The sequence below is a fragment of the Luteibacter sp. 329MFSha genome, assembly GCF_900111665.1.
Taxonomy (GTDB): domain Bacteria; phylum Pseudomonadota; class Gammaproteobacteria; order Xanthomonadales; family Rhodanobacteraceae; genus Luteibacter.
Genome location: NZ_FOJE01000001.1, coordinates 853,479 through 909,318, shown reverse-complemented (window position 1 = coordinate 909,318; position 55,840 = coordinate 853,479). Strand labels below are relative to the sequence as shown.

Below are 55,840 nucleotides of genomic sequence, written 5' to 3'. Positions count from 1 at the left end.
ATCGGTCGTGGTCGCGCGGGACAAGCGCGATTACGTGTGGATCATGGCGCGCACCCCCACCATGGGCGACGCCGAGTACGCCCAGCTCGTCGCGAAGGTGGCGGCCATGGGTTACGACGTGGGCAAGCTGCGCAAGGTACCGCAGCAGTGGCCGGAACCGAAGGCGCGATGATCGTCGCCAAACCGCTATCATGCGCATGCATCCACTAGTTCCCGTCACCCCGATCCAGGCTGCCCGGCGCATGACCCAGACGGCTTCCCCGCATACCGACGATCCGGTCTACTGGTCGGCCCAGGTCACCGCGGTCGCGTCGCGCCGCGACGTGGACGCGTTCATGCGCATCTTCGCGCATTACGGCCCGCGGCTTCAGCGCTACCTGGTGGGTCTCGCGGTGCCGGCGCCACAGGCCGAGGAGCTGGTGCAGGAAACGATGCTGCGGATCTGGCGGCGGGCCGCCATGTTCGACCCCTCGCGCGCCAACCTGTCGACGTGGATGTTCCGGATCGCACGGAACCTTTATATCGACAGCGTGCGCGGCGAACCGCACTGGCTGCCGATACAGGACGGCCTCGATCGACTGGACGAACTGCCTGGCGAGGACGGCACGACCAGCACGGAGGCCTATGCCGACGGTGTCGGACTGGACCGCGCCATCGACGGGCTGCCGCCCCAGCAGGCCCGCATGATCCGCATGTCCTACTTCGAGGCCAAGAGCCACAGCGAAATCGCACGCGAGCTCCACCAGCCGCTGGGCTCCGTGAAATCGAACCTGCGCCGCGCCTTCGCCCGGCTGCAGGCGGCCATGAGAAACCGACCATGAACCCGCACCACCATCCCGACATCGTCACGCTGATGGGCTATTCGTCCGGCGGCCTGTCGGTCGCCTTCGCGGCCGTGGTCTCGGCGCACCTGAGCGTCTGCCATCTGTGCCGCGATCGCCTGCGCGCCACCGACACGATCGGCGGCGGTCTGCTCGGGCAACAGGAGGGGCTCGCACTGTCCGAGGGCGCCGCGGAGCGCCTGCTGGCGAAGCTCGAACACACCGAACCCGATACGCCGACGCCTCCGCCGGAGTCGCGGCGCCACGATCCGGACGAACTGCCGGAACCGCTCTGGCCCTACTTCGGCTCTTCCTACAAGGCGCTCCGCTGGAAGTGGATCGGCCCGGGCATCCATCACATCCGCAGCCATGGCACCGACGACGGGCACCTGATGCTGCTGCGCGTCGCCCCCGGGCGCAGCCTGCCCATGCACACCCACGGCGGCAACGAACTGACGATGATCCTGCGTGGGGCGTACGACGATACGCTCGGCCACTTCGCGCCGGGCGACGTGGCCGACCTCGACGAGGACACCGAACACCAGCCGGTGACCGCGCCGGGCGTGCCGTGCATCTGCGTCGCCGCGACGGATGCGCCATTGCGCTTCTCGGGCTGGATGGCACGCGCGCTGCAGCCTTTCGTGCGGCTCTAGGTTCCGCATGCCCTCGGGCCTCCGGCACCTCGTCGTCATCCTGGGCGACCAGCTCAACCGGGATTCGCAGGCGTTCGACGATTTCGACGCCACGACCGACCGCGTCTGGATGGCGGAACGGCGCGGCGAGTCGGAGCACGTGTGGTCGCACAAGGCGCGCACGGCGTTGTTTCTCTCCGCCATGCGGCACTTCGCGGCGTCGCTTCGCGACGACGGCATCCCGCTGTCCTATACCCGCATCACGGACGCCGGCCCTGACGACCTCGTCGCGCATCTTGCCGAAGCGCTGAGGACGCTCCGTCCGCGCCGCGTCGTCCTCGTCAAACCGGGCGAGGAACGCCTTCGCGAACGCATCCGCGCGGCCGCGGGCGACTGCGGCGTCGACTACGTCGAGCGCCCTGACCGGCACTTCCTGGTGTCGACGGACGACTTCGCGACCTGGGCGAAGGGCAAGACGCAGCTGCGCATGGAACACTTCTATCGCTGGATGCGCCAGCGCCTCGGCGTGCTGATGGACGCGGGCAAGCCGGTCGGCGGCCGCTGGAACTTCGACGCCGAAAACCGCAAGAGCTTCGGCAAGCAGGGCCCGGGGTGGTTGCCGCCTCCGCGGGCCTTCGCGCCCGATGCGACGACGCGGGAGGCGCTGGACGACGTCGCGGAGTGCTTCCCGGACCACCCCGGAAGCCTGGACGCGTTCGACTGGCCGGTCACACGGGACGACGCGCGGCTCGCGCTCGCCGACTTCCTCGATCGTCGCCTGGCCGCGTTCGGCCAATGGCAGGATGCCATGTGGACCGGCGAGCCCTGGCTCTATCACGCACGTCTTTCATCGTCGATGAATCTTCGCCTCATCTCGCCCCGGGAAGTGGTCGACGCCGCGCTGGAGCGCTTCGCGCGAGGCGAGGCGAGCCTCGCCTCGGTGGAAGGATTCGTGCGCCAGGTCATCGGCTGGCGCGAATTCGTGCGCGGCGTCTACTGGCTCGCCCCGAAGAAGCTGCTCGCATCCAATGCGCTGAAGGCCAACGCGCCCCTGCCCGACTTCTACTGGACCGGCGATACCGACATGGCCTGCCTGAAGGAAGCGATCGGGCAGACGCTGCGCACGGGCTACGCGCACCACATCCAGCGCCTGATGGTCACCGGCAACTTCGCGATGCTTCTCGGCGTCGAGCCGCGCCTCGTGCACGAGTGGTACCTCGCCATCTACGTGGACGCGGTGGAATGGGTGGAGGTACCCAACACGCTCGGCATGAGTCAATTCGCCGACGGCGGCCGGATGGTCTCCAAGCCGTATGCCGCCTCGGGTCGCTACATCCAGCGCATGAGCGATTACTGCGATGGCTGTCGCTACGATCCTTCGAAAGCCACCGGCGACGACGCGTGTCCGTTCACGACGCTCTACTGGGATTTCCTCCACCGCCATCGCGAACGCTTCCGGCACCACCCGCGCGCGGCGCTGCAATGGCGTTCGCTGGATCGGCTCTCCGATCCGCAGATCGCCGCCATTCGTGAGAAGGCCGCGACGCTGCGCGCGGCATGGGCGACCGGCGGCCAGGGCGAACCGGCGCCCTGACCGCGACGCGCGTCACCCCGCCCGAACGATGCGCACCGGGATGGACTTGTACGACGGCGTGCCGCTTTGCCGGTCGTGGTGATCCAGCGGGCAGAGATTGTTCGCTTCCGGGTAGTACGCCGCGACCGAACCACGCGCGATGTCGTGCGCGACGGCGGTCAGGCGTAGACAGCGGTGTTCTTCGCCGCGCAGGGCGGTGGACACCTCCACCACGTCGCCATGCGCCACGCCCAGGGCCTCGAGATCGTCCTCGTTGACGAACAGCACGTCGCGCCGGCCGAACACGCCGCGATAGCGATCGTCGAGGCCGTAGATCGTGGTGTTGTACTGATCGTGGCTGCGCAGGGTCGTGAGCATCAGCGCGTCCGGCGCGGGAAGCGCGGAATCCTCGGGCATGGCCGCCGTGATGAATTCGGCCTTCCCCGAGGGCGTATGCCATACCCGCTCGGTCGGGCCCAACGGCAACCGGAACCCGCCGGGCTTGCGGATGCGCGCGTTGTAGTCGCGGAAGGCCGGATACACGGCCTCGATCTTGTCCCGGATCGCGTCGTAGTCGGCGATCAACCCCGCCCAGTCGACCTTGCTCTCCGGCAACGTCGCCATCGCCATGCCCGCGACGATCGCCGGCTCCGAGCGCAGGTGCTCCGAGGCGGGCTTCAGCTTGCCGCGCGACGCATGCACCATCGACATCGAATCCTCGACGGTGATCGACTGGACGCCGCCCGCCTGCACGTCGAACTCGGTTCTCCCGAGCACGGGCAGGATCAGCGCGTCCTTGCCGATCAGCAGGTGCGACCGGTTGAGCTTCGTGGCGAGGTGCACGGCGAGATCGAGATTGCGCATGCCCTTGAAGCTCACGTCGCTATCGGAGAGCGCCACCGAGAAATTGCCCCCGAGGCAGATCAGCACCTTGGCCCGGCCCTCCGCCATCGCCTTCATCGTGGCGACCGCGTCGTGCCCGTGCACGTTCGGCGGCCGGAATCCGAACACCTTCTCGACGTTGTCGAACATCACCGGGTCGATCTTCTCGGTGATGCCCACCGTGCGGTTGCCCTGCACGTTCGAATGGCCGCGCAAGGGGCAGATGCCGGCGCCGGGCTTGCCGTAGTTGCCACGCAACATCAGCAACGCGGCCGCCTGCTGCACGTTGTGCGTGCCCCGGTCGTGCTGGGTCAGGCCCATGCCGTAGGTGATGATCGTCGCGCTGGAGCGGACGTAGGCATCGGCGATCTGCGTCATGGCATCGCGCGTCAGCCCACTCGCGAAGACGATCTCGTCCCATGAGGCCTGGCGCAGCTCTTCGGCGAACGGCTCGAAGCGATGCGTATGCTCGGCGATGAACGCGCGGTCGAGCACGTCCTCCCCGGCGTCCGCGCGCTCGAGCACCGCCTTCATGATCCCGCGCAGGGCCGCGCTGTCGCCACCCACCTTGGGCTGGTGGTACGTCGACGCGATCGGCGTGGCGCTGAAGCTCATCATCTCGATGGGATTCTGCGGATCGGCGAAGCGTTCGAGCGCGCGTTCCTTCAGGGGATTGAGCACGATGATCGTCGCGCCACGGCGCGCGCATTCGTGCAGGGTGCCCATCATGCGCGGGTGGTTGGTGCCCGGATTGTGGCCGATCGCGATGATGAGCTCGCAGTGGTCGAAATCGTCGAGCGACACGGTGCCCTTGCCGACGCCGATCGCTTGGGGGAGGCCGACGCTCGTGGCTTCGTGGCACATGTTCGAGCAATCGGGAAAATTGTTCGTGCCGTACTCGCGGGCGAAGATGTTGAACAGGAAGGCCGCCTCGTTCGACGCACGCCCCGAGGTATAGAACTCGGCCATGTCCGGCGAGGCCAGTCCGCGCAACGTCGCGCCGATGCGCGCGAAGGCGTCGTCCCACGCGATGGGCACGTACGTATCGCTGGCCGCGTCGTATGCCATGGGGTGGGTGAGGCGTCCGTGGTTCTCCAGCTCGTAGTCGCTCTGCGTGAGCAGTTCCGTCACGGTGTGCGCGGCGAAGAACTCCGGCGTCACGCGCTTCTTCGTCGCTTCCCAGGTCACCGCCTTCGCGCCGTTCTCGCAGAACTGGAACGTGGAGGTATGGTCCTTGTCCGGCCAGGCGCAGCCCGGACAGTCGAAGCCATCCGGCTTGTTCAGGCGCAGAAGCAGCCCCGGCGCCTCGGCCACGCGCATCTGCTCCACCACCGCCTTCGCGGTAGCGCGTAACGCGCCCCAGCCCCCGGCCGGCGCGTCGTAGCGGTTGATTCCTGGAATACGCGTGTTCCCCATGACGACGATCCTCTATGGGATCGACGTCGAGGCGACACTCGCCATCGGATGACCGCCGATCCATCCGTCCGTTATCGCAGCCCTGCCCGATTCCTTTCTTGAACGTCCTTCCCTCCGGACGATGGCAGGGCCCGAAACGCGCGTCGCCGTTCGAGGGTGAGCCACGCGCGGACTCACCCCCGGCGAGCGACGGCCGGCGTGTCTCAATGGTAGCTGAGGATGCCGGAGAGCTTCTGTCCGAGTGGCGTGCGCCAGTCGACGGCCAGCTCGGAGATCAGCTGGTCGTGGGTCGTGATCACCGCGCCGGCCTGTTGCATGCGGCGGAGCGCGATGTCGTCGCCGCATCGCGTGTTGGAGGCGGAAGCGTCCGCCGCCACCTGCACCTCGTAACCCTCGTCGAGCATCTGCAACACAGGAAAGAGCACGCAGATCTCCGTGGTGATGCCCGCCACGACGAGCTTCTTCCTGCCCAGCGCCTTGACGGCATGATTGAACGCCTCGTGGTGCATCGCGTTGACGATGCCGGGACGCTTGATCCGTTTCTCGAACGCCTCGGGCAGAATCTCCTTCAGTTCGAGAATCAACGGCCCTTGCGCATGGTCTTCCATGCTCGATGTCAGGACGACGGGCAGACCGGCACCCGCGGCGATCTTCGCGAGCTTGGCCGTGTTCGCCTTGACGAGGTTGATGTCATGCGAGTGGGTCCACGACATCGTGCCGACCTGATGATCGATCAGCACCATCGCCGCGTTGTCGGGCGTGTAGGCGTTCTTGTGCATTGCGGGCTCCTTGATGGCTTGGGGATGGGGTCGAACGCGTCGAAGGGGCTTGGGGAGCCGCCCACCGGCGCATCGGGTCCGCGGACGATACGACGCCAAGAGTTAACCGCAAGTGCATGATATTAATGATAAATATAGAGCCCGGCTCCAGACTTCAGGTGCTGGCGTTGCGACACACGGAGGAGGTTCGCTCAGACCACGTCCGGGTGCCAGGCCGAAAACCGCGCCGCGAGGTCCTTCTCGCGCACGCATTCGACGACGTGGTCGATGAAGAGTCGCGTCTTCGCCGGGAGCAGCTTCTGCGCGGGGTAGTAGATCGAGACGTGACCACCGTCCACCCGCCAATCGGGAAGCACGCGGGAAAGCGCGCCGCGCTCGATCCATGAGCGCGCCGACTGGACCGGCACGAGCGCGATGCCCATGCCAAGCGCCGCCGCGTGGCAGGCGGCGTCCGGATCGTCGAAGACGATGCGGCGATCGAGCGATACCGGGGCCTCCGCCCCGTAACGGTTCGAAAGCACCCAGTCGCGGATGCGGCCCGTCTGCGGCGAGCGGATGAGGATGCCCTCGCGGCCGGTCAGATCGTCGGGGACCGCGATGGTCTTTCCCTCTCGAATGAAACCAGCCGAGGCGACGAGGATGCGATGCGCCGGCACGATCGCCCTGGCGACCACGCCCGGCCGAAGATCGAAGCCGCCGCCGATCGCGACGTCGAAGCCCTCCGCGATCAGGTCGACCGGGCGATTGTCGAAGCGCCAGTCGGCCGTCACCGCCGGATGGGCGCGAAGGAACCCGTCGAGCATCGGGACGATGTATTCGCGCCCGAAGGCGTTCGGCAGCGCCACGCGGAGCACGCCGGCCGGTCCCGTCGTCATGCCCCGCGCGTTCGCCATGGCGCCGCGCAGCTGGTCGAGACTGCCCTGCACTTCCCCGAGGAACGCCTCGCCGGCTTCGGTCAGCGCCAGGCGGCGGGTGGTGCGCTGGAACAGGCGGACGCCCAGTTCGGCTTCCAGCCGCGCCACGTTCTTGCCCACGGCGGCGGGCGTCAGTCCGAGCGCGCGGGCCGCCGCGGCGAAGCTGCCGGATTCGGCGCTGCGGACGAAACTGGCGATGCCGTTGAGGGTGTCCATGGCACCGATAGTAAACCGATCGGATCGAATGAAACGACCGAAACGCGACTACCGGTTGGCGCGACCGAGGACTAACTTTGCTTCGCCATCCACTCACTCACCGGAGCAAAGCCATGAACGACCTCAATTCGATCCAGGGCAAGAGCGCCCTCGTCCTCGGCGGTTCGCGCGGCATCGGCGCCGCCATCGCCCGTCGCCTCGCCGCCGGCGGTGCCTCGGTCGCACTGACCTACGTGCAGGGCGCCGACGCGGCCAATACCGTTGTCGACGACATCACCCGTGCCGGCGGGCGCGCCATCGCCATCCAGGCGGACAGCGCGAACGACGACGCCATCGAACGCGCCGTGGCGACGACGAAGGAAACGTTCGGTTCGTTCGACATCCTGGTCAACAACGCGGGCGTCCTCGCGATCGCCCCGATCGACGAATTCACGACGGAGGACATCGATCGCACGATCGCCGTGAACGTGCGCGCCGCCGTCATCGCCAGCCGTGCCGCGGCACGTGTGATGGCCAATGGCGGTCGCATCATCCACATCGGCAGCACGAACGCCGAGCGCATGCCGTTCGCCGGTGGCGCGGTGTACGCCATGAGCAAGTCGGCGTTGCAGGGCCTGGCGCAGGGCACCGCGCGCGACCTCGGCCCGCGGGGCATCACGGTCAACGTGGTGCAGCCCGGTCCGATCGACACCGACATGAATCCCGCCAAGGGCCCGATGGCCGCGGGTCTGATCCCGATGCTCGCCACCGGCCGCTATGGCCATGCCGATGAGGTCGCCAGCTTCGTCGCCTACCTCGCGGGCCCGGAAGCGGGCAACATCACCGGCGCCAGCCTGATGATCGATGGCGGCTTCGCCGCCTGATCGCGGGACGCAGCCGGGCTCTCAGCTCAGCCTGATGTCCGAAAGGTCGATCGACACCACGAGCAGGTCGGCGACGCGCTGGCCGTCCGGCTGACGCGGATAGATGCGGCGCTTCGTCGGGATGCGGATGCCCGACACCGTGGTGTAGTCGGAAACGTAGTGCGCACCGGGCGTATGGCCCGCGATCTCGACGTCGTAATCGAGTCGGCGCACCAGCAGGTCCGGGCCGACGTAGATCGCCTGGACCTCGCTGAACACCTCCAGCGACGCCGGGTAGCGGACGATGAGCTTCCGCCACGTCTCGCCGTTTTCGTCCCACGCGCCGGCGTCTTCCCATTCGACACCCTCCCACGCCAGCAGGAACGGCGTGTTGAGGTACGTCCACATGGCGCAGCCTGCGAAGAACGCCAGTTGCAGGTCGCTCCACGGGGTTTCGAGCGTATGTCCCGCAAACGACCGGCGCGGGTCGTCGAGCGAGTCGAGCACGCGCTCGTCGGCGTCGAGCAAGGCGATACGCCGCGTCGTGAAGTCGCTACGCGCCGCGACCTCGCCGAACGGCGCATGGGCCGCCCACTGCGCGTCGGTGGCCACGGTCACCGTCGTGCGATCGAGCACGCCCGCCTTGCCCTTCAGACCCCAGAGCGCACCGCCCTGATCGAGCGTCGCACTCGCGTGACGAAACCGGCGCCACATATCGAGTCCGCCATGGGCGGCGAGGATGTCCTGGACGAGCGTCTTCATCGCGTATCTCGGTGAGGGGAACCGCGGCCACGTTAGTCGGTGGAACACGGCGGCGCTTGCACCGCCATGCGCCGACCAGCCGCATGTCCGGAAACGAGGCTTTTTCGTCCTTGGCCGCGGACGCGCCGCCCTTACAACGGGGCGAGGCAGCGACGGCATTCGTCGCGCACTTCTACCCGCATCCGGAGCACACCATGAAGCTGTCAGGAAACACCGTTTTCATCACCGGCGCGACGTCCGGCATCGGCCGCGGCCTCGCCGAAGCGCTTCATCGCCTCGGCAACCAGGTCATCATCAGCGGCCGCCGCAAGCACCTCCTCGACGAAGTCACCGCGGCCAACCCCGGCATGCAGGGCATCGAGCTCGACATCACCTCGCCGGACAGCATCGCCTCCGTCGCGTCGTGGCTGAAGACGAACCATCCCACGCTCAACGTGCTGATCAACAACGCGGGCCTCATGCCGTTCGACGATCCGGCTTCGGTCATCGACGATGCCGTCACGCTCAACATCCTGACGACGAACCTTCTCGGCCCGATCCGCATGACCTCGGCGCTGATCGAACACCTGAAGGCCCAGCCGTCGGCGACGATCATCCACAACACGTCGGTGGTGTCGTTCATGCCGCTCGCTGGCAACGCGGTCTATTCGGCCGGCAAGGCGGCGCTGCACTCGTACACCCAGACCCAGCGCTTCGCGCTGCGCGACACATCGGTGGAAGTCATCGAGATCGCCCCGCCGTGGGTCGACACCGACCTCATCCACAAGAGCGGCGACCCGCGCGCGATGCCCCTCGACGCGTACATCGAGGACACCATCCGCCAGCTGGGCGCCGGCGAGCAGGAGATCATCGTCGACGGCATCCGGGCGCTTCGCGACAACCCGGGCACCGGCGAATACAAGCTGATCGCCGAGTTCAACCAGATGCTCGTCGACAACCCGATCCCGGTCGGCTGACGCGTCCGCTCACGACGGTCGCGGTTCGACGCGTTCCTCACGGTAGGCGATCTAGCCTCCCGCGCATGGACATCGCCGCGACCATCGTGCGCCTTCTCGACACACGCGCACCCGAAGCCTCCATCTGCCCGTCGGATGTGGCGCGCGCCCTCGCCGACGACGAAACAGCGTGGCGCGCGCTCATGCCCCGGGTCCGCGACGAGGCTTCGGACCTGGCGCGCGACGGGCGTATCGTCATCACCCGGGGCGAGCGGCAGCTCGACCCGGACGATTTAGGCCGTGGCCCCATCCGCCTGCGCCGTGGCCCGGCATTCCGGGTCACTAGCAGCGTGTGACCCTCGCCGCCGCAGGATCAGACCCAAACCGCAGGATCGTTCATTGAGCAGCGAACGGATCTGGCAACAATGGATCCATCGGGGCACGACCGGCCATCTCGCCGGGCCCCATCCTCAAGAGCCCTGCAATGACCCACCGTCTCCTGTCGGTCGCGATCGCGACCGCGTTCCTTTCGTTCGCTCCGGTGTCCGGCTTCGCTACCGCATCGCCCGCGCCCGCCGTCGACGTGCGCGGCGTCGATCACGTGGGCATCAACGTGCCCGACGTGGAAGCGGCGAGCCGCTTCTTCGCGGACACGTTCGGGTTCGTCCCCGTGACCGAGATGCGCGATATCCCGGTCGATGCGGGATTCCGTCGCACCTTCCACATGCACGACGATGCGAAGGTCAAGAGCATCCGCATGCTGCGCGCCGGCGACGGTGCGAACATCGAGCTCTTCCAGTACGACTCGCCGCACGCGTCGCGTGAGCAGCCGTTCTATGATGATATCGGCGCCTCGCACATCGCCCTCTACACCGACGACATCGACAAGGCTGTCGCCTCCTTGCGTGCGAAGGGCATCAAGGTGCTGACCGATCCCATCCGCATGACGCAGGGGCCGGCGGCCGGCAATACCTGGGTGTACTTCCTCACGCCTTGGGGTTCGAAGATGGAGCTGGTGAGCTATCCGCAGGGCCAGGCAGGCGAAGCCGCCGCAGGCGTGCGGCTGTGGAGGGCCCCGGTCAAGGCAGGTCCCGTGTCGCTCGATCGCACCGTCGTCGATGAGGTCGTGACGCACTACGTCGCGATGCTCAACGACACGAATGCCGACAACCGGGCCAAGACGATCGACCGCTATTACACCGACGACACCGTGTTCAACGACCCCGAAGGCCTGATCGAAGGCAAGCGCGGCCTCAACGACCTCGTAGGCAAACTGCAGGCCGCCAATCGGGGCTTCCGTTTCCGTCTGGTCGGCCCCGCCACGATCCAGAACGGCAGCGTGCGCGTGAAATGGACGTTCGGACCGGTCGCGCAGCCAGCGAAGATCAGCGGCGAAGACATCCTGACGCTGGCGGACGGGAAGATCGCGTCCACCATCGTCTTCCTCGACCCCGCTCCGCAGGATAAGGCGAGGAGCAACCCATGATCCACGCTCCCAGCACGTCGCTGCATATTCACTACGTGATCAAGGAAGGCAAGGTCGACGAGCTCCTCGGCCACATACGCGACATCCTCAACCTGTGTGCCCGCGAGGACGACTTCATCACGGCGATCCGGCATCGTTCGCCCGAACGGCCGCTCGAACTCACGCTATACGAACTCTGGCGCGGTACGCGCGAGGAGTTCGCCATGACGCAGGGCACGAGGCCGTATCGCAAGTCGTACCTCGAGGCGAGCCGGCCGCTGATCGACCGCGTAGAGGTGACCTGGGACACGCCCATCCAGATATGGGGCGAATTCGGGCCGCTGGGCTGATCCAACCCGGCGGAGGCCCATCTTCCCCGAAATCGCGAAAGTGTTTCGCTCCGCTCCGCGTTTCTCTCAGCGCGGCCAGGTCTCACGCTACGTGCACCTGCCGCCTGATGAGACACACGCGATGAAAATCCTCCTGCTCGCCACCCTGATGGTCGCCCCATTCGGCGCGATGGCGGCCGATGCGCCGGCCCCCGTGGTCGAGCGCGTCGCCACCTTCCATGGCCCGATGCCGACCGGTGTCAGCGTCGCGCCGAGCGGCCGCATCTTCGTCAACTTTCCGCAGTGGGGGGACAAGCCGGCGTTCACCGTCGGCGAACTCAAGGACGGGAAAGTCGCCGCCTACCCGTCGCAGGCCCTCAACGATGCCGATCCGGCCCATGCCACCGCCACGCTGATCAGCGTGCAGAGCGTGGTCGCGGATGCCGCCAACCGGCTGTGGATCCTCGACACCGGTGCCCCTGGGTTCGCCGCGCCGATCCCGGGTGGCGCGAAGCTGGTCGCGGTCGACCTCGCGACCGACAAGGTCGTCAAGACGATCGTCCTCGACCAGAACGTCGTGCTGCCCACCACGTACGTCAACGACGTGCGTTTCGATCTGCGCGTCGGCAAGGCTGGCGTCGCCTACATCACCGATAGCTCGATCAAGGGACCCGGTGGCCTCATCGTCGTGGACCTCGATTCCGGCCACGCCATCCGCCGTCTGAGTGGTCACCCGAGTACGAGCCCTGACAAGGGCTTCGTGCCGGTCATCGAAGGCAAGCCGCTGATGAGCCGTCCCGCAGGCGGAAAGCCGACTCCGTGGCTCGTCGCAAGCGACGGTATCGCCATCTCCGCCGACGGCAGCACGCTCTACTACTGCGCCCTATCCAGCCGCCATCTCTTCAGCGTGCCGACGGCGTTGCTGCGCGACGAGACGATCCCGGATGCCGAACTCGCCAGGTCGATCGTGGACCTCGGCATGAAGGGGGCTTCCGACGGTCTGGCCGAAGACGACGCGGGCCGCATCTATGGCGGCGACTACGAGCACAACGCCATCCGCCGCTACGCTGGCGGCAAGTGGGACACGCTGGTCACCGATCCGCGCATTCTCTGGCCGGACACGCTCTCGGTCGGCACGGACGGCTACCTGTATTTCACCGCCAACCAGCTGTATCGCCAGGCCGGCTTCCACGAGGGGAAGGACGAGCGCAAGCAGCCCTACGAATTGCTCCGCGTGAAGATCGGCGCGGGGCCGGTATTGCTGAAGTAGTCCACAGGTCCGGAGGGCCGCGACGACGCGGCTCTCCGGGCCTCGATCAACGGGCGGCCGGGAAGTCAGTCGCTCCCGCTTCTTTTTCCTGCGCCTCTACGTCGGCGAGCCGCTCGCGCAACGCCTTCGCGATCATCGCGTACGCGTCGCTGCCGAGGACCAGCCGCTTCGGCGCAGGTGTCCGGTCCACGCTATCGATCATCCGCGCCACCATCTTCGACGGATCGCCGTTCGGCATGCGCGTCGGGTCCTGGAGGATGCTGCGGATCATGCCGACGGGCGTGTCCTTGTACGCCTCGGGTTCTCCGCCCATGCGTGCACCCGCCGTCGTACGAAACGCGGTGCGCGCGCCACCCGGCTCCACGATCGTCACGCCGATCCCGAACGATGCCACCTCGGCGTGGAGCGCGTCGAAAAACCCTTCGAGACCCCATTTGCTCGCGTGGTAGAGCGACGCGCCCGGATGGGTCGCCTGGCCACCGTAGGTGGAGAGCGCCAGGACGCGGCCACCTCCCTGGCGGCGAAGGAATGGCAGCGCCGCGCGTGTCACCTCGATGGGGCCGACGAGATTGGTATCGATCTGGTGACGGATCTGTTCGCCATCGAGGCCCTCGACGGCGCCGAAGAGACCGTACCCGGCGTTGTTGACGATCACATCGATGCGGCCGAACGACGCGAACGCCTCCGCCACGACACGATGGATGGCCGCGGCATCGGTGACATCGAGCGTGGCGATACGCAGCGCGTCGCCATGGGCCTCGCTCAGATCGTCCGCGGCTCCGGATTGCCGGACCGTGCCGAACACGCGATCGCCGCGCGAGAGAAGCTGAATGGCCATCTCGCGCCCGAAGCCGCTGCTGATGCCCGTGATGAACCACGTACGTTGCGTCATTGGAATCTCCTGGATGCCGAGTACTTCTAACTAACTGGTTAGATATAATGTGGGCGTATCTAACCGGTTAGTCAAGTGCTAGCATCCGGAACGCCAGCAACGGGAGCGAACCTGTGCGAAATGCCGAAGCGACGAAAGAGCGGATCCTCGATGCCGCCATGACCGAGTTCTCGGCATACGGCATCGCCGGTGCGCGTGTCGACCGCATCGCCGCCGAGGCCGGATGTAACAAGAACCTGATCTACATCTACTTCGGAAACAAGGAATCGCTGTTCACCGCGGTGCTCGGCCATTACCTCGTACCGGCATACGAACATCTGGCGTTCACGCCGGACGACCTTGCCGGCTATGCCGGCCGAGTCTTCGATTTCTCGATGGCGAACCCGAAGCTGATGCGCCTGCTGGCGTGGCACAGCCTGGAGCAACGCACCGAGGCGCCATCCGAACGCGACGCGTCGCATGCGGCGAAGATCCGCGCGCTATCGGACGCGCGAAAAGCCGGCGCCATCGGCGGCGCGTTCCCGCCCGAGTTCCTGCTCACGATCATCATGACCGTCGCCACCGCATGGACGGCCGCGAACGCGTTCAACATGTCCAGCGGTACCGAGGTCACCAGGCATCAGGCGCAACTGAGAAAGCGCGTCACCGCCGCCGTCCGCCTGCTCGCCGCTGCCGAGACCATGTGAGCTCACGCCGGCACTTTCCACCCCGGAGGAAAAGTATTTCCCTCGTTGCCGGCTTATTCCGCAAGGATGATGCGCGCAAAGTATTCCCCGGTTCGCAACGAGGAATACCCATGACCTTTCCCACCTTCGGCGTCGGCACCTTCCGCCTGACCGGCCAGGCCGCCGTCGATTCCGTCTCCACGGCGCTCGAACTCGGCTATCGCGCCGTGGATACCGCGCAGATCTACGGCAACGAAGCCGATGTCGGCAAGGCGATCGCCGAAAGCGGCGTCCGCCGCGACGATCTCTTCGTCACCACCAAGATCTGGACCGACAACTACAGCCGCCGGAAGCTCGTTCCGAGCCTGCGCGAAAGCCTCGACAGACTGCGCATGGACCATGTGGACCTCACGCTGATCCACTGGCCCGCGCCCGGCAACGGCATCGAATTGCCGGAGTACATGGAGGCGCTGGCGGAGGCGAAATCGCTCGGCCTGACCCGCCAGATCGGCATCTCGAACTTCAACATCGACCTCACGCGGCAAGCCATCGCCGCGGTGGGCGCCGAAGCGATCGCCACCAACCAGATCGAACTCAGCCCCTACCTGCAGAACGCGCGACTGACCGCGTTCCTCGCGGAGCAAGGCATTCGCGTCACGTCGTACATGACCCTCGCCTACGGAAAGGTCCTCGCGGATCCGGTGCTCGCTCAGATCGCGGAGAAACATCGCGCCACGGTGGCGCAGGTCGCGCTCGCCTGGGCGCTGCGGCTCGGCTACGCGGTCATCCCCTCGTCCACGAAGCGCGAGAACCTCGCCAGCAACCTGCTGGCCCGCGACCTGCACCTCGACGACGACGACATGGCCCGTATCGCGCGCCTCGAGCGGAACGGCCGCGAAGTCAGTCCGGACGGCCTGGCGCCTGTCTGGGATTGATCCACCCGGCCGGCATACGCCGCCCGTCGGATGTCCTCGGCCAAGCCATGGGCCTAATCTCGACCCATGGCTACCGTCGACACCGAAATCGTCCTGACCCGCGCCCACCTCGCCCTGGAGGCATCCGCCGTGGGCAACGCCATCCTCGACGGCGACATGGACGAAGCCCGGTTCCGCGCGCACCTGGTGCGCAAGCAAGCGCAGGACCTTTGCCTCGACGACGTGGCCCACGCCGCCCTGCTCGTCATCGTCCTCCTGCCACCCGAGGCCCGGCTTCCCAGCCGCGGTATAGGCCGGGCCCTGCTGCGACTGTGCAACCTCTTGAAGATGTGAATGCCGCAAGACGGCGTGGTGTCTTCGCCGCTGAACGATTCACAGACATGAAGGCCGATTTCATGGACTGACCGGCTCCTGAAAACGTGACGCACGTCACGCTGCCGATATTGCATATCGGAGTGTTGCCGTGTCGCTGAGTCCCGCGTCCTCCATCGTCATCGACCTCCTCCTCATGTCCGACGCCGTCGCCGAGGGAAACGTCTCCGACGTGCGACGTCTCGCGCGGCGCATCCAGCAGACCGCCGAACCGACGCGCTTCGTGCGCGTCGCCCGGCATGCCCGGCATATCGAGGAAATCGCCAGCGACGGCGTGAAGGAAGACGAGCTCGCCTCCGCCATGCGAAAACTGCTGCGAGAGTCGGAGCACGAGATCGCCGGCTTCGGGCATATCCTCTATTCCTGAGCGCCGAATGGGCCCGACCACGCCATCGCCCCATCCGAAGCCGGTATTCGCCGGCCTTCACGTCGATGCCGCATGGACCGCCCGTCGGCGCAGGCGTCGTCCGATCCGTCGTCCGGCATACGCGCCGAAGGACGGATCGACCGTCATCGTGGCGGGCACCACGCTGCGTTCCGCGTTCGCGACATTGGTGGCTTCGACCAGGAGCCCGAGCTGCGCGATCGCGGTGAGCGAGCGCTCGCCAAGAGCGACGAAACGTATCGAGCGTTTCTTTACCTGCACGGCGGCGAGCAACGACGCGCAGGCGTCGTTCATCGCGATGGCCCGAAGAAAGCGCACGCGCCACAAGGTGGAGGGCGGGTGGTTGAGCACGGCCACCAGCCCCTCGCCCCGGCTCGAGTCGTTCGCCGGATCGAAATCGATATAGAGAATCCTGATGTCTTTCCTGATGCGAGCGACCATCTGCCTCTCCCTTCGCGTGATGCCGGACCCCTGGGCCGTGACGGCAGGTTCCGTCAACGCACCAGGTTCACCCGGGCGAGATCGACGAGTTCCTTGCCGCGGCCGTCCATGACAGCCCGGAGCAGGAACATGCCGAAGTTGTAGGACTCCTCGAACGTCTTCGCCGGAGGCAGCACCAGTTCCTGCCGCGCCGAGACTACGTCCAGCAGCGCCGGTCCGTCGTGCTGAAGCACCTCGGTCAACGCCGCCTGGAGGTCGTCGGGCTTCTCCACGCGGACGCCCTTGATACCCATCGCGGACGCCATCGCCGCGAAGTTCGGGTTCTTCAGGTCCACGCCGACGTCGACAAAGCCGCCCGCCTTCATTTCCATCTCGACGAAACCGAGCGTGCCGTTGTTGAGCACGATGACCTTGACGGGGAAGCCGTGCTGGATGAGGGTCACGAACTCGCCCATCATCATGGTGAAGCCACCATCGCCCGACAGCGAGATGACCTGGCGGTCGGGATACGTCGCCTGCGCGCCGATGGCCTGGAGCATCGCGTTCGCCATCGAGCCGTGATTGAACGAACCGAGCAGTCGCCGTTTGCCGTTCATCTTGAGGTAGCGAGCCGCCCACGCGACCGGCGTTCCGACATCGCAGGAGAAGATCGCATCCTCCTTGGCCAGCTCGCTGACGACGCGCGTCACGTACTGCGGATGCATGATGCTGCCACCCGGCCGGCTCTCGGCGAGCGCGTCGAGGTCCGCCCGCGCCTGTTTATAGTCCTTGGTGGCCGCGTCGAGATGGCGGCTGTCGGACTTGTCATAGATGAGCGGCAGCAACGCCTTCAGCGTTTCGCCGACCGAGCCGAGCACGCCGAGTTCGAGTCCGCAACGGTTGCCGAGCGCTTCGGGGCGCACGTCGATCTGCACGATGCGCGCGTGTTCCGGGTAGAACTGGCGATACGGAAAGTCGGTGCCGAGCAGCAGCAGCGTGTCGCATGCCTTGATGGCCTTGTAGCCCGACGCGAATCCGAGCAGACCGGTCATGCCCACGTCGTGCGGGTTGTCGAACTCGACATGCTCCTTGCCGCGCAGCGAGTGGACCACCGGTGCCTTGAGCTTGCCGGCGAGCTCGACCATCTCGGCATGGGCGCCCGCTGTCCCCGCGCCGCAGAAGAGCGTGACGTTCGTCCCTTCGTTGAGGATGTCGGCGACCCGGCGCAGGTCGCTGTCGGCGGGAACGAGCACGGGCGTCGACGGCACCAGCCAGCGGGGCACGGGTGCCGACAAGGGGCGAAGCGCGATGTCACCCGAAAGCACCACGACCGCGACACCCTTCTTCGCGACGGCGGTGCGCATGGCGCGCAGGAGGACCTGCGGCAGCTGGTCGGCCTGGTTGACCAGCTCGACATAGTGGCTGCATTCCTTGAACAGCTGCTCCGGGTGCGTCGCCTGGAAGTAATCGATGCCGATTTCGGTGCTCGGGATGTGCGCGGCGATCGCCAGGACGGGAACGCGGTTCCGGTGGGCGTCGAACAGGCCGTTGATGAGGTGGAGATTGCCGGGGCCGCAGCTACCGGCGCAGACGGCGAGTTTCCCGGTCAGGTGCGCCTCGGCGCCGGCCGCGAAGGCCGCGCTTTCCTCGTGGCGCATGTGGATCCATTCGATGGAACCCATGCGCCGCAGGGAATCGGTGAATCCGTTGAGGGAATCGCCGACCACGCCGTAGATTCTCTCGACGCCGGCCGACGCCAGCGCTTCCGCCATATAGTCCGCAGCCTTTCTCGTCATGGTCTTACCTTGTGATGGGTGGGTTGCGCCAACCGACAGGCATGCCACGGGCACGTCATGCAGCGCGCCGGAGCGGCATGGACACTCGTCGTCGACGACACAGATTGAAGTCTGCCCGGCACAAATATCTTGGGCCTATCCCCCGCATGGGGTGCGCATTTGGACAACGCATCCCTCGTGCGCAAGATGCGACAACCGCGCGAACGTGGACCATTGGGAGGACAGCCGGTGCGGCAGGCGTCCGTTGCTGGACGCGACCGCTATCGCCTGGCCTTCGCCGTCACGCAGGCACCCGGGCCGGGGGGGCTAAGCGGGAACACCCATCGCTAAATATGCCGCCCCGGTCACCATCGCGTTTCCCGACACGCTCACGTCCACTGCGCGAGTCCCATGACCGGCGTCGATGGGGACGCCATGTCGCGTTCGCCCATGGGGCCGGCAAGCCACGCCGAGCGCCCCGCGCCGACGGCCGCGGCGAACGCAGCGGCCATTCGCACCGGGTCGCCGGCACGTGCGACGGCGGTATTGAGCAACACGGCGTCGTAGCCCATCTCCATGGCCGCCGCGGCCTGGGATGGAAGACCGATCCCGGCGTCCACGATGAGCGGCACGTCGGGAAAATGCGCGCGCAGCGTACGCAGCGCATATGGATCCGTGAGGCCCCGACCGCTACCGATCGGCGCCGCCCAGGGCATCAGCACGCGACAGCCGGCATCCAGGAGGCGGCCCGCGACGCCCAGATCGTCGGTCGTGTACGGAAAGACTTCGAAACCCTCCGCACAGAGAATCCGCGCCGCCTCCACCAACCCGAACACATCGGGACGCAACGTGTCGTCGTCGCCGATCACCTCCAGCTTGATCCATGGCGTATCGAACAGTTCGCGCGCCATGTGGGCGGTCGTCACCGCGTCCTTCACCGTGTGGCAGCCCGCCGTGTTCGGCAGGATGCGACAGCCAAGACCCTGGACCAGCTTCCAGAACGGCTGGCCGCCGCTGGGCCCACCGGACTCGCGTCGCAGCGACACCGTGACGATCTCGCTTCGCGCGGCACGGACCGCATGCTCCAGACAAGCCGGCGACGGGTACTGGGCCGTGCCGAGCAGGAGTCGCGAGGACAACCTGCGCCCGTAAAGGTCGAGGTCGTCCATCGTCATCCTCCCTGCATCGGGGCGAGCACTTCGACGTGGTCGCCGTCGTCGAGGCGCGTCTGCTCGCGCTGGCTACGAGGAACGAAGCAACCGTTGACGGCGGTGGCCACGGCGGCGCCCGACAGTGCCATGCGCTCCAGCAACGCGGCAAGGTTCGCCGCATGCGGCTGCGCCTCGCCATTGACGAAGATGGTCATGCGGCCTCCGCGTAGCGTGCAGACAACCGATCGCCCAGTCTCTCCGCATACCACGGCGAAAGCAGGAACCCGTGGCGGTAGAGTCCGTTGAACGCGGTCACCCTGCCCCTCTCCACCAGTCGCGGAAGGTTGTCGGGAAACGCCGGGCGAACGCCCGCGCCGAGCTCGACGATTTCAGCGTCGGCCAGCGCGGGATGCAGCGCGTAGGCGGCGTTGAGCAGCTCCACCGCGGAGCGCACGGTGACCGGATGCCCGTCCGGACTCTCGACCGTGGTGGCGCCGACCATGAGCAGACCGTCGTCGCGTGGGACGATGTATACGGGCGTCCGTGGATGCAACAGCCGCACGGGACGCGACAGGCGTACGTCGCGGCTTCGCAGGATCACCATCTCGCCACGCACGCCTCGCAGGTCAGGCAGATCGTCGCATGCCGCGAGGCCGCGGCAGTCGACGACAGGTACCCCGTCGAAGTCGTCGGGCCGCACGTCGCCGTCGTATTCGATGCGCCCACCGTCACGCTCGATCGCGGCGGCCGCCGCGAGAAGCGCCTTGCGCGGATCGAGGTGCGCCTCGTTGGCGAACCACAGCCCGCGACGGAAGCGGCCCGCGAGATCCGGCTCGAGCGCGGTGATGCCCTCGCCGTCGACCCACGCGTGATCGCGGGTCCGCATCGCCATGCGCTCGAGCTCCGCGCCATCGCGAGGAAGCGCGAGCACGAGGGTGCCCGCCTGCGTAACGGCGGGAACCTTCGCGGGCCACCATGTCAGGGCGAGCCGCCCCCGCTCGCAGACGACGGGCTCGGCGCCATCCATCTCGCAGAACGGCGCGAGCATCCCGCCGGCCATCCACGAACAGGCATCGCGCCCGATTGCGGGAGCCCGCTCGTAGATGCTGACCCGTGCGCCGCGTGCCGACAGGGCCAGCCCCGCCGACAGACCCGCGACGCCAGCGCCGATGATCGCCACGGGCATGCCTTCAAGCGGCCGGGACATACAACGCTCCACCGCCCGCGACGAATTCCTCGGACTTGGACGCCATGCCGGCGAGCGCCTCGGCATCCTGGCGAAGATCCTGCGAGATCTTCATCGAACAGAACTTCGGACCGCACATCGAACAGAAGTGGGCGACCTTGTGCGCGTCCTTCGGCAACGTCGCATCGTGGTACGCGCGGGCCGTGTCGGGGTCGAGCGCGAGGTTGAACTGGTCTTCCCAGCGGAACTCGAAGCGGGCGCGCGAAAGCGCGTCGTCACGCAGCTTCGCGGCCGGATGGCCCTTGGCGAGGTCGGCCGCATGCGCAGCAATGCGATAGGTGATCACCCCGACCTTCACGTCGTCCCGGTCGGGCAGCCCGAGGTGCTCCTTCGGCGTGACGTAACACAGCATCGCCGTACCGAACCAGCCGATCATGGCCGCGCCGATACCGGAGGTGATGTGGTCGTAGCCCGGTGCCACGTCCGTCGTCAGGGGCCCGAGCGTGTAGAACGGCGCCTCGCCGCACGACGCGAGCTGCTTCTCCATGTTCACCTTGATCTTGTGCATGGGCACATGACCCGGTCCTTCGATCATCACCTGACACCCGTGCTCCCACGCGATGCGCGTGAGCTCGCCCAGCGTTTCGAGCTCCGCGAACTGCGCCGCGTCGTTCGCGTCGGCGATCGAGCCGGGCCGCAGTCCGTCGCCGAGCGAAAGCGACACGTCGTACTGGCGGCAGATCTCGCAGATCTCGCGAAAACGTTCGTACAGAAAGCTCTCGCGATGACCCGCGAGGCACCAGCGCGCCATGATCGACCCGCCGCGGCTGACGATCCCGGTAACACGGCGAGCCGTCAGCGGCACGTGCGCGAGCCGGACGCCCGCGTGGATGGTGAAGTAGTCCACCCCCTGCTCCGCCTGTTCGATCAGCGTGTCGCGAAAGACCTCCCAGGTCAGCTTCAGCGGGTCGCCGCCGACTTTCTCGAGGGCCTGGTAGATGGGGACGGTCCCGATGGGCACGGAAGCGTTGCGCATGATCCACGAGCGGATGTTGTGGATGTTCCGCCCCGTGGAAAGATCCATCACGGTGTCCGCGCCCCAGCGCGTCGACCACACGAGTTTCTCGACCTCCTCGGCCACGCCGGAACTGACGGCCGAGTTGCCGATGTTGGCGTTCACCTTCACGAGGAAGTTCCGGCCGATCACCATCGGCTCGAGCTCGGGATGGTTGATGTTCGCCGGCAGGATCGCGCGTCCACGGGCGATCTCGCTGCGCACGAATTCCGGTGTGACGAACGCGGGAATCTCCGCCCCGAAGTCCTCGCCATCCGCGCGGCGCGCATCGGCATCCTCGAGCGCCATCGTCCGGCCGAGATTCTCGCGAAACGCCGCGTAGACCATCTCCTCCGTCACGATGCCCGCCACCGCGAACTCGAACTGGGTGACCGGCTGCCCGGTGCGTCCGCGACGCAACGGCACGCTGGCGGGACACGCCGCCACGACGGCGTCGGCGCTCTGGCTGCCATTGTCTTCGGGCCGCACGGGCCGCCCCTCGATGCGTTCGAAGTCGCGGCGCTCGATCCACGCTCGTCGCACGTGCGGGAGGCCCTTCGCCAGATCGATGACCACCTCGGGATCGGTGTACGGCCCCGACGCGTCGTACAGGTTCAGCGGCGCTTCCTTCGGATCGCTCAGGACCACCTGGCGGAACGGGACGCGCATGTCCGGGTAGCCCGGCGGCGAAAGATGGATCTTGCGCGACCCGCGGATCGGGCCGGTGGTGACATCGGCCGGTGCGGCGTGGCTGGATGGCGTGCTGGAAATCATGGATCTCTTCTCCTGGAGGATGGGAGATCCGGGTGACGATCGTCAGGGCGCACGCCCTCGGCGCGCTGCATTCCCGTCCCTTCGCCGGCATGACCCGGATCAGGTTCAAAGGGTCCGGCTGCCGCCATCTCAGCCCTGCCAACGCAGGACACCCCTCGGAACGGGTCAGAGCCTACCGCAGATTTTCGGCGCGGCGAAAGCCCCCGGATGAGGGGCCGCGTGAAGATCGGATCCGGAAGGCGACGAACGTTACGAGGGCCGGGCAGGAGCGCACCTGGGCGCGATAGGGCGTTCGCGAGAGGCCCCGATCGCGCCCAGGTGCGCTCCTACCGGCCAACGATCAGGGAATGATCTCCCCCTCGTCCATGCCGTCCCACCACGTGATCCGGACGGCCTTCACCTTGATCAGCACCAGCCCGGGTGTGTCCACGCCGTCCTTGAACCAGCGCTCCAGATCGCTCTGCCAATGGCGTTCGAGTTCCGCCTTTTCGCGAATGATCTGACCGCGGCCTTCCACCGCCACGAACAGCGGCGGCTTGCCGAGTAGCGACTTCGAACCGGTGAACGACAGCGCCACGGCGGGATTGGCCTCGATCTCGCCGACGACGTGCGTCTCTTCCAGCGAGAAGAACCAGCTGTCGCCGTCGTACTCGACGTCGCCGTTGTTGCTCATCGGGCGTCCGGCGATCTCGCCGTTCGCCGCATGGGTCTGCAGCATCGCGAAGTCGATGCCAGCCATTTTCTTCGAGAGGTCTTCGAGCGTCTTTATCGTCATGGGGGTCTCCTTGGTACGAGGAGACTGCGATGCGATACGGCAGGACACCGTGAAAAGCGGGTGGTGCCAAAGTGGTCACGCGGCGTGGTGACCGCGAGTCGTCCCGCATGTCAGACGGAGGCGCCCTGTTCCTTTCGATAAAGGTTCGGCGTCGTGCCGACCGCGGCCTTGAAGGACCGCGTGAAATGGGCCTGGTCGTTGAAGCCGCATGCCACGGCGATCTGCGCCAGCGTGTCGGTGGTGCCGACGATCTGCCGGCACGCATGCTCAATGCGCTTCTTGTGGCGCCAGCGATGCGGGCTTTCACCGAACGTCGCCTTGAACGCGCGGCTGAAATAGCCCCGTGAGAGACGGCACGCGGAGGCGAGGTCGGAGATCGACAGGTTGTTGTCCAGGCGAGCGAGCGCGACCTTCTCCACGGTGGCGACCTGCCACGGCGCCAGTCCGTTGTGCGTGCCGGGCCGGGCCCGTACCGAAGCGGCGTGCCGGTGAAGCCGGAGCGCCTGTTCGATGTAGTAGGCGCAGGCGCGGCGGTCGGCGCGCTCCGCGTCCGCGATCTGCCGCAGCGCGAGCTGGAGCAGCCGCTGCACGTCGTGTATCGGGGAACTTCCAACGCCCGCGGGCGCCGATGGAAGTGAGCTGTCGATTCGCATGAAAGTCACCATCTTCAGTGGTCGAAGACGGACCCGATGCTATCGAAGCGCCTCCGCCGTTTGACCCCCTGTATGGGGGGTCGCGTCGTCGATCGGCGAACCTTGCGTCGCATAGAAAAATCGTCCGCTTCCGCTTCCTTCAAGCCGCTTCGGGGCCGCATGACCTAGCCTCCGGGAGGCATCCCGCTCACCGCCTGACCGAGGAGACCGCCTTGAACGACACGCCAAGCCTGCGTCCCGTGCCGATCGGAATCGATGCCACGGGTCGCCGCGAAGAATTCGACAGCATGGGAAAGGTTTCCGTGCCCGCCGACCGCTACTGGGGTGCGCAGACCGAACGCTCGTTGCACCATTTCGACATCGGCGGCGACCACATGCCCGTCGCGGTCTACCGCGCGTACGGATACGTGAAGAAGGCCTGCGCACTGGTGAACGCCACGGCGGGACGACTGCCGGCGTGGAAGCGCGACGCCATCGTGCAGGCGGCGGACGAAGCCATCGCGGGGAAGCTCGACGCCCATTTCCCCCTGTACGTGTGGCAGACGGGGTCGGGCACGCAATCGAACATGAACGTCAACGAGGTGCTGTCGAACCGCGCGATCCAGTTGCTCGGCGGCACGCTCGGAACGCAGCATCCCGTCGGCCCGAACGACGACGTCAACATGGGCCAGTCGTCCAACGATACGTTCCCGACCGCCATGCACGTCGCGACGGTGCTCGCCATCGACGAGCAGCTCATCCCGGCGGTGACGCGTCTCGTCGAGGTCATCGAGCGCAAGGCCGACGAATGGATGACGGTGGTGAAGATCGGCCGGACGCATCTCGAGGACGCCGTGCCGCTGACCGTCGGCCAGGAATGGCATGGCTGGGCCGGCCAGCTTCGCGCCTGTCTGGAGGCGATCGAAGCGACGCGAGGCGGACTCTATGAACTCGCCGTGGGCGGCACCGCCGTCGGCACGGGACTGAACGCGCCGCCCGGGTTCTCGCGCGACGTCGCCGCGAGCGTGGCGACATTGACGGGCAAGCCCTTCGTCACCGCGCCCAACAAGTTCGCGGCGCAGGGATCGCTCGACGCCATGGTGCGTGCGTCCGCGGGCCTCAGGGGCCTTGCCGTCGCGCTGATGAAGATCGCCAACGACATGCGCTGGCTCGCATCCGGCCCGCGCTGCGGACTGGGCGAGCTGAAGTTGCCGGACAACGAGCCGGGCTCGTCGATCATGCCCGGCAAGGTCAATCCCACGCAGTGCGAGGCGATCGTCATGATCGCGATCCAGGTGCTCGGGAACGACTCCGCCGTCGCGATAGCGGGCAGCCAGGGCAACTTCGAACTCAACGCCATGCGGCCGGTGATCATCAACAACGTGCTGCATTCCATACGCATCCTCGCCGACGGCTGCGACCGCTTCCGCGAGTTCTCCGTGGAAGGCACCGCGATCGTGCCGGAGAAGATCGCGCAGTACGTCGCGGGCAGCGTGATGCTCGTGACGGCCCTCTCGCCCGTCATCGGCTACCAGAACGCCGCGCACATCGCCGAGAAGGCCATCGCCGACGGAACAAGCCTCAAGGAGGCCGCGCTCGCCTCCGGACTGGTCGACGAAGCGCTGTTCGAGAAGACGATCCGCCCGCTGGACATGGTCGGCCATGGCCTCGCCGGCGCCTGAAGGAGTACGACGATGATTCGATGCGTAAGAATGTGGACGGGGCCCGACGGGAACTCCCTTTTCGAGGAAGGCGAGCTCGATATCGGTGCGGGACTGCACGGCCGTGCGTCCGGCCTGCCCATCGCGGTCCGCGAGCTCTCGTTCCAGGAAACGGCGACGGGCGGTTCCTTCGAATGGCACCAGGACCCGCAACCCCAGTTCGTCATCACGCTCGCCGGCACCGTGGAATTCGAGGTGAAGTCCGGGGCGACGTTCACGATCCATCCGGGCGACGTGCTGATCGCGCAGGACGACTCGGGCAGCGGCCATCGCTGGCGCCTCATCGGAAGCGAACCATGGCGGCGCGCGTACGCCGTCTATGACGCGAACACCCCACTCCATTTCACGGCGAAGAGGAACGAGGCATGAGCCAGGACAACGCCGCGCGCGTCGACGTGCTCCTCATCGGCGCGGGCATCATGAGCGCGACCACCGGCACGCTGCTCCACGCGCTGGACCCGACACTGAAGATCGCCGTGGTCGAGCGGCTCGACGACTGCGGGCTGGAAAGCTCCATGGCCTGGAACAACGCCGGCACGGGGCATGCGGCGAACTGCGAACTCAACTACACGCCGCAACGTGCCGACGGAAGCGTCGACATCGCGGAGGCGCTGAAGGTCAACACGCAGTTCGACGTGTCCCGGCAACTCTGGGCGCACCTCGTCGAGAACGGCGCCATTCCCGATCCGCGCGCGTTCCTGCACCCCTGCCCTCACATGAGTTTCGTCTGGGGCGAGGAGAACGTCGCGTTCCTCAAGGCCCGGCATGCCGCCATGAGCGCGCACCACTGCTACCGGGGCATGGAGTACACGGAAGACCATGCGCGGATCGCCGAGTGGGCGCCGCTGATCATGGAAGGACGCGATCCTGCCCAGAAAGTCGCGGCGACCCGGATCGTCACGGGCACCGACGTGGATTACGGCGCCCTGACCCACCTGCTGATCCACCATCTGCAGGGCGACGGCGTCGACGTACACTACGACAGCGAAGTCACCGCGCTTGAGCGTGCGGGCGATGGACGCTGGAACGTGACCTTCGGGAATACCGTGGACGGCACGCCACGGCGCCTGTCCGCGCGCTTCGTGTTCATCGGTGCCGGCGGTGCCGCGATCCGTCTGCTGCAGAAGTCCGGTATTCCGGAGGCGAAGGGCTACGGTGGCTTCCCGGTGAGCGGCATCTGGCTGCGTTGCGACGTCGACGAGGTCTCGGCGCGGCATCACGCGAAGGTGTACGGCAAGGCGTCCACCGGCTCGCCGCCGATGTCCGTGCCGCATCTCGACACGCGCGTGATCGACGGCAAGACGTCGCTGCTGTTCGGTCCTTATGCCGGCTTCTCGACCAAGTTCCTCAAGCACGGTTCGCCGGCCGACCTGCTCGAATCCGTCACGGCGCACAACATCCTTCCGCTGCTGTCCGTGGCGAAACAGAACGCCTCGCTCGAGGAGTACCTGATCGGCCAGGTCTTCCAGAGCGCGCACCACCAGTTCGAGATGCTCCAGGCGTTCTTCCCGAACGCGCGGCGGCCACAGTGGAAGGAAGCCGTGGCCGGCCAGCGGGTGCAGATCATCAAGCCGGACGACGGCGACCATGGCGGCCGGCTGATCTTCGGTACCGAACTCGTGTCCGCGGCGGACAAGTCGCTCGTGGCTTTGCTCGGTGCCTCGCCTGGCGCGTCCACCGCCGCGGCGATCGCGGTGGAAGTGCTGCAGACCTGTTTCGCGGACCGGCTCACGGAGTCCGCGTGGCTGCCGAAGCTCCGGGCGATCTTCCCCACCTACGGCATCGACCTCACGAAGGACGCGGCGGCGTGCGATGCCACCCGGGCGGCCACAGCCGCCGTGCTGAAGATCGAGAACGTCGGGCCCTGAACGCGTCGGGCGGCGGACGAGCGATGGCCCGTGACCCGTCGGGGAACCGAGGCTACGATGCACGCCTGTCCTGCCGCTCCGACCGATCATGACCCAGCCCCTTCCAGCGTTGTCCGTCGCCTTGCTCGAGGACGACGAGGCACTGCGTGAACGCGTCCTCGCGCCGGAGCTGAAGACCTACGGTTTCGACGTGTGCACCGCCGGCCGTCCTGCGGAACTCGATGCCATCCTCGCGTCCGCGGCGGTCGACGTGGTCGTTCTCGATGTCGGCCTGCCCGACGAAGATGGGTTCAGCATCGTGCGGCGGCTGCGTGGCACGCCGTCGCTGGGTCTCGTCCTCCTGACGGCACGCGACGAGAACACCGATCGCGTGCGCGGCCTGGAAGACGGCGCCGATGCGTATCTGGCGAAACCCGTCGCCCTACCGGTGCTCGCGGCGACCATCCGCAGCGTGGCGCGTCGTCTCGCGTCCGGCCCGTCGACGAGCGCGGCGAGCGTCGGCGCGGACTGGACGTTCCACGACGGCGGGTGGGTCCTCCGCTCGCCCGACGGAACCTCGGTGGCGCTGACGGCGCATGAGCGCTGCGTGCTCGAACTCCTGCATGAGCGGCGGGGACTCGCCGTTGAGCGCGACGCTCTGATCGCGGCGCTGTCCGACGGGTCGGGCGATTTCGATCCGCACCGGCTGGAGATGACGATCCATCGGCTGCGCACGAAGGTGTCGCGCGCGAACGCCGGCACGCTGCCCGTCCGTGCCGTGCGCGCACGCGGTTACGTCATGCTGCCGCCGGACGCCCCGGCGAACGGAAGGCGTTGATGGCCATGCGTGCGGCGGCGTCGGCGGCGACGTCGCGCCGGGGTGCGATCACGACAAGGTGACCCGTGCCCTCGGGGGTATCCGAGGCCAGGATCAGGTCGAGATCGTCGGCGATATGTTCGAGGATCGTCGAGGCTTCGCCGGTGCCGGCCACGGCCACGACGATGCAACCCATGTCCTCGAGCGCCGTCGACATGGCGTCGCGGCGCGCATCGTCGGATTCGACCACCATGACGCGGACCGTCGCGAGCGGCCGGTCCTCGACGCGCTCGGGCAGCCAGAGTTCGACCGTGGTACCCGCGCCCGGCGCGCTCCTGATCGCGAGGTCTCCGCCGTTCCGCACGAGCATGTCCTTGACCATCGCCAGTCCGAGCCCGGTCCCCTTGCCCGGGGCTTTCGTCGTGAAGAACGGCTCGCACGCGCGTCGCAGGATGGCCTCGGTCATGCCGGGCCCGCTATCCGTCAGGGTGACGCTGACGCCCATGATGTCGCCTCGCCGCCGGTGGCCGACGTGGACGACGAATCGTCCCGATGCGCCCATGGCGTCGCGTGCGTTCGTCGCGACGTTGATCAGCGCGAGGTCGAAGTGGCTGCGGTCCATCCAGACCATCGAAGCGGCCGAGGCATCGACGTCGAGCGTCACGGCGGCCGGGAAGATCTGCCGGAGCACCGGCCGGATATCGTCGATCGCCTGCGTGGCGTCGAAGCTTTCCGGCATGTCGCCGCCGCGCCGTGCGAACGCCGTAAGGCGGCGGACCAGCTCGCGGGCGCGCGTCGCCGCCGAACCGATGTCGCGGATCAGCGCGCGCAGCTCGCGCGGCTCATCCACGGCATGGCTTCGCTCCGCCGCGCCCTCGACGATGGCGACGAGGTGGTTGACGTCGTGCGCGATCCCGCCCGAAAGACGCCCCACCGTCTCCATGCGATGCGCGTAGAGCGTCATTTCCTGTGCGCGTTCGCGGGCCTGCATCTCCGCGCGCAGCGCCGCGTTCGCCGACAGCAGTTCGGCACCGGATTTCCTCGCTTCCTCGAGCGCCGCGCGCATCGCCCACACGCAGCGATCGAGCACGAGGGTAATCACGAAGTAACTCATCGACATCGACGGCGCGTTCGCCGCGCCGAGCCACGGACGGGGATAGTTTCGCGCGGTCAGGTGCACCACGTCGACGATGCCTCCGCCCCACATCATCAGCACGATGAGCGCGTAGATCGTCCACAACGAACGCCGGCCGAGGATGAGTCCGCCGAGCACGATGGTCAGCACCGGATACGTCTGGTCCAGCATCTGCCGCGTCAGGCCGATCGACAGGTACATGATGGCCAGCGCCACGAGCATGGCCGTGACGAACCACTGCACCGCACGCCGCAGGCGCCCCTGGCGAATGAGCCGAACGCAGAGTAACGCCGTCGTCCACACCATCACGTCGACGCCAAGGTCGACCACCATGTCCGGCCGCACCGGCGTCCTGACGAGGAACAGGTGATAGGCCCAGTTGAGCGGCAGCGTCACCATCATGAAGAGCAGCAGGAACTGGATCGCGGGGGCGTGCCGTGCATCGATGGGATCGGTGACGGGCGCCGCCTTCAACCAGGCGATGGCGGGACGAACGACGGGCATGGCAGGGCTCCGGAAAAAGTGAGCGTCCGTGAGGTTTCCGTGCGCGTACGTGCGTGTATTGCAGGCAGATGACGCCTATAAAAGACGCCGCCGTCACCGAGACGGCCCTGCTTCGCAGGCGAAACCAGAACCATCCGGGGAAACCACATGTCCTGCCTGCCATCCTCCCGGCACCCCCGTGCCGGATACGCACCACTGTTCCTTGCGCTTTGCGTCGCGCTTGCCCTGCCCGGCACGTCGAACGCCGCAAACGTCGATGGTAACGCGCCCGAACAGCAAGCGCCCACCGCGCGCGCGACGCAGGCGGCGGGAAGCAACTATTTCCAGGGCGACGGCGCCGCCGACGGCAGCGACGACGCACTGGCGCTGGGCGCGGGATCGGTCGCGGGCGGCGCCTCGTCCGTCGCGGCGGGCGATGCGAGCACGGCGCTCGGCTACTTCGCGCAGGCTTACGGCATCGGCGCGCTCTCGCTGGGCAGTTACTCCCTCGCCGCCGGCGCGCACTCGAGCGCGATCGGCGACGGCGCGACCGCCACATCGGACTATGCGTCGGCGTTCGGCGCGGGAAGCTCGGTGACCGGTACGTCGGCATTGGCCATCGGCGGTTACGCGGAAGGCGTCGACGACTATGGCACGCCGGTGTCGCGTCTCACGTCCGCCTCGGGGCAGGCGGCGACGGCGCTCGGCGGCGGCGCGAACGCCAGCGGCGACTACGCCATCGCCGCCGGTTTCGGCGCGAGCGCCTCCAGCATCAACGGCACCGCCATCGGCACCGGCGCCCAGGCGACGGGCGCCAGCGCGATCGCCATCGGCGGCGCGGGCCGCGATGCCACGGGTGCGCTGCTCGAGTTCTCCCCCGGAACGCCACTGCTCGCGCCGAATGCCGCAGGACTCGCGTCGACATCGATCGGGTCGGGCAGCGAGGCAGGCGGCGACTACGCGACCGCGATCGGTGCCGGGTCGTTCGCGGAGGGCATGTACGCGTTCGCATCGGGCTATACCGCGTACGCCGCGTCGCCCGACAGCATTTCCATGGGACGCCTTTCGGCGGCGACCGGCGACCGGGGTGTCGCGATCGGCATGTTCGCGCGCGCCGTGGACAACGAGGCGACCGCCGTGGGCGGCGCGCACGACTACGGGTTCGGCACGTACCAGGTCACCTCCGCCCTCGCGTTCCGGGCATCGGCATTCGGCAGCGGCGCCGTCGCGACCGGTGTTTCCGCGACGGCGCTCGGTTCCGCCGCGCAGGCGACCGGCGAGGACAGCATCGCGATCGGCAACTTCGCCGTGGCCAACCTCGAACAGAAAGGCGCCATTGCCATCGGCGCGTACTCGCAGGTCGACGTCGAGGACGGCGTCGCGCTCGGCTCCGGCGCACGCAACTTCCGCGCCGGGACGGTCTCGTTCGGCAGCGACGGCAGCGACGGATCGCCGGTGCTCCGCCGGCAGCTCACCGGCGTCGCCGACGGCACGGACGATTTCGACGCGGTCAACCTCGGCCAGCTCAATCGCTCGCTTTCCGCCATCGGCGGCCCCGGCGCGAGCTACCTCATCCAGGGCACCGTCTACACGAGCCTGCAGGACGCCTTCGGTGCGGTCGACCGGACGCTGACATCGCTGGCGGACGTGTCGCAGGGACCGTCGTCGGGCGTGCCGGCCGGCACCGGCCCCGGCCTCGCCGTCGGGACGGGCAGCGCGGCGAGCGACGCGTCGTCGGTCGCCGTCGGATCCGGAGCCTCCGCGCCGGCGGCCAACAGCGTCGCGCTCGGCGCCGGTTCGGTCGCGACGGAGGCCGACACCGTCTCGGTCGGCACGCAGGGTCGCGAGCGTCGGGTCAGCAACGTGGCCGCCGGCGTGCACGCCACCGACGCGGCGAACGTCGGGCAGGTCGACGAGGCGTTGACCACGGCGCGCTCGTACGCGGACCAGGGCGACGCCACGACGCTGGCCAAAGCCAATGCATATACCGATGCGCGCATCGGCAGCTTCGGCGTCGGGCGGAACGAATTCGACGCGTTCCGCGACGAGACGAACCGGCGCTTCCGGTCGCTCGATCGCGATCTCAACCGCACGGGTGCGATGGGTCAGGCGTCGACGCAGATGGCGATCAACGCGGGCGGTGCATCCACGCAAGGGGGTCGCATCGCCGTCGGCATCGGCACGCAGGGAGGACAGCAGGCCATGGCGGTGGGTTACGCGCGCTCCATCGGGGAACGCGCGCACGTCAGTGTCGGCGGCGCCTTCAGCGGATCGCAGAACTCCGCCGGCGTCGGCTTCGGTTTCGATCTTTGAGGACTTCCATGACCATCCTTCGCTCACTGACCTTCGTTGCCGCGCTCGCGGCCTGCCAGGCGACGCTCGCCGCACCCGCCTTCCAGACCCGTCTGATCGTCCGCATGCAACCCGGCGTCGCGTCGACGGCCGCCCACGCCGCCGCCGTGGTCTCCCGCGCGGCTCAGTCGCGCCTCCGTGGCGGCACCGCGCGAGCAGCCGTCCGTCCCGTCCGCACCCTCGCCAGCGGCTTCGACGTCGTGGCGATCGACGCGAAGCTTTCCGACGCCGCGCTCGCCGATCTCGTGAACTCGATCGCGGCCGACCCCGCGGTGGCCAGCGTGCGACCCGACCACCTCCGCCACGCGTACGCGAACGCGGCGACCCCGGACGATCCGTACTTCACGCGGTATCAATGGCACCTCCGTCCCGGCAACGGCAGCATGGAAACGATCGGGCGGGATGCGTCCGCCGTCGCCAACCTCGGCGGCGTCAACGCCGTCGGCGCCTGGCAGGTCGGCATCGGCAGCGGCACGACCGTCGCGGTCATCGACACCGGCCTGACGCATCATCCCGACATCGACCTGACACTGGGCGACGCCGGCTACGATTTCATCTCCAGCGGCTTCATCTCCGGGCGCGATACCGACGACCGTGCGCCAGGCGGATGGGACACCGGCGACTGGACCAGCGGCGCGCCGTACGACGCGCCGGGCGGGTGCACGACACCGGAGGCCGCCGAGGACAGTTCGTGGCACGGCACGCACGTGTCCGGAACCGTCGCCGAACTCACGAACAATGGCATCGGCATGGCGGGCGTGGCGCCCGGCGCACGCGTACTCCCGGTTCGCGCGCTGGGCCACTGCGGCGGATACGAATCGGACATCGCCGATGCGATCGAATGGGCCTCGGGCGGCCACGTGGACGGCGTTCCGGACAACACCCATCCGGCCGACGTCATCAGCATGAGCCTCGGTGGTCCCGGCCAGTGCTATCCGGACTCGCCCGAAGCGATCGCGATCCAGAACGCCGTGTCGCGCGGAATCACGGTGGTCGTCGCCGCCGGCAACAGCGCCGACAACGCCGCCGGCTACTCGCCGGCGAGCTGCCCCGGCGTCATCACGGTGGGCGCGGTGGGTGTCGGCGGCAGGCGCGCGTTCTACTCGAACTGGGGCAGCACCGTCACGGTGGCGGCACCCGGCGGCGGTGCGTATGCCGGCGACGCGGCCTCGGGCGAACTCGTCGACGCGGGCTTCGTCTGGTCGGCGGTCAACACGGGGGCGCACGAACCGGACGAGTCCACCGACGGCTATGCCTATGGCGGCATGGCCGGCACCTCGCAGGCCACGCCGCACGTGGCCGGAACCCTCGCCCTGATGATCGCCGCCGCGCGATCGGCGCAACTGCCGGCGCTGACGCCCGCGCAACTCAAATCGCTCCTGGTCAGCACGTCGCGACCGTTCCCGAGCGCGCAGAATCCCTCGCTAGGCGCCGGCATCATCGACGCCAACGCCGCCATCCATGCGGCCGCCGGCACGCCGCTGCCGCCGCCCCTGACGATCCTCACGCGCAACGTGCCCGTGACCGGCGCGGCGCTTCCGACGGGTGGTTCGAGCGGGTACGCCCTCGACGTTCCGACCGGCGCGCGCGCCCTCACCCTGAGGACGACCGGCGGGTCGGGAGACGTCACCCTCTACGCGCGTCTGGGCCAGCTACCCGCCGCGGACGGTTCGGATGCCACGCTCGTCTCGCGGCATGCGGGCAACGCGGAGGTCGTGGCGTCGAGTTCGCCCGCGTCGGGTCGCTGGTACGTGCGTGTCGTGGGCGAAACGCAGAGCGCGAACTTCACCGTCGTCGGCTCGTTCGTACAGCCCTGAGGCTCGGCACGGATCGTCGGCCCACCGGCGTCACGGTAGCGCGGGTATCGTAATCTTTCGGGCGGGGCGTTCCGCCCGACGAATGGGGCATCACCATGCACGAGAACATCACCGTGACGACCGGCGACGGGCAGTTCGACGCCTTCGTGTCGTATCCCCAGGCCGAGCGCGCACCCGCCGTCGTGGTGCTCCACGAAGTCTTCGGCGTCAACGACGACATCCGTGCGACGTGCGACGCCCTGGCCGGGCAAGGCTTCATCGCCGTGGCGCCGGAGTTGTTCTGGCGGCAGGAGCGAGGCGTCGACCTGAGCGTGACCTCCGAGGCCGACTGGAAGAAGGGCCTTGCGCTCTACATGGCGTACGACCGCGACGCGGGCGTCCGGGACGTCGTGGCGACCATGGCCGCGGCGGCGTCCCTGCCGCGCGCGAGCGGTAAGGTCGGCGTCATGGGTTATTGCCTTGGCGGCCTGATGACCTTCCTTACCGCCGCACGGCATCCCGTGGATGCCGCCGTGGCCTTCCACGGTGGCGACACCGACAAATACCTGGACGAGGCGGACGCGATCCGCGCTCCCTTCCTCATGCACCTGGCCGACGAGGACGAGTTCATCTCCCAGGACGCGCAGAACGCGATAAAGAAGGCGCTCGACGGCAAGCCCAACGTCACCATTCACAGCTACGCGGGTTGCAATCACGCGTTCTCGCGTCACGGTGGCGCGCATTACAACGCGGAGGCCGCCCGGACCGCGAACGACCGGACCTGGGCGTTCCTGAAGAAGCACCTCGGCTGACCCCGCGCGGTGGCCGTCACGTGCGGGGTTTCGGCACCACCAGCGTCACCGTGGTGCCGTTCCCGTCCGTGTCGATCGACACGCTGCCGCCCATCTCGGTCGCCCGCTCGCGCATCGTCACCATGCCCCAATGCCCCGGACGCCGTCCTTCGGCGGTCACGAGCTCCGGGAGACCAACGCCGTTGTCCTTCACCTCGACGACGAGATCGGCGTCGCCGTAGCGCAGCGTCACTTCGATGGCCGTGGCCTGCGCGTGCGAGAACGCGTTGTTGAGCGCCTCGCGCACGATGTCCATGACGGCCAGGTGCGCGACGTCGTCGAGCGGTGTCTCCTGCCCCTCGATCCGCAGGTGGAAGCTCGCCGCGCTCGCCGAGCCGTAATCCTCGCCCACCATCGCGAGGGCTTCGGACAACGGCATGCGGTACGACGCGACGCTCCGCAACGCGATCACGCGCGCCCGCGCCTCCATGATGAGCGACGACAGCTGATCGGCGACGGTGCGGAACCCCGAGCGCAGCTCGTCGGGCGCCCGCTTGTCGCGTTCCCATGCGATCACCCTCAGCATGACGCCCGCCATGCCCTGGAGCATGGAATCGTGCAGTTCGCGCGCGATGCGGTCGCGCTCGCGAAGCTTCGCGTTGGCGGTCGCCTCCTGCCGTCGACGCACGACGGCCATCCGGAAGAAATGTCCCGCGAACGCGGCGGCGACCACGAGCACGACCATCAGCGCCGCGAACCAGCGCGTCTCGAAGAAGGCGGGCATGGAATCGACCGGCGCCGACAACACACTGGGCGACCAATCCCCCGTCGGCCCCCTCGCCTGAACTTCGAGGCGGAAGCGACCGGGTGGAAGATCCGCGTAGCTGATGCGCGCCTCGTCCGTAGCGTGGCGCCAGTCCGGGTCGACGCCGACGAGCCGATAGCGAAGGTCCACGAATCCCGGATCGCCGAGCGACACCCCCGCGAGCTCGGCGTCGATCGCGCGCGACCCCGGCTGCAACACGCCACCGGCGAGGATCGACGCACCCTTTCCATCGCGCATGTCCAGAAGAACAGGCGACGCGGCGCTCGCGGCGCGAACGTGGCGGGGATCCACGGTGGCCAGGCCCGAAACGCCGGCGACCCAGAGCAACCCATCCGATGCCAGGTTGAGCGTCGGCAGCGGGCGGACCTGCTGGGCGCCACCCGGCAAACCGTCGGCGGTGGTGAGGATGTCGTACGGAAGGACTCGCGTCGGGTCGTCACGCAACGTGGCCAGGTCGCCCGCCGCCACGCGTATCAGGCCCCTGGCCGTGTTGAACCAGGCGTCTCCGTCGGGCGTGCGGACGATGCCTGTGACGCCGCGGAGCAGTCCACCGCGACGAAGCCGCAGCGGGCTGAATGTTCCGTTCTCCACGATCCCGGCACCCGTTTCGCCACCGACGAGGAACGGGTCGCCCGGGCTGATCGCGTTGATCGCGCCGATGGACGGCACGCGGCTCATCAGCGGTGCCGACGTGGCGCCCGGCGACAGCGCCGCCAGCGCCCCATCCGCGTAACCGAACCACGTCGTCCCATCGGCCCCCCGCGCACCGCTCACCGGATACACGGTCGGAAATCCCTCCTTCGCACCGACGTGACGCCAGTTCGTGCCGTCCACGAGATAGAGTCCCTCGTCCCGGATGCTCACCCAGAAGCGACCCGGTGCCTGCGGCAACACGATCTGCGCGGGATGCACGGGGGCGGCAGGGCCGACGCCGGGCCGTTGCGACATCGTCTCGATCGCGCTGCCCGTTACCCGGTACATCGCGTCGTCGCCCACCAGGACCGCGCTGCCGTCCGGAAGACGCGTCAGTGCCGAGATGGCCTTCTCTCCTCCGATCAGCTCGACGTCCTGACCATCGATGCGTCCGATCTTGTTGTATCCGCCGCGCGTGTACGTGGTCACCAGCGTCGTACCGTCCGCGCCCGGCGACACGCCGAACCAGCCCAGTCCCCTCTCGAAGGCCGTGATGGGTTGCGCGACCGACTTGTGCAGGCGGATCAGTCCCTGCCGTGCGCCCACCCAGATGTCACCGGTCGCGTCGCGCATCAGCGTGAGGGCGGTCAGGTTTCCTGCGGGGATGACGGAGGCGCGCGTTGGACGGCGTCCCTCGCGCATGTCGGCGACGGCGGTGTCGAAAGGCGCCATGCAGAGGCCGTCGCATCCCTGCTGTACCGTCCAGAACGTGCCGTGCGGATCGAACAGCGTGATGTGATTGGTATTCACCGGCGCGGGCCGCGTGGGCATGCGCACGCCGGGCACCTCCGTGTACTTCCGGTACGTCACCCAGAGCCTCCCGGTCGGGTCGCCCACGAGCTGGCCGCCGAAGCCGGGTTCGGCGAGCTTCGCGACTTCGACGAAATGCTGCGAGCCTCGCGGCAGGCGATAGATCGCGTCGCCGGCGGCGGTAAGCATGCCACCCTCGGCGTCGCTGGATGGGGTGTCCATCTCGCCCGAGGGCAACGTCCATTCGGGCGCTTCGCACCGCTTCCAGCGATCGCCCTCGAGGACGTACAGCCCGTCGTTCGCGGTGACGAAGGTGCGCCCGTCGGCGTGCACGAACACGCCGCCGATACCGCCCGGACGCAATCCGGTCGGCACGCTGACCGTGCGCCCGTCCGCCGCGAGATGGATCTCGACGGCATCGCCGTAGAGCACCCATAGGCCGCCCTTCGGGTCGGGAACGACGTCCCTCACCTGGCGCGACGCCGGCAGCGGCCGGGGGGCCACGTCATATTCGGTGAAGCGATGACCGTCGAAGCGGAACAATCCGTTGTTCGTTCCCAGCCAGAGCGTGCCGTCGGTCGTCTGCGCGATATTGCCGACATCCTGCGGCGCACCCTCGGAGGCGCCCCACACGGTGACGACGTATCCCGGAATCTTCACATCCTCGGCGGCCACCGCGGTGCAGGCCGAGACGCCCGCGGCGAAGGCCAGCGCGGCCAGGAGCACCTTCATTCGCCGATCGATCCCGTGTCTCACATCGCCACCCCTGAACGTCGCGCGCAGGCCGACGCGACATCGTGCGGTCGACTATCGAGGCGCTTGCGTCGACCCGTCAATAGGCCCCGCGGCCCGCACGTTTCACTTGTCGCTGTGCACTTCGGCGACGTGGCCACCGGGAAACTGCAGCATCGCGGCGCGGCGGTCGCCCTCCGCGTGCGCATCGACCACCACTTTCGCACCGCTCGCCCGGGCGCGCGCGAGCGTGGCGTCGAGATCGGACACTTCGTAGCCCGTCACTTCGGTCCCGTAGGGCCAGTCGAGGTGGCCGTCGGTGACGAGCACCGTCGCCTTTCCGTACCCGGATGCGATGCGGATGCGACGATAGGTGCCGCCCTTGCGCCCGAGTTCGCTACCCGGCGCATCGCGCACATCGGACACCACCTTGCCGTGGGCGAAGCGGACGAAGGCGCCGACGAACGCATCGGCCGACTCCGCGGGAAGGTAGATCCGATTCTCCGGCACGTGCTCGAGCGCCGCGTACACAGGCTTTTTCGTGTGCCAGTAGAGCTGCATGTTGACGCCGCCCGGCCAGGCGACGATGGCGTCGCGTCCGATCGGATCGTCGAACGGCGCCACCAGCGTCGCCGCGCCGGCGGCGTTCGCGGCCTTCACCGCCGCGTCGACGTCGGTCACGAGATAGCCCGTGCGCTCCAGGCCGAACGGATACGGCACCGGCGTGCGAAAGCCGAACACCGATACGCTACCGACCGGTGTCTGCACGAGCTGGGAAGACGTGCTCGACGACGTCGGCGTCACGGTGACCACCACCTGCGGGGTGGACCGACCCCCGAACGTGGCCGTGAAGCTCCGGACGAACGCGTCCACATCGGACGGTGCGACGTAAACGTGGGTCGTGTCGTACTGCGCACCGACGGCATAGTCGGGCGTCGAAGCCAGGCTTGCCGACGAGGCCAGCAGCGCGAGAGAAGCAATCAGGAAGTTCGGGCGCATGGGAAGAATCCGTGTCATCGGGGGGAAGGAACGCAACGCGATCGGCGATAGGATCGGATGTTTCGTCGTTTCATGCTTGCCGAAAGAACCCGCGCGCCTGGGCCAGGGAGACCGCGTGCGCGCGGTTCCTCGCGCGAAGTTTCGCCATGGCGTTGGAAACGTATTCCTTGACGGTCTCCGGCGAGAGACCGAGGCGCGACGCGATCTGCTTGTTCTCGAAACCCATCGCCACGCCCCGGAGGACGTCGAGTTCGCGCTCCGAAAGCACTTCCTGGCCCTGGAAGCTGGCCAGCTGCTGCGCCACCTCCGCGTCGATGCGCTGCTCGCCGCGATGGACCGCCCGGATGGTGTCGATCAGGTCGTCCCCGGTCGCGCTCTTCAGCAGGTACGCCTGCGCGCCGGCGTTCAGCGCGCGTCGCGCCACGCAGTCACCGGCGAAGGCGGTGACGACGACACTGCGCGCGCCGGGATCCAGTTGACGGATGCCGAGAATCACGCGATCGCCGGGAAAATCCGGCAGCATCATGTCGACGAGCGTCACGTCCGGCCGATGCATGCGAAACAGCGAGATCGCCTCCTGCCCGGTCGCCGCTTCACCCAGCACATGCAGATCCGGGGCGCCGGAAAGAATGGCGACGAGGCCCGCGCGGAACACCGGGTGATCGTCGACGACGAGGATGCGGATGGGCGGCGTGGGTGAAGCCGGGAATGCGGGGTCCAGTGCGGGGTCGAACGGTGGAGCGGTCATGGGTGGAACGGGCGGGCGCTGCAGGAAGGTGTGCGGTACATCGGGTTCGATGACGCCTGAATGAAATGGAAAGGTGGCTCCGGACGATTGCGGATCGGATGCTAACCGCGCACGTCGATGCGCTGACCCCCTGTATGGGGGGTCTCTTTTCGCAGCGTCGGGAACCGGCTGCGCGCCGCACGCCCGGTGCAGCGACGCTTTAGTCGGAATGTCACTTGCGCGGCCACAGGCGCGGCCAATCGACGGCGCGCGCACGCTCGCATACTGCACCGGCCGCCGCCGAATGCCGCACCATGTCCGTCGTAAAGTCACCCGCTTTCCGCTCCCGCGTTCACACGCGCACGCGACGTGCCGCCCGATGGCTGCGGATCGCGCTTTCCCTGCTGCCAGGCGTATGCGTCGCGGATGATTTCCTTTCCGGCGGCCACGTCGACGGATCGCTACGCCTCTACGACTACCACCGCATGTACGCGGCGCCTGCGATGCCCGACGCGTCCGCCTTCGCCACCGCGTTGCTCGTCAACCTGCGCACCGGGGAGGCCGATGGCTTCTCCGCGGCGATGTCGCTGGCTTATGCCAACGCCCTCGGAACACGTGACACGCCGGTCAATCGCATCGACGTGACCCTCATGGGAAGGAAGAACGCGATCGGTACGGTCAGCCAGGCCTACGTGCAGTACCGCGCGGCGGGCTGGACCCTACGCGCAGGAGATCAGTACCTCGACACCCCCTGGCAGGGCATGAGCGATTCACGCCTGATCCCCGCGGCTTACCGCACCGTGAGCGCGCGCTTCGACGCCAGCCCCGGCCTCTCGTTCCAGTTCGCGCGCACGTTCCGCTGGAAGAGCCGCACGTCGGAGCGCTTCTTCGCGGACAACCTCTACTACCCCACCCGCTTCGACGGCGATCCGATCTACGGCGGCAATGCGTCGTTGCCTGCCGACGCGCGGGCGTACGACGGCACCTGGCTGGTCGGTGCGACCTACCGGCACGGCCGGTTCAGCGGACAGACCTGGCTCTACGATTTCCTGCGCTTCGCCCGCATGGCCTACACCGACGGCACGTTGACGTTGCCGGCCGTGGGCCGTGCCACGCCCTTCGTCTCCGCGCAGCTCGTCGAGGAATGGACGACGGGCGACAACACCCTCGTGAACACCGGAACGAAGCTTCTGGGCGTGCCCGGACGACGGGTGCGAAGCGAAGTGCTCGGCGTCGATGCCGGTGTGCGCATCGGGCATACGCGTGCCGACGTGGCCTGGAACCGTATCCTCCGTCAGGCCGGGGGAACGATCGGCGGCGGTGCGCTCGTGTCGCCCTTCACGGCGACGTACGCCACCGACCCGCTCTACACGACCTCGATGCTCAGGGGACTGGTCGAACAAGGCCCGGGGTACGCATGGAAGGCGAAGGTCGCCCAGCAGGTCTTCGGTGAACGGCTGCAGGTGGTGGCGGCTTACACCCGGTACCGCACGCTCTACCGCGGCGACAGCCACGACGTGTACCTCGACGTGATCTACCGTTTCACCGGCGCCCTGAAGGGGCTGCAGCTACGCAACCGCTGGGAACGCTCGACGGGCGGAACGAACAACCTCAACCCGCGCAACCGCCCCTTCTCGTACAACCGCGTGATGATCTCGTATGCGTTCTGAAGGCCGGACGCATCGGTGAATCCGGCCATGCAAGCCGTCAAGCCAGACGGCCTGCCTCCCGGATATCCTCGTGACGAGTTGGTTCCTTGGCACGGTCATGACGTCCACCGCGATCCGCATCCTCGTCGTCGACGACCATCCCCTGTTCCGCGCCGGCGTCGTGGCGATGCTCGCCGGCGAGCCCGGCATCCTCATCGTCGGGCAGGCCGGAACGGGGGCGGAAGGCATCGAGCTGTTCCGCGCCATGCGGCCGGACGTCGCCGTCGTCGACCTCAAGCTGCCCGACATGGACGGCGACGAGGTCGTCGGCGCCATGCGCAGGATCGAGCCGCTGGCCCGCGTGATCGTCCTGACCACCTATGGCGGCGATGCCGCGGCGCGGCGGACGCTTGCTGCCGGGGCCCAGGCCTACCTGCTGAAGACGGCGCTCGCGAACGATCTGATCGGTATCGTCCGCGACGTGCATGCCGGGCAGCATCGCGTGTCCGCGGAAGTCGCCAGGCGCCTTTCCGAGTACCGCGGCGACGAAGACCTCACCGAACGCGAACTGTCCGTGCTGCGCGGCGTCGCCGCCGGGATGGAGAACAAGCAGATCGCGCGGCACCTCGGGATAGCGGCCGACACCGTCAAGGAGCACCTCTCGCACGCCATGGCGAAGCTTCGCGCGACCAACCGGGCCCACGCGCTCTCCATCGCGCTGGAACGAGGTTATCTCGCCTGATTCACGGCGTACGCGTGTAGTTGACCGGCACCCATGCGTAACCGGATGCCGTGCGCCGGATGTGCCCGAGGCCGGGAAACGAGACGTGCGCAGCGGCCACCCAGTAACCCTTCGCCACCGCCTCGTCCAGCGCGCGCTTGCGCGACGCGGCCGCCGCTTCCTCGTCCACGTCGTAGCGGATCGAGGCGCCGGGCTCCGCGAGCTGCACGGCGGCGACGTGCACCGTATCGCCCCACGCGAGCAGGTGTTCCGACCCGCTCGTGACGAGGTACCAGGTATGCCCCGGCGTATGTCCGGGCGCCGGAATGGCATGGAATCCCGGCAGCACGTCGGTTTCTCCCTGGAACGTCGCGACGCGCCCGGCCTTCAGGTAAGGCCCGAGGGAGTCCATGGCACCGGGAAACATCGGCAGGAGGATGTCCTTCACCTTGCGTTCGTTGGCCGTGTCGAGCCAGAAATCGGCATCGGCCTTGCTGACGTGGACCGTGGCGTTCGGGAACAGCATCGTGCCGTTTCGGATCAGTCCGCCGACATGGTCGCGATGCAGATGCGTCAGCAGGATGTCGGTGACGTCTTCCGGACGATAGCCCGAGGCGAGCAGCGCCATGGGCAGGAACCCGCCGTCGCCTGCGTACAGGGGGCCGGCGCCGGTGTCGATGAGCACCAGGCGATCCGCGGTCTTCACGAGGAAGGCGTTGATGGAACCCTGCACGGGCGAGGCAAGGTACTCGGCCTTCAGAAGATCGTCGACCCTCGCCCGATCCACGTGCGTCAGGAGCTCGTCGGCGGGGAAAGGATGCGTGCCGTCGAGCAGCGCGGTGACCTCGTCCGCGCCGACGCGCATACGATAGAAACCCGGGCCCTGCGGGCCGATGCGCACGTCGCCGGCGGCGGCGACCGCCGTCGTGAGCAGGAGCGCGACCAGGAGCGCGACGCGTTTCATGCCGCACCCCCTTTCCATCCATCGAGAAAATCGAGCAACAGGCGATTGACGATCTCCGGCTGTTCCTCCTGTGGCAGATGACCGCACTGGGCGATCGGCTCCGCGCGAAGATCCGTCGCCATGCCGCGCCAGACGGCCGCCATGTCGAACGTGCCGCCGACGGCTTCGAAGTCGGCCCCCCAGATCGACATCGTCGGGCACGCGATGAGGCGATCGGCGTCTTCCTGGTCCTGCAGCACGTCCTCGGGCGCCGCCCGATAATCGGCCATGGCGCCGCGCACCGCGCCCGGTTCGCGATACGCCGCGACGTAGGCATCGAAGTCCGCGCCCGCGATGGTGTGCGGGTCGTAGCACCAGTCGCTGAAGAAGTGGCGTAGCCAGACGTCCTCGCGCCCCGCGATGAGCGCTTCGGGCAGGTCGGGCACCTGGTGGAAGGTGAAGAACCAGTAGGCCTTCGCGACCTTCGCGTTCATCGATGTCGCGACGATCCGCGTGGGCACGTTGTCCATCACCACGAGACGGTCCAGGCGATCGGGATGGTCCTTGGCGAAACGCGTCGCCACACGCGCGCCGCGGTCGTGACCCACCAGCGCGATGCGATCGATGCCCAGATGGTCGAGCAACGCGATCAGGTCGTTCGCCATCGTGCGTTTGTCGTAGCCGGACGCCGGTTTGTCGGTCTTGCCGTAGCCGCGCAGGTCCGGGGCGATGACGCGGTACGTCTTCGCCAGCACCGGGATCTGGTGACGCCAGGCGTAGTTCGTCTCGGGGAAGCCGTGGAGGAGGACGACCGGCGCGCCCTCCCCCGCTTCGATGAAATGCTGGCGGATGCCGTTGGCCTTGACGGTATGGTGTTTCATTGCGCTTCGACGGAAACCAGGAAGAGTTTCAGCGTAACGACACGAGAGAAGCCGCAATAGCACGAATGGAACGCCCGTTGGCCCGGCGTGAGCACGCGCGTAGCACGATCGTCCGCTTCGCCTTCCTGCAAGCCGAATGCCCTTGATTGACCTAGCGTGTGGCGATCGCTTCCCGACCCACCGTCGCTTGCTCCATCAAAGGATTCATCATGAACGCCACGTCACAACCCGCACCCACCATCGTCCTCATCCACGGCGCCTGGGCCGACGGCTCCAGCTGGAGCGCCGTGATTCCCCGGCTGCTCGCGAAGGGCCTGAAGGCCGTCGCCGTGCAGAATCCCCTCACCTCCCTCGCGGACGACGTCGCCGCGACGAAGCGGGTGATCGATTTCGTCGACGGGCCGGTCGTCCTCGTCGGTCACAGCTGGGCGGGATTCGTCGTCACCGAGGCCGGTGAGGACGCGAAGGTGAAATCGCTCGTGTACGTCTCGGCCTTTTCCGGCGATGTCGGCAACACGACCGGAGAGCTGGTCGGCAAGTATCCGTCGCCGCCGGCACTCGGCGGCATCCGCGACGACGGCAACGGCTTCGTCTATCTCTCCGAACAGGCGTTCGTCGACGACGTCGCACAGGACCTTCCGGCGGACACGGCGCGGCTTCTCGCCGCCACGCAAGGGCCTCTCGCCAAGAGCACGTTCGCCGATGCGTTGACGAAAACCGCATGGCGCACCCGCCCGTCGTGGTTCATCCTCTCGACAAGCGACCGCGCGGTGTCGCCGGATCTCCAGCGCGACGCGGCGAAGCTGATGGGTTCGACCGTCACGGAAGTCCCGTCGAGCCACATGTCGCTCCTGTCCCACGCCGACGCGGTCGTCGATGCCATCGTGGCCGCCGCCGCGGCGGCCACGCGAGGCTGAGCGAACCCACGGAAGAACAAGGGCGCCCACGGCGCCCTTGTTCCTGCTGCTCTTACGGTGCGATGGGCGTCCACGTGTAGCCGCTTCCCGCCTTGCCCACCGTGCCGATCCCGGGGAACGCGATATGCGCTCCGGCGACCCGGTACCGCGAGGCGCTCGCTGCCGAAAGCGCCTTCTCGCGCGTCTTCACCGCGTCGGCGGGCGTGCTGTCGAAGTGGATCGTGACCTTCGGATCGGGAAGCTGCGCGACCGCGAGATGGATGACGTCGCCCCAGACGAGCAGCACCTCGCCGCCGTTCTCGACACGGAAGCCACTGTGGCCTTCGGTATGTCCGGGCTCGCTCACCGCGGTGATACCCGGACCGACACGCTCGCCCTCGGTGAACGTCCTGACGTGACCGGCCGCTTCGTAGGCCCCAAGCGCCATCGGTACCGCCTCGAACGTGTTCTTCACGGAGCCATCGACCTTGTCGAGGTTGCCGCGGTTCTCCCAGAACGCCTTCTCACGCGCGTCCACGCGCACGGTAGCGTTCGGATACACCATCCGGCCACGGTCGACGAGTCCGCCGACGTGATCCGCATGCAGGTGCGTGATGAGTATCTCGTCGATCTGATCGGGGCGATAACCCGCCGCCTGAAGATGCTGGTTCACCTGGCCCAGCGTGGGCCCGAGCAGCACGCCGGATCCCGTATCGATGAGGATGCGTTTGTCCCCGGTGTCGATGAGGAACGCATTGACGGAGGTCGGCACGTCGTCGCCGAGGTGCGCCTTCGCGAGGGCGTCCCGGACCTCGCCCTTGCGGGCGTCGACCATGAGCTTCGATGCCGGGAGCGTGAAGCTGCCGTCGGAAAGCGCGACGACGGTGATCTTCCCGAACGGCATTTTCAGGAAGCCGGCGGATGAGGCATCGCCCGCGTGCGCCACGGACGCGGCCGCCATCGCGAAGCAGAAGGTGGTCGCGGCACGCAGGGAACAGGATCGGATCAGCGAGATGGCAGTCATGGTGAGTTTCCGTCGATTCGGTCGAGCGAGTGAGGTGAGGGACGCCGTGCGACGTTGAGCAGCAGCGCGCCGACGGGAAGCACACCGCCGAGAACGCACACCGCGGCCCAGCCGCCATGACCCCATGCCGTGGACGCCGCGAGCGAACCGAGCGCGCCGCCCACGAACATCGTGGTCATGAAGAGCGTATTGAGGCGGCTCTTGTACTCGGGGTGCAGGCCGTAGATGAGGTGCTGGTTCGAGACGAGGGAAATCTGCACGCCGAAGTCGAGCACGATCACACCGACGACGAGGCCGGCGATGCCCTGCCAGAACCCGAACACGAGCCACGCGACGATCGTGGACGCCGCGCCCAGCGCGATCACGGGCGCCGGCCCGCGACGGTCCGCCATGCGGCCTGCCACGGGCGCCATGGCCACGCCGACCGCGCCGACGATGCCGAACAAGCCCGCCGACGCCGCGCCGAGATGGAGAGGCGGCTGGGCGAGGCGAAGCGCGAGCGTCGTCCAGAACGCCGAGAACGACGCGAACAGCAGCGCCTGGGTGAACGCCGCGCGCCGCAGCACGGGCTCGTTACGCCAGAGGTGAACCAGCGAGCCGAACAGCTCGCGATAGCGAACCTTTCTCGCCGGATGGTGTGCCGGAAGGGTCCGCGCCATGAGCACCGCCCCGAGGACGGCCAGCGGCACCGCCAGCCAGAACATCGCGCGCCAGCCCGCGAGACTCGAGACGAGACCGGCGAGCGTGCGGCTGAGGAGGATGCCCGTGAGCAGGCCGCTCATCACCGTGCCGATGGCGGCGCCCCGTTTCTCCGGCGCGGACAGGATGGCCGCGAACGGCACGATCTGCTGCGCGACGGTGGCGGCCGCGCCGACCAGCACCGACGCGATGGCCAGCACGGCGAGTCCCGGTGCCAGCGCCATGATCACCAGGGCGAGCGCGAGCACGCCGAACTGCACGACGATCAGCCTGCGCCGCTCGAGCATGTCACCCAGCGGCAGCAGGAACAGCAGTCCCGCGGCGTAGCCGAGCTGGGTGAGCGTGGGGATCCAGCCACCGACACGGGCGTCGTGGAACGCGCCCGACATCACGCCGAGCATGGGTTGGTTGTAATAGATCGACGCGACCGCGAGACCCGCGGCGAGCGCCATGGCGAACAGCGTGCCCCGACCGGGACCGCCGACGGATTGGGTGGATGACGACATGCTGCACTTCCAGGGAACGAATCAGGGGACGCATGCTACGCGCTGGACGGGCCACGCGCGTCACCGCGACATCATGGCCATAGGTGGGGAACGAGCGGCAAACGGAGCGAACGACGGCCGGTAGCCTGTCCGACGGCCGACACGAGGGCCGCCGCGGTGGGGCCCTGCGCGATCTCGGCCGCGCCGAGGAACGGCATGCCCGGCTGGTCGATCATGTGCACGTCGATGCGCGCCGGCACCTGCGGAAAACGCAGGATGGGATAGCTCTGCCAGTCGACGCTCTCCACGCCGACGGCGCCGATCCGCACCTGTTCGTACAGCGTCCAGCTCGACGATTGCACGATGCCGCCTTCGATCTGGTTCGTCAGGCCGTCGGGATTGACGATCTGGCCGCAGTCGACCGCCGTCACCACGCGGTCGATGCGCACGGCTCGCCGGTCGGGACCGACCTCGACTTCCAGCGCGATCGCGCAATAGCCCATCAGGTTCTTGTAGCGGGCGAAGGCGAAACCCACGCCGCGGTTCGGCGGCAGCGCCGGATTGGCCGTCCACCCGAACGCCTCGGCCGCCCGCTGGATGACCGCCTTCGCACGCGGGTCGTCGAGCTGCGCGAGCCGGTAAGCCACGGGGTCCTTGCCGTGCGCGGCGGCGAGCCGGTCCATCATCGCTTCGATGGTGACCACGTTGATGTGCGCGCCCAGCGACCGCATGGCCGACGTGCGGAACGGCATCTGCGTGACGAAGTGCATGTCGACCCGCACATCCGGCACGCGGTAGAGCGGGACGGCGTTCCGGTCCGCGTCGCCCTCCGGTTGCGGAATGGGCGACGGCGGCGACGGCGCGATCGGCTGGCTGACGAGCCAGGCGGGAAGCAAGCGGCCGGGGTTGGTGATGCGTTCGTTGTGCGGCGTGCTCCAGAGCGCGTGACGCCACGCCGTGAGCGCGCCGTCCGCGTCGGTCGCGACCTCGAGGCTCGTCTCCATGGCCGGCCCGAGCGGTTCCCAGCCGGCCTCCTGGTCGCGCATCCACTGCACCCGGATCGGCGCGCCCGGCATGCGATGCGCCAGCAGCGCCGCGTCGGCGGCCACGTCGTCGGCGCCGTTGTGACCGTAGCAGCCGGAACCCTCGACGTGCACGCAGCGGACCTGCTCCTTCGGCAGGCCGAGCAGGCCCGCGATGCCCGCCCGCAACGGGAACACGCCCTGGCTGTGCGTCCATACGGTGAGCATGCCGTCCCGCCAGACCGCCAGCGCGCACGATGGACCGATGGACCCGTGGAGCACGTACTGCTTCGTGGCTTCGACACGCTCGACGCGCGCACCGGTCAACGCTGCCGCCGGCGCGGCGTTCGCCACGGGTGCCGCCTGATGCACCTCGTCGTCACCGCCCTGTCGCGTCGTGACATAGTCGAGCCGGGGAAGCGTCTTCAGCACGTCATGGATGGTGGCGTTGTCCGGAAACGTCTCCGTCTGGCGCCAGCGCGCCGACGCCTGCAGCGCGCGCATCGCGAGCACCGCCTGCCATTCGCCGCGCGCGACGACGGCGAGGTAGTCGCCGTCACGGACGACACGCACCACGCCCGGCATTCGCGACACGGCATCGACGTCCGCCGAGACAAGCGTGGCTCCGTGGTTCGGTGGCCGCACGACGCGCGCATGGAGCATGCCGTCCGGTCGCATGTCCTGCACGTACGCCGCGCCGCCCGTGACCTTGGCGAGGATGTCGACGCGCGGAACGCTCTTGCCTATGTAGCGATAGGTCGAGGGATCGGACGGAGGCGACGTCTCCGTGGCCATGCGATGCAGGTCGAGACCGGCCGCGGCGTCCTCGTACGTGAGTTGCCTCCCGTCCGGGGCCTTGATGACGCCATTCTCGAGCACGAGCCGTTCCGGCGGCACGGCGAGCTTGCGCGCGGCCGCGTCGACGAGCATCGCCCGCACCTGCGCCGCCGCGTGGAAGATGGCGGTACCGCCGTCGGCCATCGTGTGCGATCCCGCGGTGTAGCCTTCGTCGGGCGTCAGCGCGGTATCGGCCGTGACGAAGCGAAACCGCTCCAATGGCAAGGCGAGCTGGTCCGCCGCCACCTGCCACAGCGCCGTTCTGACGCCCGTGCCCAGCTCGACCTTCCCGCTGCACACCGTGACGCCCGAAGCATCGATCCGTATCCACGCGTCCAGCATCGGCTCGATCTTGAGGTCGCCCGGCAGCTTCGGATTCAGGATGGTGGCCCCCAGCGTGTTCTCCTGCCCCGCGCTCACACGCAGGGAGCCGAACAGCGCGAAGCTGACCATCAGACCGCCACCGGCCAGGAAAGCGCGACGGCTCCTGCTGACGGGTTCGCCCCTCTCGGTGGTCATGATGCCGGCCCCTTCTCCGCGGCGCGGTGGAGTTCGCCCGTGGCGGCGACAGCCCGTATCGCGTCCAGGATGCGCATGTGCGTGCCACAGCGGCACAGACTGGGATTCATGTGCTCGCGGATCTGCTGTTCCGTCGGATGCGCCACGCGCTCCAGCAACGCCTGAGCCCGCACGATCATGCCCGCGATGCAGTAGCCGCACTGCACGGCCTGCCGATCGATGAAGGCCTGCTGCAGGGGCCCTGGCTTCGCGGGTGTTCCAAAGCCTTCGACGGTGCGGACCCGACGACCGGCCGTGGACGACACGGGATAGAGGCAGGAGAACACGGGCCGATCGTCGACGAGCACGGTGCACGCACCGCACTGCCCCATCCCACAGCCGAACTTGGCGCCGTTGAGCGCCAGTTCGTTACGCAACACATAAAGCAGCGGCGTGGCGGGATCGACGTCCACGCGATGCGTCGCACCGTTGACGGTCAGTTCAATCATGGGACAGATCCTTGCGTGCGCGACGCACCTCGTCCCGCACATCGGGCCAGGGTGGCTGGCTGGTGGTCGACCGCAGATAGACGACGAGATCGGCGATCTGGTCGTCCGTGAGGTTGTCCGCGAAAGCGGGCATGTACGCGGTCGGCTTCGGGTGCGATGGCCACGGGATGCCTTGCAGCACCGTCATGATGGCGTTGCGTGGCGTCGGGCCCTGGAGCGCGGAACTGGCCGTCAGCGGCGGGCGTCCCAGCTGGGTTTCCATGGTCCCGCCATCGCCGTGGCACGTCGCGCAGACCCCATCGAACAGGGCATGCCCCCGTGCGAGCCGCGAGACATCGGCCACCGCGCCCGCCTTGGGTGCCGTCGGCGGCTGCGAGGCCTGAATCGTCATCAGGTAGGTGGCGATCGCGTGCACATCCTCGGGCGGCACGTTCCCGAGGTTGTCGGTGACCGGCCGCATGGGGCCCGCCGACGCCCCGTGTTCGCTCGCGAGACCGGTGGTCAGGTAGGCCGACAGTTGTTCCGCCGTCCACGGGCGCGGCGCGTGCGCGAGCACGTCGAGCGCGGGCGCATGCCATCCGTCGACATCGCCGCCGCCCAGGTACCTGCCTGATTCGCCGCCGATGATCCCGAGGGCCGTGTGGCACGACGAGCAATGGCCCAGCCCCTCGACGAGATATCGACCGCGCTCGCGCGGCGAGGCATCCAGGGCCGGTGCCGCGCCGGGTCGCAGGTAGAGCAGGTTCCACACGGCGAGCGCGGGACGAAACCGCAACGGAAGCGGCAGATCGTTGCGCGGCGCGGGCGCGTGCACGGCCGGCTGTGTCATGAGATACGCGTAAGCGGCCCGCAGGTCGTCGTCGGTGACCTTCGTGTAATGGATGTAGGGAAACGCGGGGTAAAGAAGATGCCCGTCGCGCGACACGCCACGGCGCATCGCACGCGTGAAGGCATCGAGCGACCATGCCCCGATGCCCGTCTCGACGTCGGGCGTGATGTTCGTGGTGTAGATGACGCCGAACGGTGTCCGGAGGCCAAGGCCGCCCGAGAACGCCGGGTGGCCCTCCGGCGAATGGCACACGGCGCAGTCACCCAGGGCGACCACCGTTCGTCCTTTCGAAACGAGTGCCGGCGTGATCGCGATGTCGGGCGACTTCACCGGCGAAATCGCCGGCTGCCACGCGATGGCCGCGAAGACGATGACGCCTGCGAGAACTATCGCACCCGCCACGTATCCTGCTCGTCTCCAGCGCATCGTTCCGATCCCGGTTCTACGGGCGCACGCCCCATGTACCCGGCATGCTGCTACAGCGGGCGCGCGAGGGATTGAACGAATGTCAGTCGTCAGGAATTACACGACGCAATGAAACGCGATCGCTTGAACATGCGTGACCGCGCGATGCCAATCGTGCAAGCCCAAGTGAACCGTCCGCGCTAGGATTTCGCGGTCGCCGGAGATCCGGCTCTTCCACTGGCGCGAGCATGGCAGCGGATATCGTCATCAGGGACGCGCCCGACGAGGGGCGCTTCGTGGCCGAACTGGGCTCGCAGACCGCGAGCGCGTGGTACGAACGCGACCCGCGCGTGCTGCGCTTCCATCGCGTCGACATCTCCCGAAGCCTCGAAGCCGATGGCGTGGGGACCCAACTCATGCGCGTGGCGCTGGCGCAGGCGCGCGAACAGAACCTGCTCGTGGAGCCCGCGTGCGCCTTCGTCGTCGATTACATGCGGAAACATCCCGAGACGCAGGACCTTCTCACGAGCGACGGATGGCAGCTGCTCCGCCGATGACCCACGCCATCCGCATCCTCGTCGTCGACGATCATCCGGTTTACCGCGCCGGCATTGTCGCACTCATCGACAGCACGCCGGACATGACCGTCGTGGCGGAGGCCGAAGACGCCCTCACGGGCATCGCCGCCTTCGAGCGAACGCGCCCCGACGTGACGCTGGTCGACCTCGTCATGCCCGGCACGGACGGCGTCGGCGTCATCAAGGCCATCCGCCTGATCGATCCCGCGGCCCGCGTGGTGGTGCTGACCACCTACGGCGGCGACACGCAGGCGCGCCGCGCGCTGACGGCCGGCGCGCAGGCCTACCTCCTGAAGACGACCGCGGGCAACGACCTGGCCACGGCGATCCGCGGCGTGCACGCGGGGCGGCACCACATCTCCGCCTCCGTCGCCAGGGATCTCGCCGACCACCCGGCGACGAAGGTCCTCAGCGAACGGGAGGTGTCGATCCTTCGCGGGGCCGCGGCGGGCCTGGAGAACAAGCAGATCGCGGAACGCCTCGGCCTTTCGCCGGAGACCATCAAGGAACACCTCTCCCACGCGATGAGCAAACTGCACGCCAACAATCGCACGCATGCGGTGGCGATCGCGATCGAGAGGGGCTTTCTGAGGTAGGACTAGACGACCGTGTCGCCGCGGTCGTCTATCGCCGTTACGTCATGCCTCCCGCCGCGATGACGATGTTGCCGGTGAGCCAGCCCGCATCGTCCGAGGCGAGAAATACGGCGACCTTGGCGATGTCCCGCGGTGTGCCGATGCGCCCCAGCGCCGTGCTGTCGATCATGACCTTCTCGAAGTCGCTACCCCTGATGCCGGCCGCCGACAGGCCTTCGGTCGCGGTCGGGCCAGGATTGATCGCGTTGACGCGGATCTGGCGCGGCCCGAGTTCCTTGGCGAACACGCGCGTGAGGGTGTCCAACGCGCCCTTGGACGCCGAGTAGACGGACGCGGTCGGCGTCGGCGACACCGTGCCGATGGTGCTGACGTTGATGATCGACCCGCCCGACGCGGGGAACTGACGCGCCGCCTCCTGCATCGCGATGAGGGGACCGAGCGTGTTCAGGTCGAAATGCCGGCGGAAGTGTTGCTCCGTGATGTCGTCGAGCGCGGCGAACTCGTAGATGCCGGCGTTGTTCACCAGCACGTCGATCGTGCCCAGCGCCGCGCGGGCCTCGGCGAACAGCTTGCGTACTTCGTCGGGCCGCGACATGTCGGCCTGGAAGGCCTGCGCGCGTCCGCCCGCCGCGACGATGTCGTCGACCACGCGTTTCGCGTCGGACGCGCTCGATCCGTAATGCACGGCCACGGCCGCGCCCTCCTCCGCCATCGCGCGCGCGATGCCGGCGCCGATGCCTTTCGACGCACCCGTGACGAGTACGACCTTGTCTTTGAGCTTGCTCATGGTATGCCTGCGGTTGAGTGATACGGTGTTGTCAGACGAGACGCGCGCCACCATCGACGTGCAGCGTCTCGCCCGATACGAAGCCATTGGTGATGAGGAAGAGGATCGCCGCGCCGGCGTCTTCCGCCGCGCCGACGCGGCCGACGGGCAGCTTCTCAGCGACGCCGGCGACATAGGCTGCGCGATGCTCGCCGAGCGCCTTCGCCAGCAGCGGCGTATCGATCGTGCCGGGCGACAGTGCATTGACGCGCAGCGGCGCGAGTTCCACCGCGAGGCCTCTCGCGAGGGCTTCCATCGCGGCGGACGCCGAGGCGATGACCGCCGTTCCCATGGCGTTCGGCCTGTCGGCCAGCACACCGGAGATGAAGGTCACCGAGCCATCGCGAGCGAGCCGTCCGCCCAGCGCACGAAGCACATGAAGCGCGCCCCACACGCGCTCGTCGAACGCGCGGCGCAGGTAGGAGAGCTCGGCCTCCAGCACCTTGCCGACCACGAAGCTGCCGGCGAGCACCACGAGATGATCGACACGATCCAGGTCGGTCACCGATGCCGCGACGGAACCCTCGTCGGTGATGTCGAAGGCTCGCCAGCCGGCGAACCCGTGCGTCGCGGCCACGTCCCTGGCCTGCTCGCTGTTGAAGCCCGTGACGATCACACGCGCGCCGATCGCGCTGGCCTGGATCGCGGCCGAAAGACCGATACCGGAGGTGCCACCGACGATGAGCACGGTCTTGCCGTCGAGGCGTCCGCTCGTCGGCGTCGAATGAAGCGAGGAAACGTTCAAGCGTGGCTCTCCTCAAGCAGGGAAACAGCGGACGTGTTGCTTGCTATCTCGTGGTGACGAGCAAACACTGTATGCATCGCGATTCACCCTCACCACTCACCCGAAGGTCGTTTCACTCTTTCCATGACGGAACAAATCGGCTTGCACCGGCTCACCGGGCTCATCGCCTTCGCGCGCGTCGCGGCACTAGGCAGCTATACCTCGGCGGCGCGCGCACTCGGTGTATCGCCGTCGGCCGTGAGCAAGAGCATCAACCGGCTCGAACGCGAGCTCGGTCTCGCATTGTTCGCGCGCACCACCCGCTCGCTGACGCTCACCGCGGGTGGTCGCAATTTGTACGAGCGGGCGATACGCCTCCTGCAGGAAGTCGACGCGCTGGAACAGACCGCGTTCGCCGCGAAAGCCGAGCCGTCGGGGATGCTGAAGATCACGGCACCGTTGCCCGTCGGTGTCCACGTGCTCGCGCCTTACCTTCCGGCCTTTCGCCGCCGCTACCCGAAGGTGACGATCGATCTTCGCCTCAGCGACGGCTTCGTCGACCTGGTGCGTGAGGGCATCGACATCGCCCTGCGCGTCGGCGATCAGTCCGACTCGCGGCTGATCTCGCGCCCGATCGCGATGCACCGCATCGGCGCCTTCGCCGCGCCGGGCTACCTCGCCGAACGCGGCATTCCGTCGAGCATCGACGATCTCGCAGAGCACGACCTCGTCAACTTCCGTTTCCAGAGTACCGGCCAGCTCCTGCGCTGGCCGGGCGACCGGGGCAAGCGTCCCTTCGACGTGCTCGCGCCGCTGGTCATCGATACCAGCGAGGCCGTCGCCGCCGCGCTCGTCGCCGGGGGTGGCATCGGCATATCGCCCACCTACGTCGCCGCGCAGTACGTATCGATCGGCCTCCTGCGCCCCGTCCTGCCCGAACTGACCGTGGACCGCGCGCCGATCGTCGCGCTCTGGCCGGAAAGCCGGCGCGAGAATCCGGCCGTGCGGGCGTTCGTCGATTTCCTCGAACAGACGCTCGTCGCCCCGACCCCATGGGATCGGACCGTCGACGCCCATCGGTGAGACGGGACGGTCGGTTGACGCGCCGACAACGAGTCCACGTCATCGCGCAAACGCGGTAAGGTTCCGACATGCCCCGCATGAAGAAAAAAACGGAGCTCCCGCAGAAAACCTGCGCCAGCTGTGGACGGCCCTTCACATGGCGGCGCAAGTGGGCGCGTGACTGGGAGCAGGTGCGCTATTGCTCGGATCGATGCAGGAGCGGAAGGGGCTCACCGGGGCCGCATCCGCGGGATACGCCGTAGCGCTCCATCCGGTCCTGGCGTTCGAACACGTTCACACCCACGCTCCTTCCCGTTTTCATCGCTGGCCTTCTCCGGACGTGGGTCGCGGGCGCGCCATCGCCGCGCGGTCTCGTGGGTCACGTTAGGGTAAACACCGCCGCGCATCGTGAAATCGAGGTTTTCTTCCGGTTTTTTTTGGTTTGCCGGCGGAACCCGAACCACGCTGGATTTGGACGTCCAAACTGTGACGTGGATTACGGGTCGATCAGTCTACCGATGGCACGATGCGGTCCCCTCCGCCGAGTCGCCCCCATGCGTCAGAAACCCGTGCTCACCCTATTGGCGCTGGCAAGCCTCAGCGCCGCCTTCGCGAACACCTGCGCGGCAAGCGTCCTGGACCCGTGGATCGGCACCTGGGGCGTCTCGCCCGAGGTGTACTCGGGCGGCGAAACGCCCGGCGGGAAGACCTTGCGCCAGATCGTGCACACCAGCGCGGGCGGCAGCGCCGTGCGCATCACCGTGTCCAACCTCTATGGCACCACGCCGCTGACCTTGGGCAACGTCCATGTCGCCGTGTCGACCGGCTTAGCGTCGGTCGACGCTTCCACCGATCGCGCGCTTTTCTTCAACGGTCAACCGTCGATCACGCTGGCGCCCGGCCAGTCCACCACCAGCGATGGTGCGGACTTCGTGGTGCCCGCCGTCAGCAACCTGGCCGTCAGCTTCTATGTCCCCCAGGCCCCTTCCACCATCACGGGCCACGGCTTCAGCGCGCAGGATCGATATGTCGCCGACGGCAACGTGAGTGGCGAAGCGACCTTGAACGCGCGGGCGATGGGCGATTACGAGTTCCTGACCGGCGTCGATGTGCAAAGCGCCACCGGCCGTGGCGC

The 55,840-nt window shown here is 67.8% G+C and carries 55 protein-coding genes and 1 riboswitch (2 of these 56 only partly in view); of the genes, 29 read left to right on the top strand and 26 right to left on the bottom strand.

Translation table 11 applies throughout. From position 1 onward, the window contains the following. The 4 genes in view from BMW54_RS03990 to BMW54_RS03975 are tightly spaced (at most 19 nt apart) and all read left to right on the top strand, a layout consistent with a single transcriptional unit that may run on beyond the window. Positions 1–172, top strand: partial view of a lipocalin family protein gene (locus BMW54_RS03990; RefSeq protein WP_090053168.1) — the final stretch only. It extends 380 nt beyond the left edge of the window; only the last 172 of its 552 coding nucleotides appear in the window; the start codon falls outside the window, past its left edge; its stop codon occupies positions 170–172. A 19-nt stretch (positions 173–191) separates the two neighbouring features. Further along, positions 192–821, top strand: a complete 630-nt coding sequence (locus BMW54_RS03985) for a sigma-70 family RNA polymerase sigma factor (protein ID WP_254779047.1) — start codon at positions 192–194, stop codon at positions 819–821. Then, positions 818–1,474, top strand: a complete 657-nt coding sequence (locus BMW54_RS03980) for a ChrR family anti-sigma-E factor (RefSeq protein WP_090053165.1) — start codon at positions 818–820, stop codon at positions 1,472–1,474. Before BMW54_RS03985 ends, BMW54_RS03980 begins: the two co-directional genes overlap by 4 nt. Positions 1,475–1,481: 7 nt before the next feature. After that, positions 1,482–3,047 carry a cryptochrome/photolyase family protein gene (locus BMW54_RS03975; RefSeq protein ID WP_090053163.1) on the top strand — a complete coding sequence of 522 codons (1,566 nt, stop codon included), beginning with the start codon at positions 1,482–1,484 and terminating at the stop codon, positions 3,045–3,047. Positions 3,048–3,059: 12 nt separating this feature from the next. Here the strand turns inward: BMW54_RS03975 and BMW54_RS03970 are convergent, their stop codons facing one another. The 3 genes from BMW54_RS03970 to BMW54_RS03960 form a co-directional block, all read right to left on the bottom strand. Beyond that, a complete protein-coding gene (locus tag BMW54_RS03970) occupies positions 3,060–5,324 on the bottom strand; it encodes an FdhF/YdeP family oxidoreductase (RefSeq protein ID WP_090053162.1) in 2,265 nt (754 codons plus the stop codon). 203 nt (positions 5,325–5,527) lie between these two features. Continuing rightward, positions 5,528–6,103 (bottom strand): isochorismatase family protein, encoded by a 576-nt coding sequence (locus BMW54_RS03965; RefSeq protein ID WP_090053160.1) that lies wholly within the window; start codon positions 6,101–6,103, stop codon positions 5,528–5,530. Positions 6,104–6,294: 191 nt separating this feature from the next. Beyond that, complete coding sequence (locus BMW54_RS03960; protein WP_090053158.1) at positions 6,295–7,233, bottom strand: LysR family transcriptional regulator; 939 nt, start codon at positions 7,231–7,233, stop codon at positions 6,295–6,297. Between the two features lie 113 nt (positions 7,234–7,346). On the opposite strand from BMW54_RS03960, the gene BMW54_RS03955 reads away from it, so the two are divergent. Then, complete coding sequence (locus tag BMW54_RS03955; protein WP_090053157.1) at positions 7,347–8,096, top strand: SDR family oxidoreductase; 750 nt, start codon at positions 7,347–7,349, stop codon at positions 8,094–8,096. 21 nt (positions 8,097–8,117) lie between these two features. Here the strand turns inward: BMW54_RS03955 and BMW54_RS03950 are convergent, their stop codons facing one another. Continuing rightward, positions 8,118–8,837, bottom strand: a complete 720-nt coding sequence (locus tag BMW54_RS03950; protein WP_090053155.1) for a hypothetical protein — start codon at positions 8,835–8,837, stop codon at positions 8,118–8,120. A 194-nt stretch (positions 8,838–9,031) separates the two neighbouring features. On the opposite strand from BMW54_RS03950, the gene BMW54_RS03945 reads away from it, so the two are divergent. The 5 genes from BMW54_RS03945 (at position 9,032) to BMW54_RS03925 (ending at position 12,836) form a co-directional block, all read left to right on the top strand. Continuing rightward, positions 9,032–9,793 carry an SDR family oxidoreductase gene (locus BMW54_RS03945; protein WP_090053153.1) on the top strand — a complete coding sequence of 254 codons (762 nt, stop codon included), beginning with the start codon at positions 9,032–9,034 and terminating at the stop codon, positions 9,791–9,793. Positions 9,794–9,858: 65 nt separating this feature from the next. Beyond that, positions 9,859–10,128, top strand: coding sequence for a DUF3253 domain-containing protein (locus BMW54_RS03940; protein WP_090053151.1), 270 nt, complete (start codon positions 9,859–9,861; stop codon positions 10,126–10,128). Between the two features lie 128 nt (positions 10,129–10,256). Further along, positions 10,257–11,258: a VOC family protein gene (locus BMW54_RS03935; protein ID WP_090053149.1), complete on the top strand. Its 1,002-nt coding sequence runs from the start codon at positions 10,257–10,259 to the stop codon at positions 11,256–11,258. Next, positions 11,255–11,587 (top strand): putative quinol monooxygenase, encoded by a 333-nt coding sequence (locus BMW54_RS03930; protein WP_090053147.1) that lies wholly within the window; start codon positions 11,255–11,257, stop codon positions 11,585–11,587. Before BMW54_RS03935 ends, BMW54_RS03930 begins: the two co-directional genes overlap by 4 nt. A gap of 121 nt (positions 11,588–11,708) precedes the next feature. Next, on the top strand, positions 11,709–12,836 hold the full coding sequence (locus tag BMW54_RS03925) for an L-dopachrome tautomerase-related protein (protein WP_090053146.1): 1,128 nt from the start codon (positions 11,709–11,711) through the stop codon (positions 12,834–12,836). 46 nt (positions 12,837–12,882) lie between these two features. On the opposite strand, the gene BMW54_RS03920 is transcribed toward BMW54_RS03925, so the two are convergent. Continuing rightward, a complete protein-coding gene (locus tag BMW54_RS03920) occupies positions 12,883–13,728 on the bottom strand; it encodes an SDR family oxidoreductase (RefSeq protein WP_090053144.1) in 846 nt (281 codons plus the stop codon). A 113-nt stretch (positions 13,729–13,841) separates the two neighbouring features. Here BMW54_RS03920 and BMW54_RS03915 point away from each other — a divergent pair, with 113 nt between their 5' ends. The 4 genes from BMW54_RS03915 (at position 13,842) to BMW54_RS03900 (ending at position 16,067) form a co-directional block, all read left to right on the top strand. Next, positions 13,842–14,414 (top strand): TetR family transcriptional regulator, encoded by a 573-nt coding sequence (locus BMW54_RS03915; RefSeq protein WP_090053142.1) that lies wholly within the window; start codon positions 13,842–13,844, stop codon positions 14,412–14,414. Positions 14,415–14,524: 110 nt separating this feature from the next. Further along, the gene (gene dkgB / locus BMW54_RS03910; protein WP_090053141.1) at positions 14,525–15,328 is read left to right on the top strand and encodes a 2,5-didehydrogluconate reductase DkgB; all 804 of its coding nucleotides are present in this window, start codon (positions 14,525–14,527) and stop codon (positions 15,326–15,328) included. A gap of 66 nt (positions 15,329–15,394) precedes the next feature. Next, positions 15,395–15,661: a hypothetical protein gene (locus BMW54_RS03905; protein ID WP_090053139.1), complete on the top strand. Its 267-nt coding sequence runs from the start codon at positions 15,395–15,397 to the stop codon at positions 15,659–15,661. A gap of 130 nt (positions 15,662–15,791) precedes the next feature. Then, positions 15,792–16,067 (top strand): hypothetical protein, encoded by a 276-nt coding sequence (locus BMW54_RS03900; protein ID WP_090053138.1) that lies wholly within the window; start codon positions 15,792–15,794, stop codon positions 16,065–16,067. Between the two features lie 57 nt (positions 16,068–16,124). Here the strand turns inward: BMW54_RS03900 and BMW54_RS03895 are convergent, their stop codons facing one another. The 8 genes from BMW54_RS03895 to BMW54_RS03860 all read right to left on the bottom strand — a co-directional run bounded on the left by BMW54_RS03895 (position 16,125) and on the right by BMW54_RS03860 (position 23,810). Then, positions 16,125–16,526, bottom strand: coding sequence for a hypothetical protein (locus BMW54_RS03895; protein WP_090053136.1), 402 nt, complete (start codon positions 16,524–16,526; stop codon positions 16,125–16,127). A gap of 53 nt (positions 16,527–16,579) precedes the next feature. Further along, positions 16,580–18,301 (bottom strand): ubiquinone-dependent pyruvate dehydrogenase, encoded by a 1,722-nt coding sequence (poxB, locus tag BMW54_RS03890; protein ID WP_090053135.1) that lies wholly within the window; start codon positions 18,299–18,301, stop codon positions 16,580–16,582. A gap of 368 nt (positions 18,302–18,669) precedes the next feature. Beyond that, positions 18,670–19,449 (bottom strand): thiazole synthase, encoded by a 780-nt coding sequence (locus BMW54_RS03885; protein ID WP_090053134.1) that lies wholly within the window; start codon positions 19,447–19,449, stop codon positions 18,670–18,672. Between the two features lie 2 nt (positions 19,450–19,451). Beyond that, positions 19,452–19,646, bottom strand: coding sequence for a sulfur carrier protein ThiS (thiS, locus tag BMW54_RS03880; protein ID WP_090053132.1), 195 nt, complete (start codon positions 19,644–19,646; stop codon positions 19,452–19,454). Next, positions 19,643–20,638 carry an FAD-dependent oxidoreductase gene (locus tag BMW54_RS03875; protein ID WP_254779045.1) on the bottom strand — a complete coding sequence of 332 codons (996 nt, stop codon included), beginning with the start codon at positions 20,636–20,638 and terminating at the stop codon, positions 19,643–19,645. The genes thiS and BMW54_RS03875 overlap by 4 nt, the downstream gene beginning before the upstream one ends. Continuing rightward, the gene (gene thiC, locus BMW54_RS03870) at positions 20,622–22,445 is read right to left on the bottom strand and encodes a phosphomethylpyrimidine synthase ThiC (RefSeq protein ID WP_090053131.1); all 1,824 of its coding nucleotides are present in this window, start codon (positions 22,443–22,445) and stop codon (positions 20,622–20,624) included. The genes BMW54_RS03875 and thiC overlap by 17 nt, the downstream gene beginning before the upstream one ends. Positions 22,446–22,504: 59 nt before the next feature. After that, positions 22,505–22,611, bottom strand: a riboswitch (TPP riboswitch). Positions 22,612–22,785: 174 nt separating this feature from the next. Beyond that, positions 22,786–23,220: a pyridoxamine 5'-phosphate oxidase family protein gene (locus BMW54_RS03865; RefSeq protein ID WP_090053129.1), complete on the bottom strand. Its 435-nt coding sequence runs from the start codon at positions 23,218–23,220 to the stop codon at positions 22,786–22,788. Between the two features lie 110 nt (positions 23,221–23,330). Next, entirely contained in the window at positions 23,331–23,810 is a 480-nt protein-coding gene (locus BMW54_RS03860) for a helix-turn-helix domain-containing protein (protein WP_175472752.1), read from the bottom strand. A gap of 275 nt (positions 23,811–24,085) precedes the next feature. Here BMW54_RS03860 and fumC point away from each other — a divergent pair, with 275 nt between their 5' ends. From fumC to BMW54_RS03840, 4 genes are all read left to right on the top strand, one after another. Further along, positions 24,086–25,534: a class II fumarate hydratase gene (gene fumC, locus BMW54_RS03855; RefSeq protein WP_090178614.1), complete on the top strand. Its 1,449-nt coding sequence runs from the start codon at positions 24,086–24,088 to the stop codon at positions 25,532–25,534. 12 nt (positions 25,535–25,546) lie between these two features. Beyond that, a complete protein-coding gene (locus BMW54_RS03850) occupies positions 25,547–25,942 on the top strand; it encodes a cupin domain-containing protein (RefSeq protein ID WP_090053126.1) in 396 nt (131 codons plus the stop codon). Beyond that, positions 25,939–27,441 carry a malate dehydrogenase (quinone) gene (mqo, locus tag BMW54_RS03845; protein ID WP_090053125.1) on the top strand — a complete coding sequence of 501 codons (1,503 nt, stop codon included), beginning with the start codon at positions 25,939–25,941 and terminating at the stop codon, positions 27,439–27,441. The genes BMW54_RS03850 and mqo overlap by 4 nt, the downstream gene beginning before the upstream one ends. A gap of 88 nt (positions 27,442–27,529) precedes the next feature. Continuing rightward, on the top strand, positions 27,530–28,258 hold the full coding sequence (locus tag BMW54_RS03840) for a response regulator transcription factor (protein WP_090053123.1): 729 nt from the start codon (positions 27,530–27,532) through the stop codon (positions 28,256–28,258). On the opposite strand, the gene BMW54_RS03835 is transcribed toward BMW54_RS03840, so the two are convergent. Then, a complete protein-coding gene (locus BMW54_RS03835) occupies positions 28,218–29,876 on the bottom strand; it encodes a sensor histidine kinase (RefSeq protein WP_090053121.1) in 1,659 nt (552 codons plus the stop codon). The genes BMW54_RS03840 and BMW54_RS03835 overlap by 41 nt on opposite strands. A gap of 147 nt (positions 29,877–30,023) precedes the next feature. On the opposite strand from BMW54_RS03835, the gene BMW54_RS03830 reads away from it, so the two are divergent. From BMW54_RS03830 to BMW54_RS03820, 3 genes are all read left to right on the top strand, one after another. Then, a complete protein-coding gene (locus BMW54_RS03830) occupies positions 30,024–32,168 on the top strand; it encodes a YadA-like family protein (RefSeq protein WP_090053120.1) in 2,145 nt (714 codons plus the stop codon). An 8-nt stretch (positions 32,169–32,176) separates the two neighbouring features. Next, a complete protein-coding gene (locus BMW54_RS03825; RefSeq protein WP_090053118.1) occupies positions 32,177–34,024 on the top strand; it encodes a S8 family serine peptidase in 1,848 nt (615 codons plus the stop codon). Positions 34,025–34,119: 95 nt separating this feature from the next. Next, complete coding sequence (locus tag BMW54_RS03820) at positions 34,120–34,815, top strand: dienelactone hydrolase family protein (RefSeq protein ID WP_090053117.1); 696 nt, start codon at positions 34,120–34,122, stop codon at positions 34,813–34,815. A 16-nt stretch (positions 34,816–34,831) separates the two neighbouring features. Here the strand turns inward: BMW54_RS03820 and BMW54_RS03815 are convergent, their stop codons facing one another. The 3 genes from BMW54_RS03815 to BMW54_RS03805 form a co-directional block, all read right to left on the bottom strand. Continuing rightward, positions 34,832–37,795: a sensor histidine kinase gene (locus BMW54_RS03815; RefSeq protein WP_090053115.1), complete on the bottom strand. Its 2,964-nt coding sequence runs from the start codon at positions 37,793–37,795 to the stop codon at positions 34,832–34,834. Positions 37,796–37,921: 126 nt separating this feature from the next. Continuing rightward, a complete protein-coding gene (locus BMW54_RS03810; protein WP_090053113.1) occupies positions 37,922–38,794 on the bottom strand; it encodes a VOC family protein in 873 nt (290 codons plus the stop codon). 70 nt (positions 38,795–38,864) lie between these two features. Next, a complete protein-coding gene (locus tag BMW54_RS03805) occupies positions 38,865–39,797 on the bottom strand; it encodes a response regulator transcription factor (protein WP_217642593.1) in 933 nt (310 codons plus the stop codon). A 38-nt stretch (positions 39,798–39,835) separates the two neighbouring features. Here BMW54_RS03805 and BMW54_RS03800 point away from each other — a divergent pair, with 38 nt between their 5' ends. Together BMW54_RS03800 and BMW54_RS03795 are read left to right on the top strand one after the other, a co-directional pair. Beyond that, positions 39,836–41,191: a TraB/TrbI/VirB10 family type IV secretion system protein gene (locus tag BMW54_RS03800; RefSeq protein WP_090053110.1), complete on the top strand. Its 1,356-nt coding sequence runs from the start codon at positions 39,836–39,838 to the stop codon at positions 41,189–41,191. A gap of 70 nt (positions 41,192–41,261) precedes the next feature. Next, positions 41,262–41,912 (top strand): response regulator, encoded by a 651-nt coding sequence (locus BMW54_RS03795; protein ID WP_139206031.1) that lies wholly within the window; start codon positions 41,262–41,264, stop codon positions 41,910–41,912. A 1-nt stretch (position 41,913) separates the two neighbouring features. Here BMW54_RS03795 and BMW54_RS03790 read toward each other — a convergent pair whose 3' ends face one another. After that, positions 41,914–42,855, bottom strand: a complete 942-nt coding sequence (locus BMW54_RS03790; RefSeq protein ID WP_217642592.1) for an MBL fold metallo-hydrolase — start codon at positions 42,853–42,855, stop codon at positions 41,914–41,916. Continuing rightward, on the bottom strand, positions 42,852–43,715 hold the full coding sequence (locus tag BMW54_RS03785; protein ID WP_090053105.1) for an alpha/beta fold hydrolase: 864 nt from the start codon (positions 43,713–43,715) through the stop codon (positions 42,852–42,854). The genes BMW54_RS03790 and BMW54_RS03785 overlap by 4 nt, the downstream gene beginning before the upstream one ends. 209 nt (positions 43,716–43,924) lie before the next feature. On the opposite strand from BMW54_RS03785, the gene BMW54_RS03780 reads away from it, so the two are divergent. After that, positions 43,925–44,632 carry an alpha/beta fold hydrolase gene (locus BMW54_RS03780; RefSeq protein ID WP_090053103.1) on the top strand — a complete coding sequence of 236 codons (708 nt, stop codon included), beginning with the start codon at positions 43,925–43,927 and terminating at the stop codon, positions 44,630–44,632. A gap of 52 nt (positions 44,633–44,684) precedes the next feature. Here the strand turns inward: BMW54_RS03780 and BMW54_RS03775 are convergent, their stop codons facing one another. The 5 genes from BMW54_RS03775 to BMW54_RS03755 all read right to left on the bottom strand — a co-directional run bounded on the left by BMW54_RS03775 (position 44,685) and on the right by BMW54_RS03755 (position 50,940). Then, positions 44,685–45,635 (bottom strand): MBL fold metallo-hydrolase, encoded by a 951-nt coding sequence (locus tag BMW54_RS03775; protein WP_175472751.1) that lies wholly within the window; start codon positions 45,633–45,635, stop codon positions 44,685–44,687. Then, on the bottom strand, positions 45,632–46,840 hold the full coding sequence (locus BMW54_RS03770) for an MFS transporter (protein ID WP_090053100.1): 1,209 nt from the start codon (positions 46,838–46,840) through the stop codon (positions 45,632–45,634). Before BMW54_RS03770 ends, BMW54_RS03775 begins: the two co-directional genes overlap by 4 nt. Positions 46,841–46,911: 71 nt before the next feature. Continuing rightward, positions 46,912–49,197, bottom strand: a complete 2,286-nt coding sequence (locus BMW54_RS03765) for a xanthine dehydrogenase family protein molybdopterin-binding subunit (protein WP_090053098.1) — start codon at positions 49,195–49,197, stop codon at positions 46,912–46,914. Continuing rightward, positions 49,194–49,685, bottom strand: coding sequence for a (2Fe-2S)-binding protein (locus BMW54_RS03760; protein ID WP_090053096.1), 492 nt, complete (start codon positions 49,683–49,685; stop codon positions 49,194–49,196). Before BMW54_RS03760 ends, BMW54_RS03765 begins: the two co-directional genes overlap by 4 nt. After that, on the bottom strand, positions 49,678–50,940 hold the full coding sequence (locus BMW54_RS03755) for a c-type cytochrome (protein ID WP_090053095.1): 1,263 nt from the start codon (positions 50,938–50,940) through the stop codon (positions 49,678–49,680). Before BMW54_RS03755 ends, BMW54_RS03760 begins: the two co-directional genes overlap by 8 nt. Before the next feature lie 227 nt (positions 50,941–51,167). Between BMW54_RS03755 and BMW54_RS03750 the strand changes: the two genes are divergently transcribed. Both BMW54_RS03750 and BMW54_RS03745 read left to right on the top strand, forming a co-directional pair. Next, on the top strand, positions 51,168–51,476 hold the full coding sequence (locus BMW54_RS03750; protein WP_090053093.1) for a GNAT family N-acetyltransferase: 309 nt from the start codon (positions 51,168–51,170) through the stop codon (positions 51,474–51,476). After that, positions 51,455–52,093 (top strand): response regulator, encoded by a 639-nt coding sequence (locus BMW54_RS03745; protein WP_090053091.1) that lies wholly within the window; start codon positions 51,455–51,457, stop codon positions 52,091–52,093. The genes BMW54_RS03750 and BMW54_RS03745 overlap by 22 nt, the downstream gene beginning before the upstream one ends. A gap of 37 nt (positions 52,094–52,130) precedes the next feature. Here BMW54_RS03745 and BMW54_RS03740 read toward each other — a convergent pair whose 3' ends face one another. Together BMW54_RS03740 and BMW54_RS03735 are read right to left on the bottom strand one after the other, a co-directional pair. Next, complete coding sequence (locus tag BMW54_RS03740) at positions 52,131–52,880, bottom strand: SDR family NAD(P)-dependent oxidoreductase (RefSeq protein WP_090053090.1); 750 nt, start codon at positions 52,878–52,880, stop codon at positions 52,131–52,133. Positions 52,881–52,911: 31 nt separating this feature from the next. Beyond that, a complete protein-coding gene (locus BMW54_RS03735) occupies positions 52,912–53,664 on the bottom strand; it encodes an SDR family oxidoreductase (RefSeq protein ID WP_090053088.1) in 753 nt (250 codons plus the stop codon). Positions 53,665–53,805: 141 nt separating this feature from the next. On the opposite strand from BMW54_RS03735, the gene BMW54_RS03730 reads away from it, so the two are divergent. From BMW54_RS03730 to BMW54_RS03720, 3 genes are all read left to right on the top strand, one after another. Next, entirely contained in the window at positions 53,806–54,726 is a 921-nt protein-coding gene (locus BMW54_RS03730; RefSeq protein WP_217642591.1) for a LysR family transcriptional regulator, read from the top strand. A 77-nt stretch (positions 54,727–54,803) separates the two neighbouring features. Continuing rightward, complete coding sequence (locus tag BMW54_RS03725) at positions 54,804–54,968, top strand: DUF2256 domain-containing protein (RefSeq protein WP_217642635.1); 165 nt, start codon at positions 54,804–54,806, stop codon at positions 54,966–54,968. 291 nt (positions 54,969–55,259) lie between these two features. Then, positions 55,260–55,840: the start of a GDSL-type esterase/lipase family protein gene (locus BMW54_RS03720; protein ID WP_090053083.1), read on the top strand. The gene runs 970 nt beyond the window's last position; the window shows 581 of its 1,551 coding nt (coding positions 1–581); the start codon lies at positions 55,260–55,262; its stop codon lies off the right edge, out of view.

What these genes read in the sequence shown, in the direction of transcription:
- BMW54_RS03985 (WP_254779047.1), top strand. Translation starts at nt 192, where the DNA reads ATGCGCATGCATCCACTAGTTCCCGTCACCCCGATCCAGGCTGCCCGG.
- BMW54_RS03980 (WP_090053165.1), top strand. Translation starts at nt 818, where the DNA reads ATGAACCCGCACCACCATCCCGACATCGTCACGCTGATGGGCTATTCG.
- BMW54_RS03975 (WP_090053163.1), top strand. Translation starts at nt 1,482, where the DNA reads ATGCCCTCGGGCCTCCGGCACCTCGTCGTCATCCTGGGCGACCAGCTC.
- BMW54_RS03970 (WP_090053162.1), bottom strand. Translation starts at nt 5,324, where the DNA reads ATGGGGAACACGCGTATTCCAGGAATCAACCGCTACGACGCGCCGGCC.
- BMW54_RS03965 (WP_090053160.1), bottom strand. Translation starts at nt 6,103, where the DNA reads ATGCACAAGAACGCCTACACGCCCGACAACGCGGCGATGGTGCTGATC.
- BMW54_RS03960 (WP_090053158.1), bottom strand. Translation starts at nt 7,233, where the DNA reads ATGGACACCCTCAACGGCATCGCCAGTTTCGTCCGCAGCGCCGAATCC.
- BMW54_RS03955 (WP_090053157.1), top strand. Translation starts at nt 7,347, where the DNA reads ATGAACGACCTCAATTCGATCCAGGGCAAGAGCGCCCTCGTCCTCGGC.
- BMW54_RS03950 (WP_090053155.1), bottom strand. Translation starts at nt 8,837, where the DNA reads ATGAAGACGCTCGTCCAGGACATCCTCGCCGCCCATGGCGGACTCGAT.
- BMW54_RS03945 (WP_090053153.1), top strand. Translation starts at nt 9,032, where the DNA reads ATGAAGCTGTCAGGAAACACCGTTTTCATCACCGGCGCGACGTCCGGC.
- BMW54_RS03940 (WP_090053151.1), top strand. Translation starts at nt 9,859, where the DNA reads ATGGACATCGCCGCGACCATCGTGCGCCTTCTCGACACACGCGCACCC.
- BMW54_RS03935 (WP_090053149.1), top strand. Translation starts at nt 10,257, where the DNA reads ATGACCCACCGTCTCCTGTCGGTCGCGATCGCGACCGCGTTCCTTTCG.
- BMW54_RS03930 (WP_090053147.1), top strand. Translation starts at nt 11,255, where the DNA reads ATGATCCACGCTCCCAGCACGTCGCTGCATATTCACTACGTGATCAAG.
- BMW54_RS03925 (WP_090053146.1), top strand. Translation starts at nt 11,709, where the DNA reads ATGAAAATCCTCCTGCTCGCCACCCTGATGGTCGCCCCATTCGGCGCG.
- BMW54_RS03920 (WP_090053144.1), bottom strand. Translation starts at nt 13,728, where the DNA reads ATGACGCAACGTACGTGGTTCATCACGGGCATCAGCAGCGGCTTCGGG.
- dkgB (WP_090053141.1), top strand. Translation starts at nt 14,525, where the DNA reads ATGACCTTTCCCACCTTCGGCGTCGGCACCTTCCGCCTGACCGGCCAG.
- BMW54_RS03905 (WP_090053139.1), top strand. Translation starts at nt 15,395, where the DNA reads ATGGCTACCGTCGACACCGAAATCGTCCTGACCCGCGCCCACCTCGCC.
- BMW54_RS03895 (WP_090053136.1), bottom strand. Translation starts at nt 16,526, where the DNA reads ATGGTCGCTCGCATCAGGAAAGACATCAGGATTCTCTATATCGATTTC.
- poxB (WP_090053135.1), bottom strand. Translation starts at nt 18,301, where the DNA reads ATGACGAGAAAGGCTGCGGACTATATGGCGGAAGCGCTGGCGTCGGCC.
- BMW54_RS03885 (WP_090053134.1), bottom strand. Translation starts at nt 19,449, where the DNA reads ATGGACGACCTCGACCTTTACGGGCGCAGGTTGTCCTCGCGACTCCTG.
- thiS (WP_090053132.1), bottom strand. Translation starts at nt 19,646, where the DNA reads ATGACCATCTTCGTCAATGGCGAGGCGCAGCCGCATGCGGCGAACCTT.
- BMW54_RS03875 (WP_254779045.1), bottom strand. Translation starts at nt 20,638, where the DNA reads ATGTCCCGGCCGCTTGAAGGCATGCCCGTGGCGATCATCGGCGCTGGC.
- thiC (WP_090053131.1), bottom strand. Translation starts at nt 22,445, where the DNA reads ATGATTTCCAGCACGCCATCCAGCCACGCCGCACCGGCCGATGTCACC.
- BMW54_RS03865 (WP_090053129.1), bottom strand. Translation starts at nt 23,220, where the DNA reads ATGACGATAAAGACGCTCGAAGACCTCTCGAAGAAAATGGCTGGCATC.
- BMW54_RS03850 (WP_090053126.1), top strand. Translation starts at nt 25,547, where the DNA reads ATGATTCGATGCGTAAGAATGTGGACGGGGCCCGACGGGAACTCCCTT.
- mqo (WP_090053125.1), top strand. Translation starts at nt 25,939, where the DNA reads ATGAGCCAGGACAACGCCGCGCGCGTCGACGTGCTCCTCATCGGCGCG.
- BMW54_RS03840 (WP_090053123.1), top strand. Translation starts at nt 27,530, where the DNA reads ATGACCCAGCCCCTTCCAGCGTTGTCCGTCGCCTTGCTCGAGGACGAC.
- BMW54_RS03835 (WP_090053121.1), bottom strand. Translation starts at nt 29,876, where the DNA reads ATGCCCGTCGTTCGTCCCGCCATCGCCTGGTTGAAGGCGGCGCCCGTC.
- BMW54_RS03830 (WP_090053120.1), top strand. Translation starts at nt 30,024, where the DNA reads ATGTCCTGCCTGCCATCCTCCCGGCACCCCCGTGCCGGATACGCACCA.
- BMW54_RS03825 (WP_090053118.1), top strand. Translation starts at nt 32,177, where the DNA reads ATGACCATCCTTCGCTCACTGACCTTCGTTGCCGCGCTCGCGGCCTGC.
- BMW54_RS03820 (WP_090053117.1), top strand. Translation starts at nt 34,120, where the DNA reads ATGCACGAGAACATCACCGTGACGACCGGCGACGGGCAGTTCGACGCC.
- BMW54_RS03815 (WP_090053115.1), bottom strand. Translation starts at nt 37,795, where the DNA reads ATGAAGGTGCTCCTGGCCGCGCTGGCCTTCGCCGCGGGCGTCTCGGCC.
- BMW54_RS03810 (WP_090053113.1), bottom strand. Translation starts at nt 38,794, where the DNA reads ATGCGCCCGAACTTCCTGATTGCTTCTCTCGCGCTGCTGGCCTCGTCG.
- BMW54_RS03800 (WP_090053110.1), top strand. Translation starts at nt 39,836, where the DNA reads ATGTCCGTCGTAAAGTCACCCGCTTTCCGCTCCCGCGTTCACACGCGC.
- BMW54_RS03790 (WP_217642592.1), bottom strand. Translation starts at nt 42,855, where the DNA reads ATGAAACGCGTCGCGCTCCTGGTCGCGCTCCTGCTCACGACGGCGGTC.
- BMW54_RS03785 (WP_090053105.1), bottom strand. Translation starts at nt 43,715, where the DNA reads ATGAAACACCATACCGTCAAGGCCAACGGCATCCGCCAGCATTTCATC.
- BMW54_RS03780 (WP_090053103.1), top strand. Translation starts at nt 43,925, where the DNA reads ATGAACGCCACGTCACAACCCGCACCCACCATCGTCCTCATCCACGGC.
- BMW54_RS03775 (WP_175472751.1), bottom strand. Translation starts at nt 45,635, where the DNA reads ATGACTGCCATCTCGCTGATCCGATCCTGTTCCCTGCGTGCCGCGACC.
- BMW54_RS03770 (WP_090053100.1), bottom strand. Translation starts at nt 46,840, where the DNA reads ATGTCGTCATCCACCCAATCCGTCGGCGGTCCCGGTCGGGGCACGCTG.
- BMW54_RS03765 (WP_090053098.1), bottom strand. Translation starts at nt 49,197, where the DNA reads ATGACCACCGAGAGGGGCGAACCCGTCAGCAGGAGCCGTCGCGCTTTC.
- BMW54_RS03760 (WP_090053096.1), bottom strand. Translation starts at nt 49,685, where the DNA reads ATGATTGAACTGACCGTCAACGGTGCGACGCATCGCGTGGACGTCGAT.
- BMW54_RS03755 (WP_090053095.1), bottom strand. Translation starts at nt 50,940, where the DNA reads ATGCGCTGGAGACGAGCAGGATACGTGGCGGGTGCGATAGTTCTCGCA.
- BMW54_RS03750 (WP_090053093.1), top strand. Translation starts at nt 51,168, where the DNA reads ATGGCAGCGGATATCGTCATCAGGGACGCGCCCGACGAGGGGCGCTTC.
- BMW54_RS03745 (WP_090053091.1), top strand. Translation starts at nt 51,455, where the DNA reads ATGGCAGCTGCTCCGCCGATGACCCACGCCATCCGCATCCTCGTCGTC.
- BMW54_RS03740 (WP_090053090.1), bottom strand. Translation starts at nt 52,880, where the DNA reads ATGAGCAAGCTCAAAGACAAGGTCGTACTCGTCACGGGTGCGTCGAAA.
- BMW54_RS03725 (WP_217642635.1), top strand. Translation starts at nt 54,804, where the DNA reads ATGAAGAAAAAAACGGAGCTCCCGCAGAAAACCTGCGCCAGCTGTGGA.